52 protein-coding genes and 1 tRNA gene (1 of these 53 running past the window's edge) are annotated in these 57671 nt (G+C 38.8%); 18 read left to right on the top strand and 35 right to left on the bottom strand.

Annotated elements, in window-relative coordinates:
* Positions 1-1470 carry the 3' portion of a prolyl oligopeptidase family serine peptidase gene (locus F565_RS0119200; protein WP_020214872.1) on the top strand. It extends 624 nt beyond the left edge of the window, so 1470 of the gene's 2094 nt are visible here — the last part of the coding sequence; its start codon lies beyond the left edge, outside the window; it ends in the stop codon at positions 1468-1470.
* 170 nt (positions 1471-1640) lie between these two features.
* Here the strand turns inward: F565_RS0119200 and atpG are convergent, their stop codons facing one another.
* From atpG to porW, 10 genes are all read right to left on the bottom strand, one after another.
* The gene (atpG, locus tag F565_RS0119195; RefSeq protein WP_026300186.1) at positions 1641-2504 is read right to left on the bottom strand and encodes an ATP synthase F1 subunit gamma; all 864 of its coding nucleotides are present in this window, start codon (positions 2502-2504) and stop codon (positions 1641-1643) included.
* A gap of 71 nt (positions 2505-2575) precedes the next feature.
* Positions 2576-4150 (bottom strand): F0F1 ATP synthase subunit alpha, encoded by a 1575-nt coding sequence (gene atpA / locus F565_RS0119190; RefSeq protein ID WP_020214870.1) that lies wholly within the window; start codon positions 4148-4150, stop codon positions 2576-2578.
* A gap of 37 nt (positions 4151-4187) precedes the next feature.
* Complete coding sequence (gene atpH, locus F565_RS0119185; RefSeq protein ID WP_026300185.1) at positions 4188-4721, bottom strand: ATP synthase F1 subunit delta; 534 nt, start codon at positions 4719-4721, stop codon at positions 4188-4190.
* A gap of 13 nt (positions 4722-4734) precedes the next feature.
* Positions 4735-5235: a F0F1 ATP synthase subunit B gene (locus F565_RS0119180; protein ID WP_020214868.1), complete on the bottom strand. Its 501-nt coding sequence runs from the start codon at positions 5233-5235 to the stop codon at positions 4735-4737.
* A gap of 82 nt (positions 5236-5317) precedes the next feature.
* The gene (locus F565_RS0119175) at positions 5318-5515 is read right to left on the bottom strand and encodes an ATP synthase F0 subunit C (RefSeq protein WP_020214867.1); all 198 of its coding nucleotides are present in this window, start codon (positions 5513-5515) and stop codon (positions 5318-5320) included.
* 52 nt (positions 5516-5567) lie between these two features.
* Positions 5568-6794, bottom strand: a complete 1227-nt coding sequence (atpB, locus tag F565_RS0119170) for a F0F1 ATP synthase subunit A (protein ID WP_035642684.1) — start codon at positions 6792-6794, stop codon at positions 5568-5570.
* A gap of 115 nt (positions 6795-6909) precedes the next feature.
* Positions 6910-7305, bottom strand: coding sequence for a DUF6168 family protein (locus tag F565_RS22530; protein ID WP_020214865.1), 396 nt, complete (start codon positions 7303-7305; stop codon positions 6910-6912).
* The gene (locus tag F565_RS0119160; protein ID WP_020214864.1) at positions 7305-7529 is read right to left on the bottom strand and encodes an AtpZ/AtpI family protein; all 225 of its coding nucleotides are present in this window, start codon (positions 7527-7529) and stop codon (positions 7305-7307) included. The genes F565_RS22530 and F565_RS0119160 overlap by 1 nt, the downstream gene beginning before the upstream one ends.
* Positions 7504-7905 (bottom strand): bactofilin family protein, encoded by a 402-nt coding sequence (locus tag F565_RS0119155; RefSeq protein WP_020214863.1) that lies wholly within the window; start codon positions 7903-7905, stop codon positions 7504-7506. The genes F565_RS0119160 and F565_RS0119155 overlap by 26 nt, the downstream gene beginning before the upstream one ends.
* A 5-nt stretch (positions 7906-7910) precedes the next feature.
* Positions 7911-10604, bottom strand: a complete 2694-nt coding sequence (gene porW / locus F565_RS0119150; RefSeq protein ID WP_020214862.1) for a type IX secretion system periplasmic lipoprotein PorW/SprE — start codon at positions 10602-10604, stop codon at positions 7911-7913.
* A 207-nt stretch (positions 10605-10811) separates the two neighbouring features.
* Here porW and F565_RS0119145 point away from each other — a divergent pair, with 207 nt between their 5' ends.
* From F565_RS0119145 to F565_RS0119130, 4 genes are all read left to right on the top strand, one after another.
* Positions 10812-11213, top strand: coding sequence for a ribonuclease P protein component (locus F565_RS0119145; protein ID WP_020214861.1), 402 nt, complete (start codon positions 10812-10814; stop codon positions 11211-11213).
* A gap of 142 nt (positions 11214-11355) precedes the next feature.
* Positions 11356-12996, top strand: a complete 1641-nt coding sequence (locus F565_RS0119140) for a S41 family peptidase (RefSeq protein ID WP_026300183.1) — start codon at positions 11356-11358, stop codon at positions 12994-12996.
* Positions 12997-13374: 378 nt separating this feature from the next.
* Positions 13375-15345, top strand: a complete 1971-nt coding sequence (locus F565_RS0119135) for a KUP/HAK/KT family potassium transporter (RefSeq protein ID WP_020214859.1) — start codon at positions 13375-13377, stop codon at positions 15343-15345.
* Positions 15346-15361: 16 nt separating this feature from the next.
* Positions 15362-16177, top strand: a complete 816-nt coding sequence (locus F565_RS0119130; protein WP_020214858.1) for an OmpA family protein — start codon at positions 15362-15364, stop codon at positions 16175-16177.
* A gap of 192 nt (positions 16178-16369) precedes the next feature.
* On the opposite strand, the gene F565_RS0119125 is transcribed toward F565_RS0119130, so the two are convergent.
* The 4 genes from F565_RS0119125 to F565_RS0119110 all read right to left on the bottom strand — a co-directional run bounded on the left by F565_RS0119125 (position 16370) and on the right by F565_RS0119110 (position 20826).
* On the bottom strand, positions 16370-16816 hold the full coding sequence (locus tag F565_RS0119125; RefSeq protein ID WP_020214857.1) for a GNAT family N-acetyltransferase: 447 nt from the start codon (positions 16814-16816) through the stop codon (positions 16370-16372).
* Positions 16813-17811, bottom strand: coding sequence for a DUF4837 family protein (locus F565_RS0119120; RefSeq protein WP_020214856.1), 999 nt, complete (start codon positions 17809-17811; stop codon positions 16813-16815). The genes F565_RS0119125 and F565_RS0119120 overlap by 4 nt, the downstream gene beginning before the upstream one ends.
* The gene (locus tag F565_RS0119115; RefSeq protein WP_020214855.1) at positions 17812-19542 is read right to left on the bottom strand and encodes a lytic transglycosylase domain-containing protein; all 1731 of its coding nucleotides are present in this window, start codon (positions 19540-19542) and stop codon (positions 17812-17814) included. It abuts the gene before it with no gap.
* Between the two features lie 93 nt (positions 19543-19635).
* The gene (locus F565_RS0119110) at positions 19636-20826 is read right to left on the bottom strand and encodes a phosphoglycerate kinase (RefSeq protein ID WP_020214854.1); all 1191 of its coding nucleotides are present in this window, start codon (positions 20824-20826) and stop codon (positions 19636-19638) included.
* Positions 20827-21100: 274 nt separating this feature from the next.
* On the opposite strand from F565_RS0119110, the gene F565_RS0119105 reads away from it, so the two are divergent.
* From F565_RS0119105 to F565_RS0119090, 4 genes are read left to right on the top strand one after another with little or no spacing between them, the layout of a single operon-like run.
* Positions 21101-22342, top strand: coding sequence for an AbiH family protein (locus F565_RS0119105; protein ID WP_020214853.1), 1242 nt, complete (start codon positions 21101-21103; stop codon positions 22340-22342).
* A gap of 58 nt (positions 22343-22400) precedes the next feature.
* Positions 22401-22967 (top strand): peptidylprolyl isomerase, encoded by a 567-nt coding sequence (locus F565_RS22525; protein WP_154652676.1) that lies wholly within the window; start codon positions 22401-22403, stop codon positions 22965-22967.
* A 39-nt stretch (positions 22968-23006) separates the two neighbouring features.
* The gene (locus F565_RS0119095) at positions 23007-24155 is read left to right on the top strand and encodes a DNA polymerase III subunit (protein WP_020214851.1); all 1149 of its coding nucleotides are present in this window, start codon (positions 23007-23009) and stop codon (positions 24153-24155) included.
* 5 nt (positions 24156-24160) lie between these two features.
* Positions 24161-24550: a hypothetical protein gene (locus tag F565_RS0119090; RefSeq protein ID WP_020214850.1), complete on the top strand. Its 390-nt coding sequence runs from the start codon at positions 24161-24163 to the stop codon at positions 24548-24550.
* A gap of 13 nt (positions 24551-24563) precedes the next feature.
* Here the strand turns inward: F565_RS0119090 and F565_RS0119085 are convergent, their stop codons facing one another.
* From F565_RS0119085 to F565_RS0119050, 8 genes are all read right to left on the bottom strand, one after another.
* The gene (locus tag F565_RS0119085) at positions 24564-25124 is read right to left on the bottom strand and encodes a hypothetical protein (protein WP_020214849.1); all 561 of its coding nucleotides are present in this window, start codon (positions 25122-25124) and stop codon (positions 24564-24566) included.
* Between the two features lie 29 nt (positions 25125-25153).
* Positions 25154-27427: a helix-turn-helix domain-containing protein gene (locus F565_RS0119080; RefSeq protein WP_020214848.1), complete on the bottom strand. Its 2274-nt coding sequence runs from the start codon at positions 27425-27427 to the stop codon at positions 25154-25156.
* 116 nt (positions 27428-27543) lie between these two features.
* Complete coding sequence (locus tag F565_RS0119075) at positions 27544-28128, bottom strand: OmpH/Skp family outer membrane protein (RefSeq protein ID WP_020214847.1); 585 nt, start codon at positions 28126-28128, stop codon at positions 27544-27546.
* A 228-nt stretch (positions 28129-28356) separates the two neighbouring features.
* Positions 28357-29211, bottom strand: coding sequence for a class I SAM-dependent methyltransferase (locus F565_RS0119070; RefSeq protein WP_020214846.1), 855 nt, complete (start codon positions 29209-29211; stop codon positions 28357-28359).
* Positions 29211-29738, bottom strand: coding sequence for a hypothetical protein (locus F565_RS0119065; protein WP_154652675.1), 528 nt, complete (start codon positions 29736-29738; stop codon positions 29211-29213). The genes F565_RS0119070 and F565_RS0119065 overlap by 1 nt, the downstream gene beginning before the upstream one ends.
* Positions 29735-31603: a tRNA uridine-5-carboxymethylaminomethyl(34) synthesis enzyme MnmG gene (mnmG, locus tag F565_RS0119060; RefSeq protein ID WP_020214844.1), complete on the bottom strand. Its 1869-nt coding sequence runs from the start codon at positions 31601-31603 to the stop codon at positions 29735-29737. Before mnmG ends, F565_RS0119065 begins: the two co-directional genes overlap by 4 nt.
* A gap of 141 nt (positions 31604-31744) precedes the next feature.
* Positions 31745-32164, bottom strand: coding sequence for an rRNA maturation RNase YbeY (gene ybeY / locus F565_RS0119055; protein ID WP_020214843.1), 420 nt, complete (start codon positions 32162-32164; stop codon positions 31745-31747).
* Entirely contained in the window at positions 32157-35528 is a 3372-nt protein-coding gene (locus F565_RS0119050) for a DUF4175 family protein (protein ID WP_026300180.1), read from the bottom strand. Before F565_RS0119050 ends, ybeY begins: the two co-directional genes overlap by 8 nt.
* Positions 35529-35737: 209 nt before the next feature.
* On the opposite strand from F565_RS0119050, the gene gltX reads away from it, so the two are divergent.
* On the top strand, positions 35738-37246 hold the full coding sequence (gltX, locus tag F565_RS0119045) for a glutamate--tRNA ligase (protein ID WP_020214841.1): 1509 nt from the start codon (positions 35738-35740) through the stop codon (positions 37244-37246).
* 37 nt (positions 37247-37283) lie between these two features.
* Here gltX and F565_RS0119040 read toward each other — a convergent pair whose 3' ends face one another.
* On the bottom strand, positions 37284-37958 hold the full coding sequence (locus tag F565_RS0119040) for an outer membrane beta-barrel protein (RefSeq protein WP_020214840.1): 675 nt from the start codon (positions 37956-37958) through the stop codon (positions 37284-37286).
* Between the two features lie 53 nt (positions 37959-38011).
* Here F565_RS0119040 and F565_RS0119035 point away from each other — a divergent pair, with 53 nt between their 5' ends.
* Positions 38012-38803 carry a fibronectin type III domain-containing protein gene (locus tag F565_RS0119035; RefSeq protein WP_020214839.1) on the top strand — a complete coding sequence of 264 codons (792 nt, stop codon included), beginning with the start codon at positions 38012-38014 and terminating at the stop codon, positions 38801-38803.
* 98 nt (positions 38804-38901) lie between these two features.
* On the top strand, positions 38902-39906 hold the full coding sequence (locus tag F565_RS0119030) for an SPFH domain-containing protein (RefSeq protein ID WP_020214838.1): 1005 nt from the start codon (positions 38902-38904) through the stop codon (positions 39904-39906).
* Between the two features lie 50 nt (positions 39907-39956).
* Here F565_RS0119030 and F565_RS0119025 read toward each other — a convergent pair whose 3' ends face one another.
* Positions 39957-41042, bottom strand: a complete 1086-nt coding sequence (locus F565_RS0119025) for a hypothetical protein (protein WP_020214837.1) — start codon at positions 41040-41042, stop codon at positions 39957-39959.
* Between the two features lie 225 nt (positions 41043-41267).
* On the opposite strand from F565_RS0119025, the gene F565_RS0119020 reads away from it, so the two are divergent.
* Entirely contained in the window at positions 41268-41561 is a 294-nt protein-coding gene (locus F565_RS0119020; protein WP_020214836.1) for an EF-hand domain-containing protein, read from the top strand.
* A 52-nt stretch (positions 41562-41613) separates the two neighbouring features.
* Here the strand turns inward: F565_RS0119020 and F565_RS22020 are convergent, their stop codons facing one another.
* From F565_RS22020 to F565_RS0119000, 4 genes are all read right to left on the bottom strand, one after another.
* Positions 41614-41856: a DUF6327 family protein gene (locus F565_RS22020; protein ID WP_020214835.1), complete on the bottom strand. Its 243-nt coding sequence runs from the start codon at positions 41854-41856 to the stop codon at positions 41614-41616.
* Positions 41857-41861: 5 nt separating this feature from the next.
* The gene (locus tag F565_RS0119010; protein WP_020214834.1) at positions 41862-42215 is read right to left on the bottom strand and encodes a hypothetical protein; all 354 of its coding nucleotides are present in this window, start codon (positions 42213-42215) and stop codon (positions 41862-41864) included.
* Between the two features lie 18 nt (positions 42216-42233).
* The gene (locus tag F565_RS0119005; protein ID WP_020214833.1) at positions 42234-42575 is read right to left on the bottom strand and encodes a YtxH domain-containing protein; all 342 of its coding nucleotides are present in this window, start codon (positions 42573-42575) and stop codon (positions 42234-42236) included.
* Between the two features lie 315 nt (positions 42576-42890).
* Positions 42891-44576, bottom strand: coding sequence for a glutamine--tRNA ligase/YqeY domain fusion protein (locus F565_RS0119000; protein WP_020214832.1), 1686 nt, complete (start codon positions 44574-44576; stop codon positions 42891-42893).
* Between the two features lie 229 nt (positions 44577-44805).
* Here F565_RS0119000 and folB point away from each other — a divergent pair, with 229 nt between their 5' ends.
* The gene (gene folB, locus F565_RS0118995) at positions 44806-45165 is read left to right on the top strand and encodes a dihydroneopterin aldolase (RefSeq protein ID WP_020214831.1); all 360 of its coding nucleotides are present in this window, start codon (positions 44806-44808) and stop codon (positions 45163-45165) included.
* A 75-nt stretch (positions 45166-45240) separates the two neighbouring features.
* Positions 45241-45314, top strand: a tRNA-Cys gene (locus F565_RS0118990).
* Between the two features lie 57 nt (positions 45315-45371).
* On the opposite strand, the gene F565_RS0118985 is transcribed toward F565_RS0118990, so the two are convergent.
* The 4 genes from F565_RS0118985 to rnr all read right to left on the bottom strand — a co-directional run bounded on the left by F565_RS0118985 (position 45372) and on the right by rnr (position 49891).
* The gene (locus F565_RS0118985) at positions 45372-46049 is read right to left on the bottom strand and encodes a LysE family translocator (protein WP_020214830.1); all 678 of its coding nucleotides are present in this window, start codon (positions 46047-46049) and stop codon (positions 45372-45374) included.
* A gap of 88 nt (positions 46050-46137) precedes the next feature.
* On the bottom strand, positions 46138-46788 hold the full coding sequence (locus tag F565_RS0118980; RefSeq protein WP_020214829.1) for a GIN domain-containing protein: 651 nt from the start codon (positions 46786-46788) through the stop codon (positions 46138-46140).
* A gap of 148 nt (positions 46789-46936) precedes the next feature.
* The gene (locus F565_RS0118975) at positions 46937-47605 is read right to left on the bottom strand and encodes a head GIN domain-containing protein (RefSeq protein ID WP_020214828.1); all 669 of its coding nucleotides are present in this window, start codon (positions 47603-47605) and stop codon (positions 46937-46939) included.
* 96 nt (positions 47606-47701) lie between these two features.
* Positions 47702-49891: a ribonuclease R gene (gene rnr, locus F565_RS0118970; RefSeq protein ID WP_020214827.1), complete on the bottom strand. Its 2190-nt coding sequence runs from the start codon at positions 49889-49891 to the stop codon at positions 47702-47704.
* Positions 49892-50008: 117 nt separating this feature from the next.
* Here rnr and F565_RS0118965 point away from each other — a divergent pair, with 117 nt between their 5' ends.
* Positions 50009-50248, top strand: a complete 240-nt coding sequence (locus F565_RS0118965) for a hypothetical protein (RefSeq protein ID WP_020214826.1) — start codon at positions 50009-50011, stop codon at positions 50246-50248.
* A 630-nt stretch (positions 50249-50878) separates the two neighbouring features.
* A complete protein-coding gene (rpiB, locus tag F565_RS0118960; protein WP_020214825.1) occupies positions 50879-51310 on the top strand; it encodes a ribose 5-phosphate isomerase B in 432 nt (143 codons plus the stop codon).
* 467 nt (positions 51311-51777) lie between these two features.
* On the opposite strand, the gene F565_RS0118955 is transcribed toward rpiB, so the two are convergent.
* The 3 genes from F565_RS0118955 to F565_RS0118945 form a co-directional block, all read right to left on the bottom strand.
* On the bottom strand, positions 51778-52410 hold the full coding sequence (locus tag F565_RS0118955; protein ID WP_154652674.1) for a hypothetical protein: 633 nt from the start codon (positions 52408-52410) through the stop codon (positions 51778-51780).
* A gap of 72 nt (positions 52411-52482) precedes the next feature.
* Positions 52483-53889: a serine hydrolase gene (locus tag F565_RS22015; protein ID WP_020214823.1), complete on the bottom strand. Its 1407-nt coding sequence runs from the start codon at positions 53887-53889 to the stop codon at positions 52483-52485.
* Between the two features lie 219 nt (positions 53890-54108).
* Positions 54109-55011 carry a pentapeptide repeat-containing protein gene (locus F565_RS0118945; RefSeq protein WP_020214822.1) on the bottom strand — a complete coding sequence of 301 codons (903 nt, stop codon included), beginning with the start codon at positions 55009-55011 and terminating at the stop codon, positions 54109-54111.
* A gap of 100 nt (positions 55012-55111) precedes the next feature.
* On the opposite strand from F565_RS0118945, the gene F565_RS0118940 reads away from it, so the two are divergent.
* The gene (locus tag F565_RS0118940; protein ID WP_020214821.1) at positions 55112-57235 is read left to right on the top strand and encodes a Tex family protein; all 2124 of its coding nucleotides are present in this window, start codon (positions 55112-55114) and stop codon (positions 57233-57235) included.
* Positions 57236-57671: the final 436 nt, after the last annotated feature.

The following is a 57671-nucleotide window of genomic DNA, read 5'->3' as shown; positions in this document are numbered from 1 at the left end:
CAGTTTGCGGCCGATTCTACTTTTCAGGTATTTTACCATAAACTGGGAACAGATGTAGTAGGTGATAAACTGATCTTTGATGCATCGTCTATTAAAGGGCAAACTTATTATTTTACATCTAACGATGGTACGCGCCTTTTTCTTTATGTAGCTGATAAGGAAGAGGCAAAGGTGGATTATTTTTATGCCGACCTTACCAAAGATACTTTCGAGCTTAAAAAATTCCTTGATAATGTGCCTCCTGATTTCGAAATATCGGGTTATAATAATGGGCGTATATACATATCATCTAAAGAATCTAACTGGGGCGATGTGCGCAGTTTTGACCCTGATAACCCTGCCGAGAAAAAGGTGATCATATCGCAATATCAAAACCAGCTGCTAACAGATACTTATTTTTTTAAGGACAGGATTGTGTGCAAGTACAAAAATGCCGACGGCAATTACCTGATGTTGTTTGACTATAGCGGTAAATTTATTAAGAAGATACAGACACCAAAAGCTATGGATGTTACCCTAGCCGGCAATGATTATTACGATAAGGATGTGTTTTTCTACGTGAAGTCGTATACAATCCCTCCTATATTATTTACCCTGAACCTTGATACCGGTGCTTACGACCGTTATGTAAGCCAAACCTTTAATAAAACAACAGCGCCCTTTCCTGTTGATTATTTCGAAAGTAGAAGCACAACCTATACCAGCCGCGATGGCGTGAAGGTGCCCATAACTATTGTGTATAAAAAAGGTTTGGTTTTAGATGGCAACAACCCTACCCTGCTGGAGGCATACGGTGGTTTTGGCACTGTTAACGAACCGCATTATGATAACGGGCTCATTTACTTTTTAAACAACGGCGGTGTGTATGCCTATGCCGAAGTACGCGGTGGCGGAGACAAAGGCAGGCAGTGGCACAGGAATGGTATGGGGTTAAAGAAGATTAATACCGTAAATGATTTTATAGACGCAGCCGAATATTTAATTGCCCAGCGCTATACATCTCCTAACAGGCTGGGTATAACAGGTGCCTCGCAGGGCGGCTTGCTTGTGGGTGCCACTATGGTTAAGCGCCCTGAACTTTTTAAGGTTGCCGTACCAAAAGTTGGGGTTTATGATATGGCAAAGTTTCATGATTACACCATAGGCCGCTTTCATTATGACGAATATGGCGACCCTGAAGTAGCTGCCGAATTTGCTGCTATGATGGAATATTCGCCTTATCATAACATTAAAGATGATGTAAATTATCCTACCACTCTAATCATCACATCTGATAATGACGACAGGGTGCCGCCCGTACACTCATTTAAGTTTGCTGCAAGGCTTCAAAACAGGGCAGCGCAAACAAACCCCATCTATCTTAAAACATTGTCGCAATCGGGCCATTATGGCGTTATGACAAACGAAGACGACAAGCTTAAAGATAAAGCAGCGTTTTACAGCTTTTTACTGTATCATTTGAGCAAATAAAATCACGCAGGTTTCCTGTAGAGACGCATTGAATGCGTCTCTACAGGAAATTCTATTAGCAACCCATATGGAAGACGCATTCAATGCGTCTCTACCAATAACTGCATTTCATAAAAAAGGCCACCTTTTCAGGCAGCCTTCTCATCAACTATGTTTGTTTTGTAACTGTATTAGCTTGCAAGCGCATTGGCACCACCCACGATCTCGAGGATCTCGCTGGTAATGGCAGCCTGGCGTGCTTTGTTGTACGTAAGCTTAAGCTGGTTTCTAAGTTCGGTTGCGTTGTCGGTAGCTTTGTGCATAGCCGTCATACGGGCACCGTGCTCAGATGCAAAAGAGTCGCGCACCGCTTTATATAGCTGTGTCTTTAAAGACAGCGGTATAAGGCTTAAAACGATTTCTTCTTTACCCGGCTCAAAAATATAATCTGTAGGAGTAGTATTTTCTTTAGTTACGGCAACAGGCTCTAATGGCAGGAACTGCTCTGTAAGTACAATTTGTGTACCTGCATTTTTAAAGTGGTTATAAACCAGCTCTATCCTGTCATACTCGCCAGCGGCAAATTTATCCATTAAAGACTGGGCAATAACAGCAACATTCTCAAACGTAAGGGCATCAAAAACACCGCTTTTGTTATCGGTAACATTGGCTGTTTTTTTAAGTGTATCATTTCCTTTTTTACCAATGGCAAGTATATCTACCTGTTTGCCCGCATAGGCATCCTGGATAAGCTTAACCTGCTTGATAACGTTAGCATTAAATGCACCGCACAAACCCCTGTTAGATGTTATGGCAACAACAAGCACTTTATTTACCGGGCGCTGCTCGGCAAATACACCACCGGTATTGCCCTCAAGGGTAGCGCTAAGATTTTGCAATAACTCAGTCAGTTTTTGAGAGTATGGCCTCATCGCTGTAATGGCATCCTGTGCCTTTTTAAGCTTTGCTGCCGATACCATTTTCATCGCACTTGTAATTTGCATAGTGGATGAAACCGACGTGATCCTGTTACGTATTTCCTTTAAGTTTGCCATTTTATAATGTAATAATCAATCAGTTAACCAATGTAACAATTGCCACATTGGTTAACTGTTAAATTAATTTATTAGTATTTAGAAGAAACCTCTTTTGCTGCTTTTTCAAGCACATCGGTAATCTCATCTGTAAATTTACCGGCTTTAAGAGCGGCAAGAGTATCTTTATGAGCGCCTTTAAGGTACTGTAAATAATCTTTTTCAAACTCTTTAACCTTGTTTACAGGTACTTTACGCAACAGGTTTTTAGAACCTGCATAAATAATAGCAACCTGGTCTTCTACAGTATAAGGGTCGTTAACCGCCTGTTTAAGTATTTCCACGTTTCTGCGGCCTTTCTCGATAACGCTAAGTGTAGCAGCATCAAGGTCTGATCCGAATTTAGCGAAAGCCTCAAGCTCACGGAACTGTGCCTGGTCTAATTTAAGCGTACCGGCAACTTTTTTCATTGATTTTATCTGTGCATTACCACCTACACGAGATACCGAGATACCTACGTTAATAGCCGGACGTACACCAGAGTTAAACAAGTCTGACTCAAGGAATATCTGTCCGTCAGTAATCGAAATTACGTTTGTAGGGATATATGCAGAAACGTCGCCCGCCTGAGTTTCGATGATTGGTAACGCCGTAAGCGAACCACCACCTTTAACAAGAGGCCTTAACGAATCCGGAAGGTCGTTCATGTTCTTAGCAATATCATCATCTGCAATTACCTTAGCAGCACGCTCTAATAACCTTGAGTGAAGGTAGAAAACGTCTCCCGGATATGCCTCACGACCCGGTGGCCTTCTTAGTAGTAGGGAAACCTCACGGTAAGCAACAGCCTGTTTAGATAAATCATCATAGATGATAAGTGCAGGACGGCCCGTATCGCGGAAGTACTCGCCTATTGCAGCACCTGCAAACGGAGCATAAACCTGCATAGGAGCAGGATCTGAAGCATTTGCAGCAACAATAACCGTATAAGCCATTGCGCCTTTTTCTTCAAGTGTTTTTGCAATACCTGCAACCGTTGAAGCTTTTTGCCCAACAGCTACATATATACAGAATACCGGTTTACCGGCATCATAAAATTCTTTCTGGTTAAGAATGGTATCAATACATACAGTAGTTTTACCAGTCTGGCGGTCGCCAATAACAAGCTCACGCTGTCCTCGGCCTACAGGGATCATAGCATCTACAGCTTTAATACCTGTTTGCATAGGCTCAGTTACCGGCTGGCGGAAAATAACTCCCGGAGCTTTACGCTCAAGGGGCATTTCATAAAGTTCGCCGCCAATAGGGCCTTTACCATCTATAGGAGCGCCAAGGGTATCTACCACACGGCCCACAATTTGCTCACCCACTTTAAGCGATGCGATACGTTGTGTCCTTTTAACGGTAGAGCCTTCCCTAACACCTGTAGAAGGGCCAAGCAATACTACGCCCACATTGTCTTCTTCCAGGTTAAGCACGATAGCCTCTAACCCATTTTCAAACTGCACTAACTCGCCATATTGCGCGTTAGATAGCCCATATACACGGGCAATACCATCACCCACTGTTAGAACAGTACCAACTTCTTCAAGTGTGGCACCAGTTTCGAACCCGGACAATTGTTTCTTTAATATTGCTGAAATTTCAGCAGCGTTAATCTCCGCCATAGTTAGTTATAATTTAAACACTTATGTGTGGTAAATACTAATTACTTAATTCTCTTTTTAATGTTAGCAGCCTGTTTGCAACAGATGCATTGTACTGCTTGTCGCCTATCCTTATTATAAACCCGCCTATGATAGATGGGTCTACAATGTTTTTAAGCGTAATTTGTTTATCGCTAAACTCTTTTATTTTAGCAAGTACTTTTTTCTGAAGCTCCGGTGTAATTTCTACTGCGGTGGTTACCGTAGCTACCTCTATACCGTTAGCAACATCAAACTGTGTTTTGTACTGGCTTGCAATGGCATGCAAAATACCAAACCTTTTGTTTTCATGCAACAGGTGAAATAACCCCTGCGTGATGGTTTGTGTATTAGCAAATATTTCTTTTAAAGCATTTTCTTTTACCTCAGCCTTAATAGTGGGGCTGTTAATAAAATCGTTTAGCTCAGTATTACCGTTTATGGTCGTGGCAATAAGCGTCATATCTTCACCCACCTGTTGTGCGGTGCCGGCAGACTGTGCCAATTGTAATATCGCCCTGGCATATCGTATAGCAGCTCTTGATCCTGTCATGACTAATTACGGATTAGTTTAGTTTAACGTCTTCAAGCATTTTCTCAACCAGGTTGTTCTGGGCTTCTTTGTTTGAAAGTTCTGTTTTAAGCAACTTCTCTGCAATCGCTACAGATAGGGTTGAAACCTGGTTTTTAAGCTCGGCAATTGCAATATTTTTTTCGCTTGCAATGCTTGCTTTAGCAGCCTCTATAAGTTTATCACCCTGAAGTTGTGCCTCATTTTTAGCATCGGCTATTATTTGCTCTTTTATCTCGCGCGCTTCTTTCATCATTGCATCTCTTTCGGCACGGGCCTCCTGAAGTATCACTTCATTCTGGGCTTTAAGATTTTGCATTTCCTGGCGTGCAAGTTCTGCAGCAGCAATTGCATTTGTAATACCTTCCTCGCGGGCAGCAAGAGAGGCAAGTATAGGTTTCCATGCAAATTTTGCAAGAAGGATAATAAGGATTACTAATATAATAGCCTGCCAAAAGAACAAACCATACGAAAAATCATTAATTAACTTATCCATTATTTTATATTTAAACTGTTTGTTTTTTAATTAAAAACAACATCTGCAACCAACCGTTGCAGATGTATGTTTAGGTTTTTTCTTAGTTTTTACCAAGGATAAGTGCACCGAAAGCAAGACCTTCAAGTAGTGCACCGATGATGATCATTGCAGTCTGGATTTTACCAGCAGCCTCTGGCTGACGAGCAATAGCATCCATTGCAGATCCACCAATTTTACCAAGACCTACACCAGCTCCGATAACAATAAGACCAGCACCAACTAAATTTGGAATTTCCATAATATATAATAATTAAATTAAGTTTCTAAATTAAAATGTGTTTTGTAATTTTTTAGATTACAGGGATTTCAGGATCTTCTGTATGATGCTTGTCATGGCCATGTGAATGGTCATGATGATGGTCATGTTCGTGCTCCTGTACCGCCATACCTATAAATAGTGAAGACAGCATAGTAAAGATAAACGCCTGAAGAAATGCTACAAGCAACTCTATTACAGATATAAATAAGGTTAGCAGTAACGATGTACCTATACTACCGCTTACTCCAAGCTGTGCCTTTCCAACAAATATTATGGCTAAAAGACCCATTACAACAGTGTGGCCCGCAGTAATGTTTGCAAATAAACGTATTAAAAGCGAGAAAGGTTTAGTAAACATACCCAGTATCTCTATAGGTGCAAGAACAATCTTCATAGGTACAGGTACACCCGGCATCCAGAAAATGTGACCCCAATATTCTTTATTTGCACTAAACTGAGTAATAACAAATGTAAATAACGCAAGGCAAACGGTTACCGCAATGTTTCCTGTAACGTTAATACCCAGTGGCGTAAGGCCAAGAAGGTTAAGCGTCCAGATAAGGAAAAACACAGTAAGCAGGTAAGGCATGAATTTTTTGTATTTGGCTTCACCTATGTTTGGCCTGGCAATTTCGTCCCTTACATATATTACAAGTGGCTCAAGCACGCGGTTAAACCCTGTAGGCAAAGCGTTTGGCCCTTTTTTCTTGAAACCTTTTGCAAGGCTTGTAAATAAAAGGAATATAAGTAATGATGTAAGCAGTAAAGAAACTACGTTTTTAGTGATAGAAAAATCTAACGGCATAGCGTTAGATGGGTGATGGTGCTCATCGAAAGTAAGCTCGCCGGCAGCATCTGTTTTGTATATTTTTCCGTGAAAAAGCTTATAATAGTTACCATCAGCTTCAGCTACGCTTTCGCCGTGGTTAAATTTAGCGGAAGAAAAAACTTTAAGTCCGTTATCAAACAGGATAACCGGTAGTGGGAAACCAAAATGCTCATCGGTAGCTTCGTCAGAAAAGAAAACAAACTCATGGGCATCCTGTAAGTGATGGCTTATGTGGTCGTTTATTTTTTCGGCCGGGCTTGCCTCGTGTGCGGTTTCGTGCTGCTCACCATGCTTTTCTAACTTTGCAGTATGGTACGCTTCTTCGCCCCCATGCACAGAATCCTGTGTAGAATTTGCAAACGAAATAAGGGGTACAGCAACAATAAGGGCTGTTAATGAGTTCTTTAAAAATTGTTTGTTAAACACCATCTTGCTAACTTTCTTAATTTTACAGTCCTGAAATTTTGCGCAAAGGTACATTTTATATTAATATATCAACAGCGCAAAACAACTTTTTTTAAGAATATGCAGGGTTAATAACAATTTATTGTTTTTTGTTTAAGAGAATGGCCGTAAAATATGCCTCTATAAATAGAAAGAGCATAAAAACAGCAAAAAAGTTGATTCTCTCTGACGGGAAGGAAACCGTTTTCGCTAATATAGGTTCTACTAAAAAATAGCTACCAACAACTTTAAGGCTGGTTAAACCTAAAAAAACATAGCCCACCTGCGATGCATCATTTTTTGCAATTAGATGCAGTGCAAAAAGTATGATCACGGCAAACCCAAAAAAGAGGCCATAAACCGTAGCTACAGAATATGTAAATGTAGCTGCCTGGTCATGCAGCTGCGGCATTTGATACAATAATATGTTTACTATAGCGCATGCAGCGGCTATGCCTGTCATTTTTACTAATGTGGCAATAAATTTTTTGTCCATTATTTGTTAAGTTGGTTTACCTGGCGTATAACATTATAAAGAGCTATACCTACGCCAAGCATTGTAAAAATGATAAAATAAAGCTCGTTTGGGTTAGGATATTTTTTATCGAGCCAACCGCCCAGCCATGCAAAGCCCACAATAATAATGCCCATCTGGAAAGGGATATTAATAAGGGCAAGCCACTTGTTAGGGCTTTTATCCGGCTTGTTGCTGTCGCTCATTTACAGTAGGTATAGATTGTTTTGTGGTATTGCGCATGGTGCAGCTTGCAGTAAACACGGCGCCGGGCTCTACGGCCAGTTTACCGGCAATTACTTCGCCCGTTATATTTGCTTTAGCCTTTATGCTTAATAGTTCATCTACCTCTATACGGCCATCAAAGCGGCCTTCTATATCGGCGGTTTTGCATTTTATATCGCCCGTAACACTACCGGCGGGTCCTATAACTATACGGCCATCGGCAGTAAGGTTGCCGGTTAACTTACCGTCAAGCCTCAGGTCTGCATGCGATATAATATCGCCCTTAATAACCGTGCCCTCTACAATACGATTGGTTTTACCCAGCAGGTCGGTATACGATTTTTGCTTTTCGAACATGGCCGTTACTGTATTGCTAAATATTGAACAAACGATTTTTTAATCTGTACGATCTTATAATCTTCGGTAGAAATTATAACCGGGGTTTCAGCTACTTTATACGACTTATAATCTTTAAGAATACTTACGGCATCAACCGCAGCAAGCTTGTTTATAAGGCCGTGTATCACTAAAAGATTCTCTGTAGTAGTATAAATATCGTTAGACAGGGTAATGCTGTTGTTATTACCGTCTTTTATAAACTTCTGTATCTTTTCTGTAAGGGTTTTTATCTTAGGGTCGTTAGCATCAAACTTAAATATTATTTTAAAGCTTGTTGCAGGTCGGCCAAATGCCAGTTTCTCTAATACAGGTATTTCTTTTTTTAGAATATCTTCGGCCTGTTTGCCTTCATAGCTGTTAGGATAAGTAAGTGCTACATAGTTAAGCGCTTTTTTATATTCATCAAGCCCTTGCAGCCTTCCGGTTACTTTTGCTTTTAAGAAATCGTATTTAGACACTATTTCCTCGCCCGTATATTTTTCTATATATTCATCCAGCGGAGCCTGTATTTCTCTAACCTCGCCAGCCTCGTATTTTTTAAACAATGCTGCGTAGATAGCCTCGGGGCTGCCTTGCGCCACCGCATCAGATGTTGGGTTGCGGATAATTTCTGCATACCTGCTATCAGGATAGCCCGTAAGTATTTGCTGTTTGTAAGCATTAGCTTTAGCCGGGTCTATGATCTCATAAATTTTAAACAGGTTGTATTTAGCCGGAAGCACTAAGCGCTCTTCAGGGTTATTTACAAGTAGTTTTTCAAGCTTATCTGCCGCACGTTGGTATTCTTTAAATTTCTCTTTGTAGATAAGGCCTAACTGGTAGTAGGCAAAATTGCGGTCTTTAGCAAGGCTGTCTAAAACCTTTTGCTCTGTAGGTAACTGTTTTATATAAAAATCAGCAGTATATCGGGGGTCTAAAATATCCTCTTTCTTTTTGCCCGATAAGCTATCGGTTCCATCACCATCAGCAGTATCCTCATCGCTACCGGCACTTCCTGCATTTCCGCGTATTTCAGATGCTACACGCCAGTTATCTCCCAACGCCCTGCTACCCCATCGGCTTTTAAATTCCTGCCTGCCATAAGCAACAGTTGCCGGCGTATAAAAATAGAATGGGCCTGCCTTACCGGCTGTAAGCCCTCCGGCAGCAGCAGCATTGCCCCCTTTTTTCGGAGAATTGGCCTGAGATCCCAATGTTGTATTTTTAGATGCAGCGGCGGCAGCCGGACTTGTCAAATTATCATCTGCCATCATTCCATTTCCCTGAGACATAGGTCTTGCACTGCTGTTTTGTGCTATATTAGCCTGTTTCCTGGCCTCTTCTTCAAGTTTCTTTTTCTGTAATTCTTCCTGTGCTTTAAGCTTAACTATATAATCTTCAAAGTAAGTAACCTGTCCTGCAGCCGGTAACGATGTTATATGAAGTATACTGTCATTATCGTGGGCTATAGCCTCATATTTAATAACATCTTCCAGGTTGTCCCTTTTCTTTTTGATGCTTTTATACTCACGCGTCCTAAAATCCATATATACCATTGTACTGTCATAGTACTTACCGGCGTTTACATATTTAGCCTCTTCAAAATTAATTTCGGCAATATTGCGGTAGTTAGAAGCACTAAGGTATTTGTCTGCCGGTTTACGCCTAAGCGATTTATTATAATACAGCTTTGCCTTATCATTAATATTTTGTTTATCATAAAATAAACCTACTTGGTGGTTTATAATATCAAGGTACGGCCTGTTTTCGCGATCGTCCAGCAGGTCGCGGTATTTTTTCATAAAGGCAAGGGTATCGCCCGCCTTGTAGTCAAACTGGCCCGCCTGCATGGCATGCGCCTGAATTACGTAAATGCGTGGCGAGCGGCGTTTCATGTCTATAACGTTCTGGTAAGCGGCATAAGCACTATCGGGCATGCGTTGTTTGCTGTATAACTGGCCAAGTATAAAATTATAACGGGCTGTTTTCTCGTTATCTTTAGATGCTGCTATGGCTTTTTTAAGCACAAACAAAGCACTATCGGGCGCATTAATTTTTACATACGCCTGGGCAAGGATAGCATTGGCATCGGCATAAATTTGCTCATCCATTTGCCCCTGTTTTTCTTTAAGTAATTTCTTAAGGTTTTTTATGGCAATACCATCATTTTCTAACCTAATGTTGGTTTTTTCGCGCCATACCTTAACCTCATCTATACGGCTGCTGCCGGGATATTTATACAATACATAATTAAACGCCTCCAGCGCAGGCACAAAGCGGTTATCATAATAACGCGACTGGCCAAGCAGCAGGTGGGCTTCGTCCATTTGTGGGTTGCGCTCACTGCCACCTATGTTCATAGAGTGTTTTTGTATGGCTTTCGTTGCTTTGGTCTCGGCCCTTTCAAAGTTTGCATTACGCTTATCTGTAGGTTCCATTTCCTCGGTAGTGGGCTGCATGCGCTCTATGGGTAAAATATCCCAATAATTATCGGCATACGTAGATTTAAGGTCTACAATACCTGCCGTTAGCGCATTGTTACCGTTATACATAACGTTATACTTAGTATTTACCGCATGAAAATTACGGTTAACAAAAGTATCTTTTTTAGTAGAACAGGCAAGCCCAAGGCCCAGGGCCCCAAAAAGATATATATATTTATGTGTGCTGGTTTTCAATGTAAAAGATTTTTATCCTTAACTTTTAAAATCCTATTTTAGTATAGGGAGGGGTAAAAATACACTTCTTTTTGTTAAGTGAATAATTTTTAGCAAAAAATCAGGGCGGCAAATAATCAAGCTTAATATAGCCCACATTGCCATAACATATTTTAAAGTGCATGGCCGTATTTATAAAAAGGCTAAAAACTGTACCTTTGCAGCCGCATGGAACCAAAAAAATTTACATACCCCAAGGCCGAAAAACTTAAAAGCCGCACCACAATAGGCCTTTTGTTTACCGATGGAAAATCGGTATCAAAATACCCATTGAGGCTTGTGTATATGCCTACAGAAGAAGCTGATGCCGATGGGCCGATAAAAATGGGGGTTTCTGTTTCTAAGAAATATTTTAAGAAAGCCCACGACCGCAATTACTTTAAGCGTGTACTGCGCGAAACCTACCGCCTTAACAAGCACATTTTAACTGATAAGCTTGATAAGCCTTACAGCCTTATGTTTTTTTACCAGGCTAAAGACAGGCTTAGCTATGAGGAGATAAACGCCAAAACCATTCAGCTTTTCGAGAAGTTTTTGTTACAGGAAGGCCTGCAGGAAAGTAACTTATAATTGCCTGTACTAATTATTCTTTTTCATCGTTTTATAACCTAAGCAGTTACTTTGTGCTTTACCTGCAAAATTTGACTAATTATCCTTATTTTCGTGAATGCGTTTAGTACCATTCGCAAAAAAATTTAAAGAAAAGATACCAATGCTTAAAAGACTAAAGAAAAAATATGTCCTCCCGGCCGTAGCCGTAGGGTTTTTGTTTGTTGGGGCAAGCTTTAAAGACGACTTTTTTGAGATCGCAAAACAAATAGAAATTTTTACTACCCTGTATAAAACCGTTAATACAAATTATGTAGACGAGACTAACCCGGGGCAGCTTATGGATAAAGCCATAAAAAGCATGCTGGAGGATTTGGATCCCTACACCGTTTATTTTAACGAGCAGGATGTTGCTAAATTTAAAATAAACAATACCGGCGAATATACCGGCATAGGGGCGCTTATTACCCGTAAAGAGGGTAAGCTTATTATTAAGGAAGTTTATAAAGACTACCCTGCCGATAAAGCCGGTCTTAAAGCGGGCGATGAAATTGTTAAGATAGGCGATATATCTCTTGCCGATTTTAAGGAAGATGCCAGCGAATTGCTTAAAGGCAGCAAGAATACTAAAGTTGATATACAGTACATGCGCCAGAGCAAACCTGTAAATGCGCAAATTGTACTTAGCGAGGTAGATGTTAAGGCAGTACCTTACTTTGCCATGGTGGGTAAAGAAACTGGCTATATAGTACTTTCGGCATTTAATGGTAAAGCATCAAGCGAAACCAAAGCTGCACTTATAGACCTTAAAGGTAAAGGGGCAAAAAATATTATTTTAGATCTAAGGGGCAACCCGGGCGGATTACTTAATGAGGCTGTTAATATTTGCAGCCTGTTTGTAAAAGAGGGCGAAATTATTGTTACCACAAAATCTAAGAACGAAAAGTATAACAATACTTATAAAACATCTAAACCTCCGGTTGACCTTGAAATTCCGCTTGTGGTTTTGGTAGATGGGCATAGTGCCTCAGCATCAGAAATTGTTTCGGGGGCGTTGCAGGATTTAGACCGTGCCGTTATTGTGGGCAGCAGGAGTTTTGGTAAGGGACTGGTTCAGCGTCCGCTCGACCTTACGTATGGCACACAGGTAAAAGTAACCATATCAAGATATTACACCCCTTCCGGCCGTGGCATACAGGCGCTTGATTATACTCATAAAGATGCCGATGGTAAAGCCATTCGTATTGACAAGAAAAATTACAACGCGTTTAAAACCCGTAACGGGCGTACTGTTTATGACGGCGGCGGTATCCTGCCCGATGTAGAGTTTGAAGAAAGCAAACAAAGCGCTATTGCCGATGCGCTTATCCGTAAAGATGGTATCTTTAATTATGCGACTACTTATTATTATAAAAATCCAAATTTAGGAACCACGATTCCTAATATTAGCGATGCCGACTTTGAGTCGTTTAAGGCATACCTGAAAAAAGAAAATTTTGAGTTTGATACCGAAACTGAAAAAGCATTGAAAGAAACTCTTGTAGTTGCTAAAAAAGAAAAAGTAGATGCAAGCATAGCAGTAGAATACCAGGCATTGCTTACCTCCCTGCAAAAAAGCGAAGAGAAAGAGCTTACCGCCCACAAACAGGAAATCAAACAGCTTATAACCGATGAGCTTATAAAACGCTACCAGTATAAAGAAGGACTTTATAAGTATTATACTACCAGTAACCCCGAAATTAAAAAGGCTGCAGCCTTAATTAACAATACTGCGGAATACAGCAAATTACTTACTAAAAAATAATAAGGATCCCCCGGCTTAGGCCGGGGATTTTTTTTGAAATCGTATTAGAGACGCATTGAATGCGTCTCTATCGTACAGAACGGAGAACAACAATATTAAACAGGCGATGCCAAAATTATGCTCAGCATTATAGAGCAGTAGTCTCTAAACAGCAAAAAAACGGTAACAAATTTTTAAACATTAAAATCCTTTTTAATTTTAACTACAACACATTGACATAAAACAAAATAAATTGCCAGTTTAACAATGTTTAGTAAATGTAAATCGCAAAATATTGCCTTAAAACTCACATTTTTATCAACAATTAAATATTACCCTCTAAACAAGGCTATTGAATGAAAATCACTTAACTTTGTTGTTTAAAAACTCTATTTTACCGTGAGCGGAAAACACCTCAACAAATTAACTGCAGGAGGACTCCTCGTTACTTTGGGAATTATATATGGCGACATTGGTACATCTCCATTATATACAATGAAAGCAATTATAGGCGCTGTCGCTATAAGGGAAGAAGTGGTATTAGGAGCATTATCCTGTATCTTTTGGACTCTTACCCTGCAAACTACAGTAAAATATGTAATGCTTACCCTACAGGCCGATAACAAAGGCGAAGGTGGAATTTTTTCGCTTTATACCCTTGTAAAAAGGCTTAAAAAGAAAGGGCTTATATTGCCGGCAATTATTGGTGGTAGTGCCCTGTTGGCCGATGGTATCATTACACCTCCCGTATCGGTGTCTTCTGCTATAGAGGGGCTCAGGATTTATAATCCAGATATTAATACTGTACCCATTGTGGTGGGTATTTTATTTGTACTCTTTGTTATACAAAAATTTGGAACCTCTTTTATAGGCAAATTTTTTGGCCCAATGATGCTTATATGGTTTGGTATGCTTGGGATATTGGGTATTATTCCTATGATTCAGAATATATCTGTTCTAAAAGCGCTTAACCCATATTATGCATTTAATCTACTTACCGTTCACGATGATGGCTTTTATGTATTGGGCTTTGTGTTTTTATGTACAACGGGGGCAGAAGCTTTATATAGCGATATGGGCCACACTGGCCGCAGCAACATTCGTGTAAGCTGGGTGTTTGTAAAAAGCATGCTTGTAATTAATTATTTTGGCCAGGGTGCCTATCTTATACAGCATGCCGGCAAAACACTTGCTACCTTAAACAGCAACCCTAACGTGCCGGGTAACCCCTTTTACCTTTTAATGCCCGACTGGTTCCTGCCTTTTGGTATTGCCATTGCAACGGCTGCGGCAGTAATTGCATCGCAGGCGTTAATAAGCGGTTCGTTTACACTGATAAGCGAGGCCATGCGCCTTAATCTTTGGCCTAAAGTACTTGTAAAATTCCCAACCGAATTAAAGGGCCAAATTTACATACCGTCTATCAACTGGCTACTATTTTGGGGGTGTGTATTTGTAACATTACACTTTCAGGAATCGAGCAGGATGGAGGCCGCTTATGGACTTGCCATTGTATTATGTATGATAATGACCACTACCCTGCTGGGTTACTACATGGTCATGAAACGCTATAACCCATTCTTTATACTGGCTACCATTGCAGTTTATTTTACTATAGAATTTTCGTTCCTTGTAGCTAACATGAGCAAGTTTGAACACGGTGGTTATGTGTCGCTTATAATTGCAGGGCTTCTTGCTGCCGTTATGGGTATATGGCACACTGCTAAGCGCATACGTAGTGAATATACCGAGTTTACAAAAATAGATAATTACAAGAACGTACTTGCCGAACTAAGTAATGACCCAAGCATACCTAAATATGCAACGCACCTGGTATATATGACCAATGCAAATTTAGGCGATGAAATAGAGTCGAAAATTATTTATTCGATACTGCAAAAAAGGCCTAAGCGTGCCGATATTTACTGGTTCCTGCACGTTAATGTGGTAGACGAACCATACCGTATGGATTACCGCGTTCGCGAAATTATGAAAGACGATGTTATCCGTATCGATTTTTACCTTGGCTTTAGGGTGCAGCCACGCATAAACCTAATGTTTAAACAGGTGGTGCGCGACATGGTTAAAAAAGGTGAGGTAGATATTACCAGCCGTTACGAATCGCTTAACAGGAATAATGTAATAGGCGACTTTAAGTTTGTTATTATCGAGAAATTTATGTCTTACGATAACGAATTGCCTTGGTATGAAAGGATTGTGCTTGATATTTATTTCCAGCTTAAAAAAGTGAGCCTTAGCGAAGGCCGTGCCTTTGGGCTCGATAACAGCTCTGTAAAGGTGGAGCAATACCCAATTATCATTCACCCGCCGGAAGATATTAATTTACACCGAATAGAAGAAAAACAGTAATTCCTTATTTTTAAAAATGAAGCAGCTTTTTTACATCCTTATGCTTATGCTTCCGGCAGCCCTGTGGGCGCAGGAAGAAACAGTATTTTCTGTTTATTTTGAATTTGATAAATTTAATATGGATAGCAAACAGGGTGATAATCTTGTAGCTTTTGTTAAGGCAGTAGACACAACACGTATAGAAACTATACAAATTTACGGGTACTGCGACGACAGAGGGAAAGATGCTTACAACTACAAACTAAGCAATAACAGGGCAGGCACCATTCGCGATGCGCTTATGGCTAAAGGTGTAAAAAGCAAAATTATCATTACTATTGAGGGTAAGGGGCGTATAATGCTTGATGAGGATATAGACAATAAAACCGAAGCCCGCTCTAAAAACCGCCGTGTAGATGTTGTGGTTAATTTTAAGCCCGTACCGCCGCCAAAAATGGATCCGGGTATGTATAATGCCGTTAAGCAGGATCTTATTATAGGCGACCGTATTTATCTTGAAAACATATTGTTTGAGCGTGGCAGCAGCCAGCTAACGGGAAAATCAAGGCTTGAGCTGGAAAAAGTGGCAAAATTGCTGCAAAAATACAGGAATCTCAACTTTGAAATACAGGGCCATATATGTTGTACACCTACCTTTCAGAAAGAGGCTATAGATAAAGGCACACGTAAAAGAGAATTAAGCGCAAACAGGGCTAAAACAGTATATAAATTTTTCCTGACCAAAAGGATCGCCCCTACCCGAATGACGTATAAGGGCTATGGCAACACAAAATCGTTAGGGAAAGGATCTGAATATGACCGCCGCGTAGAACTGGTTATAACCAAAGTGTAAACCAAGAAACATAAATTACAAAAGCCGCATTCCCGATAAAGGATGCGGCTTTTTTTATGGATATTGCTATTCTGACAATGAGTGTAGTTATTCCCCTCTTGAGAGGGGTTAGGGGTGTGTTACATACTTAATTGGATAGACAACTATTGATCTTTCTCAATTGTTTGATAATTAAAATAGACTTTACAATTTCTAATTCCTGTTCATCCTGATATGTGGGATATCATCTTCCAGATATTCTTCGCCTTCCCGGATAAAACCATGACCTTCATAAAAATTCTTTAAATATAGTTGTGCAGAAATGGTTATAGCATCCTGACCGTAGTGTTCTTTAATACCGGCAATGGCAGCCTCCATCAGGCTATGGCCCCATTTACGGTCGCGGTAATTAGCGTTTATAACAACGCGCCCTATAGAGGCATTATCAAAGTAATATCCTGGCGCAAAAAGTCGCGCATAAGCTACTATATCATCTTCAAACATGCCAAGCACGTGCAATGCTTTGCTGTCTTTACCATCTATATCCTGGTAAACGCAGTTTTGCTCTACTACAAAGACTTCACTGCGTAATTGTAACACCTGGTATAGTTCAGCCACAGAAAGCTCGTTAAACGGCTTTATTTTAAATTGTATACTCATAAAAAGGTAACCGACTTAATAATTGATTCTAATTCGACAATAAGGTCGCGCTTGGGCGATGACGGGCTGTAAATAAAGCCCTCGATAACGAGGTAGCATTTATTCTTCTCGTCGCGTATGGCGTAGTTAACAAAGGGGCCATTCATAAAGTCGTTCTCCATCTCCCAGTTGCCACGGGTTTCGAAGGCACGCTTATCGTTAAAACTGGTCATGAAAACATAAGGCGAATAAGCCTCCTCAGTAAGCATAAAGGTGCCTTTTTCCTGACCATGAATATAGCGCGTACCAATGGAGTCGCGCATTTTTATAATATTATTGATCATGTCCTTTTTGTTATCTATAACATTAAAAGGCACACGGTACAGCAGCATGTTAGTATTGCCCCCGGGAATTTCTTTTTTTAGCCATAAAAAATTATCCATTTGCAGTGCCGGCTTGTAAGCCGCAGGCATTTTTATAGTTATACCATACTTACCTGCAAAATCTTTAGTATCCATAAGGCCGGCCTTCTCATTGCGTTTTTGGTTAACCGCAATTTCTGTCTGGCGTATGGTTTTAATAATCTCATCGGCGTGCATTTGTATAAGCTCCAGAATCTGTGCCGTGTTTTTGCCGGTAATAGTAAAGGTATTTTGCGGCGTGCATACATTATCCTGCTTAAAATCGAAGTTCTTTTTATCTCCTTTTTCTACAAAAATTATATTGCGGCCACGCTTTAGGTCGCCACCAAAAGACTGCTCATGGTACTGATTGATGGTAAAAATGGGTTCTTCCATATTTAAGCCATCTACCGGTGCCGCAAGTTTTTTGCGCAGGCTGTCGCCCACTTCGCCATTCCACAATACATCGCTTATTATTACAGATATCTCGTTAATCTCCCCTTCGGATATAGCGGTATCTGTCTTGCTTTTAGAACAAGAAAAAATGCAGCAAATAATTACCGCGAACGCTATTATTTGCTGCACCCTTTTCATTATAGGATATGTATAAGACATTTAGTTTATGTCGCCCACTTTCAGTTTCATTCCCGGCTGAATGCTCTCGCCGTTAATTTCATTCCATTTTTTAAGGTTCTCTACCGTAACGCCAGGATGTTTCCTTGCAATGCTAAACAGCGAATCTCCTTTTTGCACAATGTAAAGCCTTGCCTCTTCGTAAGTAGCTTCACGAGATCTTTTAGAAGCAGATGCCATAGCACTTCTGTTTTCCGCAGCCGTAGGGGCAGCGTTATCACAATCAGCAACCTCAACACCGTTATCCGTCTTGACAAGTGCTGCAGCCTTAGATGTTGCATTGTTCTTATCAGCAGGTTTAGTGTCTTTTGCAGCAATAGCCTCTTCAACGTCGGGAACAGTAACAGTAGTATTCTTAAGGATTTTTATCCTTTGCCCTGCCATTATGTTATTACCCTTAATTTTATTCCATTTTTTTAGATCGGCAACGCTAACACCATAGTTGTTCGCTATATCTCCCAGGTTATCTCCACGTTTTACAACGTGCGTTTTAGAAGATGTAGCTATAGCGCTTTTCTTTTTAGCAGCCCTGTAGTTAGAAGCATACGCCTCTTCCCTATCGGGAGTTACACTAAAGTGCGGCCTTTCACGCTTGGCATCTTCGTGGTCTATATAGGCATAGATCGCTTTTTCGTTAGATGCAAATAAGCCTATCTTATCTTTAGGAAGCCTTAAAAAATGAGCTTTAGCTGTAGTGTAAGGAATAACATCAAGCTTGTAAATAGGGTTTAAGAATTGTAACTGGCTAACAGGAACATCTAAAACACTGGCAAGCTGCTTAAACGACATTTGGCGTTTTACCATTAAGGTATCTGTTTCAAAATAGGTAAGCGGTGCTTTTTTTGCCTTAATACCATGCTCTTTAGCATACTCATAAATATACATAGTAGCAAGGAACGTAGGGTTGTATGCCTGGGTTTCTTTAGGCAGGTTTTTACGAATGTTCCAGTAGTTTTTATAAGTACCACTGCGGCGTATAGCCTTGGTAACGTTACCCGGGCCTGCATTGTAAGATGCTAAAACCAGATCCCAGTCGCCAAAAATGTTGTAAAGGCTTGTAAGGTACTGGCAGGCAGCCTCAGTAGCTTTTAAAGGATCGCTCCTTTCGTCTACGTAGCTGTTAACTTCAAGATTGTATTGTTTACCTGTAGGATACATAAACTGCCATAATCCTGCTGCACCTACCCTTGATTTTGCCCTTGGGTTTAATGCCGACTCTATAACAGCTAAATATTTAATTTCCAGAGGCACATTGTATTTTGCAAGATGCTCTTCGAACATTGGGAAGTAGTATTCCGATATTGCCATAAGGCGCTCGTAACTTCTTGGCCTGTTCTTTAAGTACGACTTAATAATATTCTCTAAGCCTTTACTGTACTCAATATTAAAAGGAGAGTTAGCATCCAGCTTGGCAAGCCTTTCTTTCAGTAAGTCAGTGTTCAGGCTAAAATCAACATCTTCATCGGGGTTAATCCTGGCAAGGTCTTCCTGCATATTTGCATACAGGTCGTCGTTTGCCATTTCCTTCATCCACAGGCTGTCTATTTTAGCCATGCCCTCATGACGTGTAAAGGTAGATTTTATCGAATCAAGATATGATAATTTAATTTCAGGCTTAATCAGCAATGTGTTGTCAGCCTGTGCGCTGGTCTGTGCAAAACCTGCTACAGACACCACGGCGGCTACTAATGACAATGTTCTTTTTTTATTCATAATTTACTCCTTAGTAAGTTAAATTACAACGTATTGCAAAGCAACAATGTTACGTATAACTTTAAATTTTGTATTCTATTGTAAACTTTAACACTATGCCTCAAGTATTGCAGCAATACCGGGAAGTGTTTTGCCTTCCAGCATTTCCAGCATGGCACCGCCACCTGTAGATACATAGCTCATTTTAGGCTCAAGGCCAAATTGTTTTACCGCCGCTACCGAGTCGCCACCACCCACAAGTGAGAATGCGCCTTTCTCTGTAGCCTCAGCTATAAAATTACCAAGGGCAATGGTGCCTTTAGCAAAGTTTTCCATCTCAAAAACCCCAAGTGGGCCATTCCAAAGTATTGTTTTAGAGTTAAGGATAACCTCTTTAAATATCTCTAACGATTTTGGTCCGGCATCAAGGCCTTCCCATCCGTCAGGAATTTCCCTAACATCAACCACCTGTGTATTAGCATCGTTTTTAAAGCCATCGGCTGCAATAACGTCTACAGGTATAAATACTTTTACATTCTTTTCTTTGGCTTTAGCCAAAATCTCCAAAGCAAGGTCCTGTTTGTCGTCTTCACAAATAGAGTTCCCTACCTTACCGCCTTCAGCTTTAACAAACGTAAAGGTCATTCCGCCACCCAGGATAAGGTTGTCTACCTTATCAAGAATGTTCTCTATAACAGTAATTTTAGACGATACTTTACTACCACCTAATACGGCAGTTACCGGCCTTTCACTGTTTTTTAACACCTTGTCAAGGCTCTCGATCTCTTTTGCAAGAAGTAAGCCAAACACTTTATCCTCAGGGAAAAATTTCGCAATAATAGTTGTAGAAGCGTGCGCACGGTGTGCAGTACCAAAAGCATCATTTACATAAACATCGCCCAGTTTAGCCAGTTTACCGGCAAACTCCTCATCTCCGGCTTCTTCTTCCTTATAAAAACGAAGATTTTCAAGTAATAGTACTTCGCCCGGTTTAAGAGCAGCAGCGGCAGCTTCGGCTTTTTCGCCTATACTGTCGTCTACAAATTTAACTTCCACACCAAGTACTTCGCTTACTTTAGCCACAATGTGCTTAAGAGAATATTTCTCCTCAACACCTTTAGGCCTGCCTAAGTGGCTCATCAGGATAACGCTTCCTCCCTCTTCAATAATTTTATCGATTGTTGGCTTAGCCGCTGTGATCCTGTTATCGTCGGTCACTGAAAAATTTTCATCCAGTGGAACATTAAAATCTACACGTATTAAGGCTTTTTTATCTTTAAAATTAATGTCTGAAAGAGTTTTCATATAATGTTGTCCGTTTGGTTTAGAAAATGATAGAAGGCAAATATAGCTTTTTTTGTTAATAAATACCCAAATTAATGTTGACAAACATTTGCACTTATAACGTATTACATTTATTTACAATTGTTTACACCCATGTTAAATTTTTTAATGTGCCGTAAAACCGTACAAATTTGTAATGAGATTTGGGGGAGGCAGGGAAACGAAAACGAAATAGCTATTATTTAAATAAGTATAAATTTTAATAATTATCTTGTACGCAAATAATTCAAGATTTATGAACAGAATAATTTTAATAGGAAATGGTTTTGATTTAGCACATGGTATGCCTACAAGTTATCAAAGTTTTATGAATTACCTATGGGAAAAAATTGTTAGAAAAGTACAGCAGGAAAGAGCAGAAAGTTTATTTGAAAATGATGAAATTATAGTAAGAGTTGTGCCTTCAGCATGGCTTCCAGGTTGTAACTATCAATGCTTACGGCAGAGTGTTATTAAAATAAGAGATTTGGTTTTTAAAAATAAATTTCTACAAATCATTACGGATAAAACAACAATTCATAATTGGGTTGACATCGAAAATGAATATTATTATTTATTGAAAAAGGCATATAAAGAATCAAATTCAGAAATAGGTATTTCTCAATTAAATGAAGAATTTAATAAAATAAAAAATTACTTAGGAGAATACTTAGTATTAATTGAAAATAACTTCAACATTGAATTTGATGATATTAATTTGAAACACAGGATAGGATCAGCTATTTACTCAAACTTTAAATTAAAAGATTTTGCAGAGGAGTCTATAAATACAAAAGTAGCAGTTGAGTATGCAAAAATTGCGAAAGATATCATTGGTTTGAATGATGATAATATTGATATGCAAGATTTAGATACAGAGAAGCAAAATTTGATATCTTACCTTGGTATAGATCACAAAAATAAAAAACTTAGAAAATTACTACTTTCAGAAGCTTCTGTAGAATATTTCGACTTATTGCCTGATGATATCCTGTTTTTAAATTTTAATTATACATCAACAGAGAATCTATATAAAAATGCAAATGATTTTAATGTGATCCGGGATGTGCCAAGTAGTTCAATACATATACATGGTAGCCTTCGAGAAGAAGATAGAAATCCAATAATTTTCGGATTTGGTGACGAAATTGACGAAGATTATAAAGCTATCGAAAATTTAAACGACAATGAGTTTCTTGATAACATAAAATCAATAAAATACTTAGAAACAGATAATTATAAAAAATTGTTAGAATACTTAAACAGTGGTAGTTATCAAATTTTTCTTTTCGGTCATTCTTGTGGGATCTCAGATCGCACATTATTAAATACACTATTTGAGCATAAAAACTGTGTTTCAATTAAACCTTTTTATCATGTCAGAAATGAAAGTGATAATTATAGCGACATCGTTAGAAATATCTCGCGGAATTTTAATAATAAAGTAATTATGCGTGATAAAGTTGTAAATAAAGAATATTGCCAACCTTTATTCTAATATTTTTACCCCACATTTTCCCCTATCTTCGCGCCATATTAAAATGCTAAAGGTTACTATGAAAAAGACGATGCTGCTTGCATTATTTATGGCCACAACGGTTAGTTTTGCACAAAACCCAAGTCAGGAACAGGCCGAAGACTACATGCACAAAATGGAAGCCTGGCATGACATGGATGTTACCGTTACTGATAGCCTTTATAAACTATTGGACGGACATGCTAAAAGGGATATTATTGTAAAGGGTAAAGACATTTATAAAATAATGTTTATAAAGGAAGTGCCCCAGTACAGCGCGTCTTACATTTACCTTGACGGTACTAAATTATCGTTGTCTAAAATAAATTCCATCCGCAAAAAAATACTGTCTAAGCATAAATCGGGGACGCCGTTTTCTGCCTTAATTGCCGAGTACAATATGGATAAAAACCCCAAAGCCGACAACCTGGTTTTTACCACCGGCGTTATGGTTCCCGAATTTGAAAAGGCTGTTAAAGAGCATACTCCCGGCGAACTTTATATGGTAGATGTTCCTGCCGCTAAATGGTATTATGTGGCAAAAACAAATGCGGCTGTACCATCTGTAAAGACGTTCCACATCAGGCATTCAAGATATCCTTATTAGGCAGTAATTGCCATCCCGCAATTTCTGTTATCTTTGCCTATGCTTTTTTCAGAAATTTTAGGCCAGGACCATATTAAAAGCCATTTGGCCACGAGCGCAGACAGTGGGCGCATACCTCATGCACAGTTATTTATAGGGCCCGAAGGGTGTGGTACCCTGCCCCTTGCCATTGCTTATGCGCAGTATATTTTGTGTGCCAATACCGGCACAGAGAATACCGGCGGTAACGATACCTGCAACCTGAAATTCCGCAACCTGTCGCACCCTGATTTGCACTTTGTGTTTCCGGTAGCGTCTAACAGCGAGGTTAAAAGCCATCCCGTGAGTGCCAATTTTTTAAAGCACTGGCGCGAGTTTGTTGCCGAAACGCCCTACGGAAGCCTGTTTGACTGGTATAAGAAAATTGATATTGCCAACAAGCAGGGTCAGATAGGTGTAGACGAGGCTACCGAAATTGTAAAGGCACTTTCGCTAAAAGCCTATGAAGGTGGGTACAAGGTGATGATCATCTGGATGGCCGACAAGATGAATACCGCCACCGCTAATAAACTATTAAAGCTTTTAGAGGAGCCGCCGCAAAAAACGGTGTTCCTGCTGATTGCAGAAAGTGAGGATGATATTTTACAGACTATACTTAGCCGTTGCCAAATTCTGCATTTTAATGCCCTGCCCGAAAAAGTTATTGCCGATGCTCTTGTATCGCGCAACAATATGGTAGACAAAGCCGCACTAAAAGTAGCAAATCAGGCGCAGGGAAATTATAATAAAGCCTTACATTTATTGCACAAAACTAATGATGAACTCCCTTTTGAAGAGTGGTTTGTAATGTGGGTTCGCGCCGCCTTCCGCGCTAAGGGCAATGCCGCCGCCATACACGACCTTATTGCCTGGAGCGAACAGATTGCCGGTATAGGCCGTGAGGCACAAAAGCAGTTCCTTAATTTTTGCATTGATATGTTTCGCCAGGCACTGCTTATAAATTATAATGCTAAAGAGCTGGTGTACATGGAACCTACGGTAGATAAATTTAAGCTCGAAAATTTTGCGCCTTTTGTAAACGGCAGCAACATTCATGATATTTTTAAAGAACTTAGCGATGCCCTGTATCACATAGAGCGCAACGGTAATGCCAAGATTATTTTAACCGACCTCTCAATAAAGCTCACACGTTTAATACATAAAAAATAAAGACTATGATTTCTAACCTGCAGCCCGTTATAATAATTACGCTATTGTTTTTTGCCATTACTTTTATACAATCCGGCTACGATAAAATTATGGACTGGAAGGGCAACGTAGGTTGGCTTACCGGCCACTTTGCCAATACGCCTATAAAAAACATGGTTCCGCAATCGCTGGTTATAATCCTTGTGCTCGAGGTACTTGCCGGGGCATTATCTGTAGTGGGTGCCATAGAGATCTTTATTAACGATGGACGTGATTTTGCATTTGTTGCTACCATACTTTCATGCATTACGCTACTGTTTTTACTGCTTGGCCAGCGCCTTGCTAAAGATTATGATGGCGCCAGGACAATTGTAATTTATTTTGTGCCGGCTATCTTGTTGCTGAGCTGGTTGTAAAACTAAAATCAATTTATCGCAAACTGAATTGTTCCCACTCGCGTAAATATTTGCGTAGAATTGATTCTTTATCTTTATTTTCAAATCCATCTATAATCCTTTTGGTCACTTTAAAATATTCGTCTAAAGCTACCTTGCATGCGTTTATCCAAAGTTGGGTTTGTATGGTTATTTCATCAAAATAAAAATTATTCCTAGATACAAATTCGGAGTTGTTTTTATACGATAATTTTATGCTGCCGTTTTCGAGATTTAAAAATATCAATAAATCTTTACTTGTGTTCTTTAATCTGGCTTCATTTAAATTTTCATGCGCTATATCTCCTTTATAGATTCCTGCAACTGACAATGTATCTAATAAAAATCTTACACAATCTAAAACATCGTAATAATCAAAACTTTGAAAAAATATGAAATGATCATTACAAATTAACTCCATACCCCCGGGTAAGAAGAAGTATTCTTGCACGTCAAGATATTCGTGATCCAGTACCCCACGACATAATGCTAAATCTTCAAATCTCCAGGACTGAATTACATCTCTATAAACTAAATTTATTGCAAAATTTTCCATATTTAAATTTATGCTTTAATGGGTGTTACCTACTCCAGCCCCGCCTTAAATATCCTCAGTTCACCCCAGGTAAAGGCATCGCCATATTTATCTTTAAGCCCTTTTAGCGATTCGCCATCAAAATCTTTAAAAGCTTCTTTTAGTGCCACGATCTTTTCTTCGGGCAACACATCGCTCACTTCTGCCTTGCCCGATTGTATAAGACCCGCAAAATGGCTCAAAATGGTTGTCTCTGTTAGTTTTCTACGTTCTGCGATTTCCTTTATTGATAGTTTTTGCTGCCAAAGCTCAAAGGTTTCCTCAAGTGTAGTCTTTTTAGGTTCGCCCGTAGCCTTCTTTTTAACCGGGTAACGCTCATATTCCTCCTCCTCTTCTTCAATAATGGTTACCGGGTTAAGCTTCATGATGGCTTTAATGGCTTCTATCTTATCAGCTTTATAGCTTTGCATTTGCGGTGTTATCAGGCTGTCGCGACTAATCTCCCCCCCTGCCATTACCACTTCCACTATTTTTTTAGCTTTAAGCAATCGAAGTATCGCTCCGGTTTGCAGCTCTTCAAGCGCGGCAAGCTCGTCAAAAAAGGCACGGGCGCGTTTAAGCCTTTTAACTTCTTCAATCTTATTGTAAAGCCCTGTCGCCATGCTGTCCATCGCCGGATAAAAATAATTTACCGCAGCCGTAACACGTTCATTTACAAAATCTAAATTAACGGGATGCTGGCTAAACAGCTTATCTAACTGGTTTATAAATTTACCCGATGCATCGAGCTGTTTATGAATGGTATCTTCCTGGCGGTGCGCCCACTCCCTAAACCGATGTTTTAAAGCTTTTTCCCCCTCCTGCAGGTAGCTCATTTTATGACGCTGCCATTCGGCTGCCAACTGTCCCCAGGTAAAACTTTCCTTAAGGAAGTTACACACAAAATTAAGTGTTTCACGTTGAAGGGAGGTTTCCATTTCATCATCGCCTGCCTTGCCGCTGGCATAATCCATAACATCGGCATCATTGCTAATGCCATTCATACGCATTGGAGAAAGCAAAACAAGACCCTGTAACGAGCGTAAACGCGATAAAGCAACATAGGCCTGCCCCGGCATGAAAACCTGCGATACATCGAGCATGGCTTTGTCAAACGTTAATCCCTGGCTCTTATGAACCGTAATTGCCCAGGCAAGCTTAAGCGGATAATGCACAAACGTACCTAAAACCTCTTCTTTAATTTCCTTAGTAAGTTCATCTACAAGATATTTTACATTTTTCCATTCGTACTTTGTAGCTTCGATAGTTACGTTCTCTTCCGGGAAATGCACCATTATCTCCCCATCCGAAAGCGATTTTACAATTCCGATCTTGCCATTAAAATAATTTTTTTCCGGCGAGAGGTCATTTTTAATGAACATAACCTGTGCCCCTGCTTTAAGTTTAAGCATTTGCTCTACAGGGTACATTTTTTCGGGGAAATCATCTACAATATCAGGCAGGTAGCTGTATTCTTTCCCGCTAAGTTCCTGGAGCGAATTAGCGTTTAATGCATCGGCCTTAGCGTTATGTGTGGTAAGGGTAATATAGCCCGGGTTTTGCTTAAGGTCGAATGCCGGATTTACAAATTCATTAAGTATTTTAAGGTCATCATTGGTTATAATATTGTTCCTTAGATTATTAAGCACATTTATAAACTTCGAATCTGTCTGGCGGTATATTTTGTCAAGCTCTATATACACCGGCGGATTTTCCTGTACCACATGCGAATGAAAGAAAAATTTGCCCCTGTAATACTGCCTTAAAACATCCCATTCCTCATTACGTACCACAGGCGGTAACTGTAAAAGGTCGCCAATATACAGTACCTGCACCCCACCAAAAGGTTCGTTCCTGCGGCGAACGCTGCGCAGCATATAATCTATAGCGTCAAGAAGATCTGCACGTAGCATACTTACCTCGTCTATAACCAGCAATTCCATATTCATCACAACAGATTTCTTTTCGGCGCGCATATTAAAGTGGCGGCGAAGGCTGTCTTTGGTTTCAAACTTCACATAATCAGATATATGCGGGGGTTGAGCATGTGTAGGCAAAAAACCTCCAAACGGCAGTTGAAACATGGAGTGAATGGTTACGCCACCGGCATTTAGCGCAGCAATACCTGTAGGCGCCACAACTACTACATTTTTATGTGTGGTTTTTATAATTTCCTTAAGCAATGTAGTCTTACCTGTACCGGCTTTACCAGTTAGGAATACCGACCTGTTTGTCTGGTTTATGAACTTAAGTGCATACGTTGCTGCTGCTGTAACTTCTTCCATTTGGGCGCATAATTGATGTGTGAAAAATAATATATTTTTCGAAAATAAATCGTATTCTGATTAAAAAAAATGCTTCCGTTTTATGGGAAGCATTTGGTAATATAAGCTTGAGAAAATTATTTTTTCTCTTCAGATGCTGTATCTTTTGCAGGCTCTTCTTTAGTTGCAGATCCTTTAAATTTATCATTAAGCTCTTTTAGTATATCTTTAGTAACATCATAGCTGTCTTTAGCATAAAGTATGCTTGCAGCATCGCCAGTACCATAAATATAATCGTAACCTTTTTTCTTGCCGTATTCTTTAATGGTTTTTTTAATCTGGCTTACAAGTGTGTCTCTTTTTACACCAAATTCTTCCTGTAGCTGCCTGCCCATAGCTTCTTGCTTGGCACCTAATTGCTGTTCTCTTTTTTGTAATTCCTGAGCTTTGAGTTGTGCCCATTGTGGCCCTTTAGAATTAGCTTCGCTCTGAGCACTTGCGTAGTCAAGTTTAAGTTGTTGCACTTCGCTGTCCAGCTCCCTGCCCATTTCTTCAGTCTTAACTTTACGTTTATCGTCAAGGTCTTTTATTTCATCCGATTTTTCCATTAGCTTTTGAGTGTCTACATAAGCTGTTTTGAATCCTGATGCTGCCGGTGCAGAACTGTTGTTACATGAGAAAAGTGCAAATGCCAACCCAAGTACTACTAATGATTTTTTCATTCCTGATTTTAGATTTAAAATTTTTGTAAATGTAATAATTCCTTTTAACCTACCAAAACTGTGTTTTTATTTAGTTTTAGGCACTATAGTTTTTATTTATGAATACCAATCAAGCTATAAGACTTACCTTTAAAAATCGGCTTTAAATAAAGCGATTTAAGACACTTTTAAAGATCAACCAACAAAAGCCTTATTAAACCCCCAATAACATCAACAAATAGACTGAAATTAATTTTTAAGATTTTTTAGCACATAAATATGCGATGAATACTCCATATTTCGCTTTGCTTTCATATTACTTTTTAATCCTGTTAAAAACCCACCAACAAAATTCATTTTTCCGGTTTTATATTTCTCCGATAGCAGGCTAACGTAAAAACTGTCAAATTTCATGGGTAACACTTTTACAAGATCCATATCCTGCTGTGCAAAAAGTTTTTTTATTGCTGTTTTAGAGAAATGCCATAAATGCCTTGGCACATCATAAGCTGCCCAAAAGCTACCATAGTATTGCGCATCATAACTTTTATAATTAGGAACAGCAACAATAAGAACACCATCCGGTTTTAAAATTCTTTTAAGTTCAATAATTTGCTGCTGCACATCCGGCACATGCTCTAATACATGCCACATAGTTATTACGTCCTGGCTATGGTTTGCAATTGAACTTAAACTTTCTGCAAAATTTATTCCTTTTGAAATAGAAATTGTTTTTGCTTTATCGCTTGGCTCAAGACCAGTTATATTCCATCCACTTTTTTTAGCTTCAACTAAAAAGTCTCCTGTTCCTGCACCTATATCCAGCAAGTTCCCTTTTCCCGATTTATAATTTCCGATTAGCTTAATTTTATCCCTTAACGCTTTTTGTTTTACTGCATGATATAGCTTCTCAAACAGGGTGCGTTTACCATCCGTATGGGAAATATAATCTTCGCTTTCGTAATATCTTCCTAAATTTTCGGGAGATGGCTGTGGGTGCGTTTTTAAAAGCTGTAGTTCTTCATCCAGCAAAAGCTGAAATGTTTCGCCCGAAACAGAATAGTCTTTAACAGTAATAAACGTAGTTGGGTTTTTGAAATCCATTATAAATTGTAAAATTCGTCTTTTAAACTTTTTAAATATCTTATTGCTACCTGTTGATAAAGCGACCCATCTGTCAGGCAATCTTCATTACTATTATTAACTATAGATAAAGCTATAAACTTTTGATTAGAGCCTTTAATATTATCTTCAGTTTCGGCCATGGTAACCATAAATTGAGAAACTTTAAAATATTTTTCAATCTCGGCATTTTCATACAAAAATACTTTAAACTTATGGTCTTCTACCGTTACCTCATAACTCACATCATTATAACTGCCCACCCCATATTTATCTGCCAGAAATTGCTGAAAAGCAATCTTACGCAGATTGTTCTCAAACATAAAAGCCGTTAAGCCCTCTTTATGACCCAATATCTGCTTGCCATTGGCTAACAATGTATAATCCTGAATTTCTAAAGTGCCTTGTGGTTTTACACACGATGTTGTAAAAGCAGCCACCATTATAAACACCAAAAACCCTTTACTAAAAAGGGTTTTTAAATTAAGTTCCACGTGAAACATTCTCATCGTCCCATGTGTATTAAAAGTACTGATACATCGCTTGGAGATACCCCACTAATGCGCGAAGCCTGCGATATAGTTACCGGACGGATTTTTTTCATTTTTTCACGAGCCTCATACGATAGTGATTTTATTTTATCGTAATCGTAGTTTTCTGGTATTTTCACATCTTCAAGCCTGTTAAGCTTATCGGCATTATTTTTTTCTTTCTCAATATATCCCGAATATTTCACCTGAATTTCTGCCTGCTCTATCACTTCCCTGTCAAGATTATGTTCAGCAATATATTCTTTTACCTTTTCAAATTTAACGATGTCTTCAAGGTTTATTTGTGGGCGCGAAAATACCTTAAACATTTTATCAGGCTGAGTTATCAGGCTCGATTCTTTAGCTTCAAGTATTGGGTTAGCCTCGGCAACGGTAACACTTGTTTCTTTAAAGAAATTTACAAATGCATCGCTTTGGTCACGCTTCTTTTCCATCCTTCTAAGACGATCCTCTTTAGCCAAACCAATTTCATAAGACATTGGCGTAAGCCTGAAATCGGCATTATCCTGGCGCAGCAAAGTACGGTATTCTGCACGCGAAGTAAACATACGGTAAGGCTCTTCTGTACCCTTAGTAATAAGATCATCAATAAGCACACCTATATACGCCTCGTTACGCTTTAAAATAAACGGATCTTTACCCTGTACTTTTAAGCTGGCATTAATACCGGCCATAAGACCCTGTGATGCTGCTTCTTCATAGCCGGTAGTACCATTTATTTGCCCGGCAAAATACAATCCTTCTACAAGTTTTGTTTCAAGAGAATGTTTAAGCTGCGTAGGCGGAAAATAATCATACTCTATAGCATACCCGGGACGAAAGAATTTTACATTCTCAAACCCTTCAACACTACGTAATGCTTTAAACTGGATATCCTCAGGTAAAGAGGTTGAGAAACCATTTACATAAACCTCTACAGTATCCCAACCCTCCGGCTCAACAAAAAGCTGGTGCCTGTCTTTATCTGCAAAACGGTTTATCTTATCTTCTATAGACGGACAGTAACGCGGACCAAGGCTTTTGATACGTCCATTGAACATAGGCGAACGATCAAAACCTTCCTTCAAAATATCATGTACCGCCTGAGACGTATACGTCATATAACAAGACCGCTGTGTAACGAGCGGCTGTGTAATATCCATATAAGAGAACTTATCCGGATTAACATCACCGGGCTGTTCTATCATTTTAGAATAATCAAGAGAACGCCCATCAACACGTGGTGGCGTACCTGTTTTCATACGTCCCGATGTAAATCCTGCACGTACCAAATCTTCAGTGATTCCGTAAGCAGCACTCTCTCCTGCCCTGCCGCCGCCAAATTGTTTTTCGCCAATATGGATCAATCCATTCAGGAATGTACCATTGGTAAGCACGACCGATTTACCCTTTATTTCGATTCCAAGCGAGGTACGAATACCCACTATCTTGTTGTCTTCAATTAAAATTCCTGACACCATTTCCTGATAAAAATCAAGATTTGGAGTACGCTCCAGCATAAGCCTCCACTCCTCTGCAAACCTCATACGGTCGCTTTGTACACGCGGGCTCCACATAGCAGGGCCTTTGCTCTTGTTAAGCATCCTGAACTGGATAGCTGTTTTGTCGCTCACAATACCCGAATACCCCCCAAGGGCATCAATTTCGCGAACAATTTGCCCTTTTGCAATACCACCCATTGCTGGGTTGCACGACATTTGGGCAATGTTTTGCAGGCTCATGGTAACCAACAGGGTTTTAGAACCCATGTTAGCTGCCGCTGCGGCAGCTTCGCTACCGGCGTGCCCTGCACCCACCACTATTACATCATATAAATCAAACATTGTATTTCCCTCTCATTGTTCCACGTGGAACTTTTATTAAATTTTATATACTAACAAGATGTTTCACGTGGAACATCGTTTTGAAATTATAAATCACCACCTGTTTCACGTGGAACAAAGTAATGATATAAGTAAAGATTCTTATTGTTTCACGTGGAACATAGCAATCTTTTCCTCTTCTTTACTTCGCATTAATTTTTCATGATCATCCCCTTTATCTTTATAGCCACAGTAATGTAATACCCCGTGAGCCATAACACGTAACAATTCTTCAGCAAAAGGCACGTTAAAATCTACAGCATTATCCTTCACCCGTTCTATAGATATAAAAATATCGCCACTAATTTCATTACCTATGGTATAGTCAAAACTAATAATATCTGTAAGTGTGTCGTGGTCTAAATGCTGCTGGTTAATTTCTAAAAGGTATTCGTCATCACAAAAAATATAGCTTATCTCCCCTTCTTTCTTTCCTTCAGATGCTATTACCTCAGATATCCATTCAGCATACTTCGCTTCGTTCGACAGTTCAAAATCTGTCTCGTAATTAAAATCAATCATTTTTCTTAAAATAAATTTGCACCTTTTGGTTAAAATTTGGGCGCAAAGGTAGTGTTTGTCTGTTTAAAATCTCTACGCTGTTTAAATATTCTTTAAGAGCGTCAGGCAGTTGGTTATCCGTGTTGTTGAAATCTTTTTTATTGGTCTGGCTTTGCCTTTTATTTTCTTCACCCTGTTGCTGCATGGCTTTATCAAGCTTTAGCAGTTCCTGTTTCAGATTTTGCATCTTCTGCATTGTCTCGTTACGGAAGCCTTTATTAAGCAGCTGCTTTTCTATCTCTTTCATTTGTCTTGCCGCTGCCTGACCGTTACCGCCCATGCCATGCTTGTCCAGCATTTGCTGTAACTGCTCGCGTAGTTGTTGCTGCTCTTTGTAAATTTCGAGAAGTTCGCCGGCATTACCCTCACCATCCTGGCCGCCTTCGCCCTCACCTTCACCCGATTTTCCACCCTTTTCTTTACCTCCGGGTTTCTTGCCCTTACCGTCTTTACCTTCGCCATCACCCTCACTCTTTCCATCTTTACCCTCGCCCGGCTTCTCTCCCTTCTTCATGCCTTCCTGCATTTTCTTTGCAAGCCCTTCCTGTTTCTTTATAATATCTGATAGCTGAATATCATCTCCACTACTCTTTCCCTTTCCTTTACCCTTGCCCGATCCTGAAGCACTCATTTGCATTTGCATATTGTTAAGCACATCACTTAAAAAATCGGCAAGTTTGTTAGATGCTGTTATGGCATATTGTTGGTTACTTATACCACGGGGCACAACATTATCGGCAAGGTCGGCCAGTGCTTTATCTACATAATAATGTACATTGCCTACCTCTTTAGTAATTTGTTCTGTAATTTTCGGGTTACGTAACGACATGGCAAAAAGGCTGTCATCTACGTGGTTAAACTGTAACTTTAAATCCTGTTGCTTTTTAAGATATTTAGCAAAATTAGCGGTGCGTGTAGACGACCCCTTAAACTGCCCCATAACTGCTTCCTGAGAAAATGAATATGCCAAAAGGTTATCCAGTATCTGACGAAGCATTTTTACATCTTCTTCCAACTGCTCACTTTCGCCACCTTCCATCTCCATTTGCATCTGCTGGCCCATCTGCTTCATCTTATCCGCCGCCGATTTCTGTTTGGGCTTGGCTTTGCTTTGCTTGTCTTTTTCAGCGCCGGGTTTCTTTAATTCCTCCTCAGCCTTAGTCATATCCTCGTCAATGCTTTTTTCCTTTTTCTCATCAACAGGAATATCCATTGGCTTTTTAAGATCTTTATTTTGTTTATCAAGCTCACGCATTTCTTCCTGTAGCTTGTCAAATTCCTTATTAATGGCATCCTGCTTTTGTGCATCGTTATCTTTACTCTCGGCAAGCTGGTCTTGTTTTTCGGCAAGTTTCTCAAGTTTCTCCGCAACCTGTTCGGCTTTCTTTTCTACATAAAAACGCTTGGTAAGTTCTACCAGCTGCTCAAGGTTTTTAGTCTGGTTTTTACTTTGCTGTTTAAATTCGTCTACCTTATCAAACAGTTCTTCCTCTTTAAGTTTATTGGTAAGCTCTTTTAACTGTTCTAAAAGTTTCTGATTCTTCTCGGCTTCTTTTTCATTTTTCTCAAGGCGTTTCATTAATTCTTCCTTAAGCTCATCTTTCTGTTCAGGATTAAACTGCTCCAGGTTATCCTGTAGTTTTTTAGAATATTCTTTCATCATCTCGTCCTGCTGGTTTTGGCGGTTAATGAAATCCTGAATTTTCTTCTGGTCTTTAAAATCAAGGTTAGTTTTTTCCTTACCCATTTTTTGCAGCTTATCCAGTTCGCTGGTTTGCTTCTCCTGATTTTTAATAGATTTCTCTAAACTGTTTATATTGCTGTTCTGTTCCTGCAGTACATTATCCTGGCGCTCATCTGCAGTAAGTTCCTTGTGTGAGAACACCGATGACTTAGTGCTTTTGTAATTGTGTACGGCGTCATTATCAAACACCTCAAAATAATATTCATAATTTACGCCCTCCTTAACGGCAAGACCATCGGGGAATGAATAATAAAACCTGTCGTATGCTTCACGTTTTACCGGCAATGTTCCACGCTTGGCAGCTGAGGGGTTATCCTGCGGATAGTACACAACCTGTAGCTTTGTCAAACCATAATCGTCGGATAGTTGTCCTAAAATAATATCTTTTTTAAGCTTTAAACTATCAGGAGCATTCTCTAACGTAATGGTTGGGTACTGGTCTTTGATAGTATTTATCTGATACTGCAGTTTTTCATGATTTTTTACCTTAGCATTAGACGTAAGGATTTGGTAATCTGTGTTTTGAAGTATATTTTTAGATAAACTAAAGCTGTTTTCTGTATTATTGAATGGTGTAAGGGTTCCGTTACTGCTAAACTCTATAGTTTTTGTAGCAAGGGCATTTACTTTCCAGGTAACTTTAGTCCCTTCTGGTACTACAGCATTACCACTACCCTGCACAACCTCTGCCTTACGGCCAAGGTATGACGGGAACTGCAACACCATTTCAAAATTTGCGATAGTGGGCACTGCAACCACATCCAGCTCGTAGGGCTGAGATGTTACGTTATTAGCCTTTAGCTGAAAGCTGATATCTTTAGCTGGCTTTTCAAATTTGTACTGAAAGATTCCCGGCTTTACATTTTCTAAATAATAATTCTCGTCGCCTATGGTTATCATGGCATTTTCAGGAATAACACTACCGCGGGTTTTAACCTCAAGAACAAAATCAGTATCCTGCTGCGCCATAAGCGAATTATTTACAATAACAAACTCAAACGGAGCCGGTGGTGCAAAGTGGGTATCATAGTGCACTACCCTGTCGAAACTTTTAGTAAGCACGGCAGAGTTCCCGCTTATCAGGAAAAATAAAATAAGCAATAACGGCACAGCAGCGTAGGGAACAAATTTTAAATTCTTTTTAAAATTAACGGCATTGGTAAACGGTACCGGTTGCAGGCTGTTTGCCTTTTGGTCTATAGATGCGGCTAAAAGTTCTGACTGTTGCGATTCTCCGGCGAGCTGCAAAAAGTTAGTAAGCTTATCGCTTACCTCGCTAAAGTGATTCCCTATAATTGCCGATGCCTGTTTATAATCGATCCCTTTTTGAAGTTTGAATAATTTAAACACCGGGAATAGTATAAACCTGAACAGTAAAAAAACCTCTACGGCTACAAATACCCAGAACAAAGTTATACGGCCACCTGTAGGCAGCCACAAAAAATATTCTACAAGCAGTGTGGCAATAAAATACAACAGGCCAAGCCCCACAAAAAAGAGGCTGCCACGAATAAGTTCGTTAGTGTAATACTTTTTTATAAAGCTTTCCAGCTTGGCGTATATAATGTTCTTTGCTTCCAATATGTGTATAAAATAACAAGAATTGTTAATAACCGATAAAATTACAAATTCTATTGATAAGATAAACGGAAATAATCGTGCCACATTATAAAAACTGTTGATTGTTTGCGGTTTGTTGTTGATAGTTTACATATTTTAAAATTTGTTATTTATAAATTGTTATTTGGAATTTACTCTTATTGTATCTTTGCAGCCAAAATTTATCAACAATGTCTAAGCCAGTTCGTGTGCGTTTTGCACCCAGCCCTACAGGCCCTTTACACATAGGAGGTGTAAGGACAGCCCTGTTTAACTATTTATTTGCCAAAAAACATGGCGGTACTTTTTACCTGCGTATTGAAGATACCGACCAAAACCGCTACGTTGAAGGTGCAGAAGAATATATAATAGAAGCGCTTAACTGGTGCGGGATACCGTTTGATGAAGGCGTGGGCAAGAACGAAAAGTTTGGCCCTTACCGCCAGAGCGAGCGTAAGGAAATTTATGTAGAATATGCACAACAGCTTATTAACAATGGCTGGGCCTATTATGCTTTTGACACTGCCGAAGCTCTTGACGAACTAAGAAAGACCGAAGAAGCAGCCGGAAAAACATTTATATACAACCATGCCAATCGTGGAACATTAGATAATTCGCTTAACATTTCGGCAGATGAAGCTGCTAAGAGAATTGCCGGTGGCGAGGATTATGTTATCCGCTTTAAAACTCCGGTTGATGAGACATTGCACCTTAAAGATATTATACGTGGGGATATTAAGTTTGAAACGAATCTTTTAGATGATAAGGTATTGTTTAAAAGCGATGGTATGCCTACTTACCACCTTGCTAATATAGTAGATGATCATTTAATGGAAACCAGCCATGTTATTCGTGGCGAAGAGTGGTTGCCCTCTATGCCATTGCACGTTTTATTGTACAGGGCTTTTGAATGGGAAGCACCTGAGTTTGCCCACCTGCCGCTTATACTAAAACCTGTGGGTAATGGTAAACTTTCTAAACGTGATGGCGATAAACTGGGCTTCCCGGTTTTCCCGTTACAATGGACAAACCCTGACGGGACAGTATCTGCCGGTTACCGCGAAAAAGGCTTTTTACCGGAAGCGGTTGTTAACTTCCTGGCCTTATTAGGTTGGAACCCTGGTACCGACCAGGAGTTGTTTACCCTGGAAGAGTTAGTGCTGTTATTCGACTTAGAACGTGTACACAAGGCAGGCGCTAAGTTTGACCCTGAAAAGAACAAATGGTTTAACCACCAGTATTTTGGCCGTCAGGACAATGCCTTATTGGCGAGGGAGCTATCTCATATACTAATTTCAAAAGGGATTAACTGGCCTATAGAAGATGTAGCCGAAGTTGTAAGGTTAGTTAAGGAGCGTGCTACATTTGCAAGCGAACTATGGGATTTAAGCGATTACTTTTTTGTTGCACCGGCAGAGTATGATGAGAAAGCCCTTAAAAACTGGAAACCGGAAACTAATGAAATATTGAAGGAACTGGCCGTTGTTTTAGAAAACACCTTAGACTTCTCCCCTGCCCATACAGAAACTGTTGTAAAGGCCTGGATTGAAGAAAAGGGCATTGGCATGGGTAAAGTAATGCAGCCGCTTAGAATAAGCCTTGTAGGCTCTTTAAAAGGGCCTCATTTATTTGATATTATGGCGCTGATAGGTAAAGAAGAAACCGTAAGCCGTATAAATAAAGCAGCTGATACGCTGTAAAACAAAAAAAGCCTCAGAGAAATCAGAGGCTTTTTTATTAAAAGTTGTTACCAAAATAATAAGTGAGTGTAAAAGCGCTATAATTATCTTTCCCCGTAAAGTTTATTTGAGACGATACCGCAGGAAAATTTCGATAGGTATCTGTCATACCCTTATAGTATCGCAATCCGGCTTCGGTATTTCGGTAGCGCACCGTTACACCCACAGCGGCAAAAACATTAAAAGATACTTTACTATTATTTTCATCTATTTTCATGTACTCTGTATCTATGCCGTAAGGGTCTATTAAAAAAGCAGTTCCGTCATCCTTTACCGGCTGAAAATTTGTAATAAAAGCAAATGATGGCCCTGCTCCAATACCTATTGCAAGGTCTTCATCCAGAAAATGAAGTATATCATAATCATATAGAAATGTCACGTTAACCCTTTCGGTTTTAAATTTCTTCCACTCAGGTTCTGCAAGTGCTTCCTTTCTTCCTAAGAGATCTACATTAAACTGACTATAAGTAACATCGGCAATAATTTCAGAGTATTCACTTATATCAATTGTAGATACTGCACCCACGCTAAAACCTGTACCCGACCTTGATGAAAGGAAATCAGCGTTCATGTAATACTGGTTAACACCTGCGGTTAGTCCAAAACGTTCGTCATATTGAGAGTGGGCAGCTAAGCCAAAAAAAAGAAAAACAACAAGAAAGGACTTTTTCATTTATTTAAACTATTTTCGCAAATATCAATATTTTTAGTTAATTTTTAACATATATGAAAAGAATATTATTATCGTTTATCGTAATAGGCTTACTTACAGGGTGTCAGGTAGAAAATATAAATTATTCGGTGCCTGTAATGGCAACGTACGAACCTCAAAATGTGCTTACAACATCGGCTTCGTTAGGTGGGATAACACTATCTGAAGGTGGAAAAGAAATTACAGAGTACGGTATTGTATATGGTACCAACCCGGAACCTACTACTAATGATACTAAAAAAGCAGAAGGCAGCCGCCTGGGAGACTTTTATTATAACTATGAAATCTTTAACCCGGCTACAACTTACTATTACCGTTCTTATGGTACAAATGCTACCGGTACAGGCTATGGCGAAACATATACTTTTACAACAAGCGAAGAAGCACCGTGCAACCCCACACAGGATAACAGGGTAAACCTGGGCACTTATTTTAATTACCTTAATATAACTTATGTAGATCTTAATGACTACGGTGGTTTTGTAGACGGTAACGTAATATTTGTAGCCGGGTCCGGCAATAGTATAATCACCATAAATGCAGGTTTTAATGAGGTTAACGGCAGGCTGCCGCTAACGGGAACCTATACCACTGTTTACGGTTTTGAAACTAATGAAACACAATCTGAAGGAAAAATTCACCTTGGTATATCTAATTATAATGGTGGCGACATTGGCGGTGATTTCGCCCCACCCGGATTAAAAGTATACGTACAAAATAACAATGGTGTTATAAGCTTAATATTTTGCGATTTAGTTATAAGCCAGTATTATAAATTAAACGGCAAGTTTACATACAGGCCATAAAACATTGCGGTTCATTTAATAACCTCCTGTAACATGGAGGTTTTTTTATGCTTTAAAAATAAATTGTATCTTACCGTCAAATCAACAAATCAATTATTATGGAAAACATTATTTGGTACATCTTATTAATTATAGGGGTATTTATCTTTCTTTCATCATTCTTTACCGTTAAGCAGCAAACATCGGTTATTATAGAGCGTTTTGGTAAATACCACAGTATTCGCCAGGCAGGGCTTCAGCTTAAAATACCGGTAATAGATAAAATAGCCGGAAGGATAAACCTTAAAATACAACAGCTTGATGTTATTATAGAAACCAAGACTAAAGAAAATGTATTTGTAAAAATGAAGGTATCGGTACAGTTTAAGGTAATACAAACTAATGTATATGATGCGTTTTATAAACTGGAATATCCGCACGACCAGATAACAAGTTATGTATTTGATGTGGTTCGTGCCGAAGTACCTAAGCTTAAGCTGGATGATGTTTTTGAGCGTAAAGATGATATTGCTATTGCAGTAAAGCGCGAACTTAACGAAGCCATGACCACGTATGGTTATGACATTATTAATACGCTGATAACTGATATTGACCCGGACCCACAGGTTAAAAATGCCATGAACCGTATTAATGCTGCCGACAGGGAAAAATCGGCTGCAGAATATGAGGCCGAAGCGCAGCGTATACGTATTGTTGCTAAAGCAAAAGCTGAAGCAGAAAGCAAGCGTTTACAAGGACAGGGTATTGCCGATCAGCGTCGTGAAATTGCACGTGGCCTTGTTGAAAGTGTAGATATACTTAATAAAGTAGGTATTAACAGCCAGGAAGCATCGGCGCTTATTGTGGTAACACAGCATTATGATACTTTACAGGCTATCGGGGCAGATGCTAACTCTAACCTTATCCTGCTGCCTAACTCACCACAGGCAGGAAGCGATATGCTTAATAATATGATAGCTTCTTTCGCTGCATCTAACCAGGTAGGGGAATCGATGAAAAGAGCCGTTAAAAGGGCTCCCAAGGAGGATTTTAGCAAACCAACGCACAGGCTTATAGAACCACACCAGGATGAAGATGATACACCTCCTGAAAATAAAGTTTAAAAACAAGCAGAGGCTTCCGGTAACGGGAGCCTTTTGTTTTAAGGTATTTACTATTCGTTGTAATACTCAATAATTCTTTCCGCTGTTACGGTAGGCTCATCCTTATCGCCCATTAAATACATCCGGCATTTAATCCAGTTGTTATGGCGATCATAATCATAATCATAATATCGGTCAACAGGTTCAAGCCCGATTTTTTTCCTCGGGGGTGTCGTGTCACCCACCACTACAAAATGCATGTGTGTTATATCGCCATACTCATTGTAATCGGCTATCATATTTCGTGAGGGGTAGCTCGAAAACATGGGCTCATTTATAAATCTTTTTAATTTAGTAATATAATTTTTAGATGGGTGGTATATATATTCTTCAGATGCTATTAGTGTCTTACAACTGGTTAGTTTTACCTTTATTACGCGGTCCATATTATCGTATTCATAACTTAAATTTGAATCATTACAAAAATTTATTTCGGTCTCCAAAATTGAAAGAGACCCTACTCTTTTGCCAACAGCGCCCGGAAATATCTGTTGCTTAATAAGATTTCCTCTTGTATCATAATAATAGATTTGCATAATATCTAAATCAGATTCTTTAGGCCGGTCAACTAATTTATTGTTATAAAGGCTGGCGTAATATCGCCTCTCTTCCTTTATTTTGCCATCTTCAAATGTATAGTCAAAAAAAGTTTGATTCAATTCAGGAGCAGAATAACTTTTTAATTTAAAATACTCATGGTGGTATAACTTAACCAGATTATCAATATATGCAGGGTAAACCTGTTTTTTATTGATAACATATTTGGATTTCAATTCTATATCTTTTACATCATAAAAAAATTTATGCACCGAATCACTAATGATCGGTTGATTAATCGAATCTTTTAAGAACATCATTTGTGAAAGGATGTTGCCTTTTTTATCAAATTCATAATAAAAATTGTTACGTACATCGTTGCTGTAATAAATCCTGGATTTGTCAGTTGGGTTAAGACCTTCTTTATATTTTGTGTAAAAAAACCGTACCGACTTCACAGAATCTTTTAGGTTAAGCCCCCATGATCTGCTTTCTTTATCAATATGTAATCCGGAATAACTTTTTTGCTGTCCGTTACAAGTTATTACTGCAAAAAACATTATCAATACATATGGTAGCAATATTTTTTGTGAACTGTTCATAATTTATAAAATGTATAATAGAGTTATTTAAACCATGATGTAACAGCTTTAATTTGAATAAAGCATCAGACGGTTGGGTTAAATATTCCAAAAGTACAAAAATCTACCCTACATATTTAACACAACTGACATTAAACCTTTTGTAATCAGGAGAGTCCTATACAAAACTTAAAACAATACGTTATGAATAAAAAGTGGTTAATGGTAATTATGCTGGTAAGTATGTTTACAACAGTACAGTCTTTTGCACAGGAAAAAGTTAAAAGGGAAAAGCCGGATGGCGAAAAAATGTTTGCTGCCCTTGATACGGATGCCGATGGCAAAATAAGTGAGGCAGAAGCAGATAAAGCACAACGCGGTAAGCTAAAAGAAAACTTTGCCGAGATTGATACAAACAAAGATAAGTTTATTGATAAAGAAGAACTTAAAGCTTACAGGGAAAAGAGAAAAGCTGAAAGAAAAGATAAACAGAACTAAAAATAAAAAGTAAAGGCTGCCAATTGGCAGCCTTTACTTGTATATAGAAAACTTAGAAAAATTTTTTTAAAAGAAAGGTAATAACCGCACTTTTTATAGGACCTTTAAAAGCACCTAACACACCAAGTATCTTTTTAGGGGTCTCCCCTATTAAGTTACCCGGCTGCAGGCTTTCCTTAGTTTCGTCGAGACCTTTTACAAACTTTGCGTAGGCAAGGTCTTTCTCTATTTTAAGAATTTCAAGGTCTTTGTTTATCTCAGCAAACGTGCGATATACTTTTACATTTGTATGCATGGCTATTAGTATTTCTTTAAAAATATTCGGGAAAACTGCGATAACATAGGTCCTTCAACAATTTTATCCTGAACTTTATATACCACAATGGCAAGAACAAGGTAAATAAAGCCCACGGCTAAAAAGCCGTAAGCAAAATTATTAAACCAATAGCCTAATGCCAATGCCAGGGCAATGGAGAAAAACAGCGTAACGATCATGAGCATGGTGGCAAGCAAAAAAAGCTTGAGCATCATTCCCGTAGATTTCATTGCGATCTTAAAACCCCAAAGCTTATAGTATTCTAAATTAGCTTCTATAAGTTTTTTGGCCTCGTTTTTAAGGTCTTCTGCGTTTTCTTTTACTTCTTCAAATGCCATAGCAGGGATTTTGTTTTATTATGCTTCAGCAGTATCTTTTGCTGTTTGCTGTGCGCCACCTTTAAGGGCTTCAAGTTTTTTCTCTAAAGTAGATATAATATCATCTGCCTTATCTGTAACGTTAGATACTAAATGATCTAAGCCAGCTTCGATATCATGCTTTGTACCGCCAAATTTACCTTTTACAGTTTCGGTAAGTTCAGCTATTTTATCTTTAAGTTCATCTGCCTTACCTGCTGCAGTATCTTTAATTTTTTTTCTTGTTTTTGCACCTTCGTCCGGGGCAAACAAAATTCCTACTGCTGCTCCTATTGCAGCACCTGCAAGTACCGCTACTAATGTTCCTGTTTTACCAGCCATAATAATAATATTTAAAAATTAATATTTGTTTTTTTTGATTATTATAAAGGTAAGCCTTTTTAACATTTGTAGGATGTTAAGGTGTAGTTAATTCAAAGCCAAAGTATGTGAAAGTTGAAATAAGCTTATTTTATGAGGTTTTACAGCTATAGATAAGCATTAGGTATTCTTACAAAAGATAATTTACGAGAGCGCATCCTGTAAAGCCACCTTTGATAATATCTGTTTATATAAATTATCGTTTTAATAGAGCGTGTATATAATAAAAAAACTCCCTATAAACAGGGAGTTTCTATAAACATACTCTATAATGAGTTATTCTTTGCTTTCTACTTTTGCCCAGGTATCACGAAGGCCTACTGTTTTGTTAAAAACAATTTGCTCAGCATTGGTATCTTTATCTACACAAAAATATCCGAGGCGCTGAAATTGTACACGCTCACCCGCTTCGGCACTTTTAAGGCTTGGCTCAAGATAACCGGTAATAACCTGTAACGAGTCAGGGTTAATGTATTCTTTAAAGTCTACATCCTTATCTCCATCAGGATTTTCGTGTGTAAACAGCCTGTCGTATATCCTTACCTCTGCTTTAATAGCATGCGGTACAGATACCCAGTGAATGGTACCTTTTATTTTACGAAGGCTTGCTTCGGTGCCGCTGCCGCTTTTACTATCAGTATCATACGTAGCATGGATTTCTGTAATGGTACCATCGGCATCTTTTACAACAGATTCTCCTTTAATAATATACGCATTTTTAAGGCGAACTTCTTTACCTAAAGTAAGGCGGAAATACTTGTTATTTGCATTCTCCATAAAGTCCTCACGCTCTATGTATAATTCACGGCTAAATGGTACTTCACGGCTTCCTGCCAATTCATCTTCAGGATTGTTCTCTGCCTCAAGCCATTCTTCTTTACCTTCAGGATAGTTGGTAATAACAAGCTTAACAGGATCAAGGACTGCCATAACGCGTGGAGCCGTTTTATTAAGGTCTTCACGAACGCAGAACTCTAATAACGAAACATCTATAAGGTTTTGACGTTTTGCAATACCAATGGTATCGGCAAAATTACGTATTGCTGCCGCTGTATAACCTCGCCTGCGCATACCGCTCAGGGTACTCATACGCGGGTCATCCCATCCGGTAACATATTTTTCCTCTACAAGCTGTAGTAACTTGCGTTTACTTACAACAGTATGGCTAAGGTTACGGCGTGCAAATTCACGTTGTTTAGGGCGTGTTAAAGTATTATCATACACCTGGTCTAAAAACCAGTCATACAATTCTCTGTGCATGGCAAACTCTAACGTACATAGCGAGTGCGATACAGCCTCTATGTAATCGCTTTCGCCATGTGCCCAGTCATACATAGGGTATATAGACCAGGTTGTACCGGTACGATGGTGGCTTTTTTGTAATATGCGGTACATAATAGGGTCGCGCATAAGCATGTTAGGCGATGCCATATCTATCTTTGCCCTAAGCACATAGGTGCCTTCTGCAAATTCTCCCTGTTTCATTTTTTCAAACAACTCAAGGTTTTCTTCCACAGATCGGTCACGGTGCGGGCTGTTAGTACCCGGCTGGCTTGGCGTACCTTTTTGCTTAGCCATATCATCGCTGCTCTGGCTGTCTACATAGGCTACACCTTTTTTAATAAACTGAACGGCCCAGTCATACAATTCCTGAAAATAATCTGATGCATAACGCTCTTCAGCCCAGGTATATCCCAGCCATTCTACGTCTTTTTTTATGGCATCTACAAATTCCTGCTCTTCTTTTGCAGGGTTGGTATCGTCAAATCGTAAGTTTACAGGAGCATTGTAACGCAGGCCTAAACCAAAGTTAAGGCAAATAGAACTTGCGTGGCCTATGTGCAGGTAACCGTTAGGTTCCGGCGGGAAACGAAAGCGTAATTTGTCTTTTGGGAAGCCATTGGCCAGGTCTTCTTCTATAATTTGCTCTATAAAATTCAGTGATCGCTCTTCGGTTAACATAGCTTGTTTAAATAAGACTGCAAAGGTAATTAAATAGTTTTAAAGTTACAGAGTAGCAAAGTAGCAGAGTAGCAAAGTTTACAATTGCTTTAAAATTACTTTGCTACTGTATAACTTTCAAACTTTGCTACTTCTTTAAAAATACTTTGCTACTTTGCACTCTTCTACTTTGCAACTATTCTCGTAACTTTGCCACTCTGCAACTTTGAAACTTTGCAACTATAAAAAGATGGGAATTATAAAATTAAAGAATATACGCACTTTTTCGTATCACGGCTGCCTGATTGAGGAAAGTAAAATAGGCAGTGACTACAGGGTTGACCTTGAAATTAAGACCGACCTGAGAAAATCTATGGAGACGGATAACCTTACCGATACCGTAGATTATGTGCACCTTAATAAAATAGTAATGGAAGAGATGGCTATTCGCAGTAATCTCTTAGAGCATGTAGCACAGCGTATTATAGTAAGAACCTTTGCAGAGCTGCCCGAAGTTGCAAGAATTAAACTATCTGTAGCCAAGCTAAACCCGCCTATAGGTGGCGATGTAGCACAGGTAGCCATAGAGATTGAAGAATACCGTACTTAGTAAAGTATTTTGCACTTTGTACACTTTTTTCTTGCGTTACTGCAAAATATATGTAAATTTGCCAACCGTTAATAGGGCATCTTGGCCGAGTGGCTAGGCAGAGGTCTGCAAAACCTCGTACAGCGGTTCGAATCCGCTAGATGCCTCCAAAAAAAAGCTATCAAATATTTGATAGCTTTTTTTGTTTTTAATCGTTTATGTATTAACTACTTATTTTTTTCTACCTTATCTATAACGGCATTTAACTCTTTAGGAAATATACCCTGCAGGAGTAAAAAGAAGCCAAAAATCATTATTACAAGGCTTATCCCTTTTTTAATTTTTACAATATTAGTTGTGGTAAGTTTTGTCCTTAGCTGTTTTGCAAGCATAATTTTACCAATATCTACAATAAAATAAGTAGTTACTACAGCTATAAAAAATATAAGCATACGTTTAGGGTCCAGATCCAGTTTAGGCCCCCAGGCGATAATTACACCAAGCCAAAAGCCCAGCACCCCAATATTTATAAAATTAAGGAAGAACCCTTTTGCAAATAAGCTAAAATAATTGCGTTTTAAAATATCTTTGGCAGCTTCGTCCACTAATTCGTTTTTAGAGCTTTTAGTGATGTTTAAAAACGAAATTAAGCCATATAAAAACATAATAAGCCCACCAAATATAAACAGGGCGGGCTCATCTTTTATTTTTGCAAGCAGCTGGTAACTGCTAAAATAGGCTATAAGTATAAAAACAACATCAGATGTTATTGCACCAAGATCAAAAGCAAGGGCAGCTTTAAAACCTTTAATTACACTGGTTTCCAGCAATACAAAAAACACTGCGCCGGGCATTATGCTCAAAATTAAACCTAACGGTATGGCGCTTAAAATATCCTGTAACATCCATTTTATTTAATGCTGCAAGTTACTATTTAAAATTTTAAATTTAAAAATACCCCCGTAATTAACTTTTTTTTGCACTAATACTATCCTAATTAACCACTACAATACTGCCATCTTCGCCGGTTGATTTATTAACCGTTTTAGGATTACCAAATATTTTTAACGATGCATCTTCTCCTGCTTCTGCATTAACAGTTCCTTTTGTGGTAATGGTTGCAACAGCATCTGCAGACAGTTTAATAACGGTATTAACAGTTAAAAGATCGGTACCTTTAAGTACAGCATCATCTTTTAAAACAGCGTTATGATCTGTAGCTTTACCGGTAAGGGTTACCACCGCATCATCGCTGGCAACGGTAAATAGTTTTTGCACGTTAAGGTTAAGGTGCACTATAGCATCGGCTCCGGCTACAAGTTTAAATTCGTTTGCTTTAATTTCATCATTACCGGATATTACAGAATCTTCTCCTGCAATAATTGCCTCCAAATTATCTTTGTAATACAGCGTTACATTGCTGTCATCACCACGAAGGATTAACAGCCCTCCTACGTTTTCAACTGTAACTTCTTCGTCCTCGTCATTGTTAGCAACAACCAGTTTATTCTCATTAGATTTTACAAGTTTAACCTTCATATCTTCGCCAGTGGTCAGGCTTTTAAATGATTCAAGGTTAATAGTTTTTTGGGCTGCAACAAGGTTAAAAGCAGCAAGGGCAGTAAGTAAATAGAGTGATTTCATAAGTATATTTTTTTATTGATTGATTGATTATATACTTTAAAGACTGTATGATATACCAAACGTTACAGTTTGAAACAAAAAACCTCATAAAAATTTATTTATGAGGTTTTTATAAATTTGAAACAAGCCCTAAGACTGGTAAAAATTCTTATTTTCTTATATTAATAGTACCGCCTGCAAACGTTTTTTGGTTAACCTGTTTAGGGTTTCCATAAACATCAATAGTACCGCCTGCCTTTGTTTTAGCATCAACAAAATCGGTAGCAAAAACATCTGCATTACCACCGGCACTAACAGATACTGTAGTTTGCGCAGTAGTAAGGCTTTTTGCTTTTATAATTCCGCCTGCAGTTAACGTAGCGTCATGGTTTGCTGCTTTACCGGTAAGGTCTAATATACCGCCCGAAGTTGCTTTAGATTTCAGCTTTTGTACATCAAGCTCCAGTTTTATGGTAGAGCCTTCTTTAGTATTTACCTCAAAAGCGGTACTGTTAAACGTATCTGCCGATCCTACATAAGAACCTTCACTCGCCTCTACCTGGTTGATAACCTTGTAATAAACAGTAGCATTAATGTCTTCTCCCTTAAGTAGTTTAGAAAGTTTCATGCGTACTTTAAGTTCGTCATTCTTAGTTACTACTTCTACATCTTCAGCCCTTGACCCGTTGATTACAATCTTACTTTCGTTAGATTTTACAAGGGTTACATTTATTTTATCGAATACCCTTATGGTCGTAAAATCGCCTAAATTTTTAGTTACCTGTGCCGATACAAACTGGCTTAAGCCTATAAAGGCTATTATCATTAATTTTTTCATGATACTTAATTGTTTTTTTAATTGTAGTATACCACAAAGACTCCCGGCTGTCTAAATTGTTACAGTTCCGAAAATACTTAGTGTATTTCTAATTTGTTATTGATCGTTTTTGCGTAAGAACGTAAAGTCAAGCTGTTTCTTAACAAGATCGGCATTTTTAACCTTTACAAATACCTCGTCGCCCAGCTGCAGAATGTTATGTGTAACCTCTCCTACCAGTGCATATTGCTTATCATCAAAAGTGTAGTAATCGTCTTTTATTTCGCGTATGCGGCACATGCCCTCACACTTGTTAGAGATGATCTCTACATAAATACCCCACTCTGTAACGCCCGATATTACACCCAGGAACTCTTCATGCTGATGGTCGAGCATGTATTTAACCTGCATGTATTTAATACTGTCGCGCTCTGCATTAGCAGCAAGGCTCTCCATAGATGATGAGTGTACACACTGCTCTTCATACACCTCTTTATCGGCAGATTTTCCACCGTCCAGGTAATGCTGAAGCAATCTGTGTGCCATAACATCCGGATAACGGCGTATAGGCGATGTAAAGTGCGAATAATACTCAAAGGCAAGGCCGTAGTGGCCTATGTTATCTGTACTGTATTTAGCCTTGCTCATGGTGCGTATGGCAAGGGTATCTACAAGATTTTGTTCTTTTTTACCCTGAACATCGGCTAATAAATTATTAAGCGATTTAGATATATCTGTTTTAGACCTTAAGTCTATTTTGTAACCAAATTTAGCAATAACCGTTTGCATGTTAATAAGCTTATCCTGGTCCGGCTCATCGTGAATACGGTATACAAAAGTTTTTTCAGGCCTTTGTTTCCCTATAAATTCAGCAACTTTTCGGTTAGCCAAAAGCATAAATTCCTCTATAAGATGGTTGGCATCTTTAGCAACTTTAAAGTAAACACCTACCGGTTCTGCCTCTTCATTAAGATTAAATTTAACCTCTACCTTATTAAAAGATATAGCGCCGTTAGCCATACGCTTGCTACGCAATATTTTAGACAATGCATTTAGTTTTAAGGTAGCCTCTTTAATAGCATCGCTAACCTCATATTCGGCACCGGTAATAGAAATTTCCTGCGGAATAGTATTGCCACCGGTTTCTATAATATGCTGTGCTTCCTCATAAGCAAAACGCTGATCGCTATAAATTACTGTACGGCCAAACCACTGGTTTTTAACCACGGCTTTTTCGTCTATCTCAAATATTGCAGAGAATGTATATTTTTCCTCGTTAGGGCGAAGCGAACATGCAAAGTTACTAAGCACCTCTGGCAGCATAGGTACTACCCTGTCTACAAGATATACCGATGTTGCCCTGTTATAGGCTTCAGCATCAAGTATAGTGCCTTCTTCAAGGTAATATGATACATCTGCAATATGGATACCTATTTCATAATTACCATTCTCCAGTTTCTGGAACGATAAGGCATCATCAAAATCTTTTGCATCCTTAGGGTCTATGGTAAAGGTAAGTACATCACGCATATCCCTCCTGCGGGCAATCTCTTCGGGTTCAATCTCAGTATTTATCTTTTGTGCAAATACCTCTACATCAACAGGAAAGTCAGATGGCAATCCGTATTCGGCTAATATGGCATGGATCTCTGTGTTGTGTTCGCCCGGTTTACCAAGCACACGCAGCACCGACCCAAAAGGGCTATCGGCTTTGGCAGGCCAGTCGTCCATTTTAACCAATACCACATCACCATTTTCGGCATCGCCAAGTTTATTCTTAGGGATAAAAATATCGGTATACATTTTTGGGTTGGCAGTACTTACAAAAGCAAAATTCTTTTGTATGTCTATTACACCCACAAACTCTGTTTTATAACGCTCAATAATTTCTACAACTTCGCCTTCGGGCTTACGGCCTTTACGACGGTTGTATATATATACCTTAACTTTATCTTTATCAAGGGCTTTACCAAGATTATTGGTAGGTATAAATACGTCTTCTTCTAATTCCGGAGATACAAAATAAGCAGTTTTCCTGCTTGTCATATCTATTTTTCCTTCAACATAATCGGCTTTGGCAGACACGGTGTATTTGCCTCTTTCAACTTCTTCAATCTGCTCCTTAGCGGCAAGATACTTAAGCTCTTTAATAATATCGTTCCTGCTTTGGGTATCATCCACTTCAAGTATGGCAGCTATCTGCTTATAGTTAAACGACTTATTAGAATCTTTTGCGAGTATCTTGTAAATTTTTGAAGAAAAATCATTTTCTTTTTTCTTCGACGGTTTTCCGTTTCTATTACTCATATAATTTTTAATAATGCTGAAAATTACAAATAACTATTATAATTATAACAGTAGTTAATGAAATAATAACTTTTTAGTACTTAATTTTATATAGATTTTCCTAATAAAAACCATGGTATGAACCATTTTATTACCGCAGCAACCTTTAGCTATCCTCATGAAATTACCATTTTAAAACACCTGTTAGTCAAGGCCGGTTTATCTTTTTACTTTGAGAACGAAACAATGGCTACCGTTGTACCTTTGTACTCACACGCATTAGGCGGTATAAAACTTAAGGTTCACCCAAACGATCTTAGCACAGTAAAAGATATCCTTGAACAACTGAATACAAATACACACTTAAAAATAGTTTGAAAATAAATTTTGAAAGTCAACCTTCAAAATTGTTATCAACACTTATTAAATAATAAAAAAAAGATTTTTTAAAATTTAAATTTTTTTGATGTTTATTATGGCGTGTTAATAAGGCCTATAACTTTTTGAAATAAATTGGTTTTTGTTAGTTATACAATCTTATACAATTGTTTCAACAATGTAAAGTTATTGTAAACTTATAAAAGTGAGGTAGTTTCGTAAATATAGTAAAAGGTTATTAACAATGGTTAATTTATAGTTTGTATATCTTTTACCTGATAACTTCTCCTGTTAATATGTGTTAATAAATGGTAGTTAATACCTGATAACTTTTAAACAAATTCGCGAAACTTTATTTGGATTTGTAATCCCGGTTTTGCATTATAAAAATTATGTTACAATGTTAAAAAAAGTTTCCTTTTTCGTTATTTAGTTATCAACAAAGTTACCCGTTTTTTATATCCTTTATTATCAGGGCTTTTACTTATTTACTAACAATATGGTTTTCGTATTATATTTATTGTATATTATACTGCCAAAATGTAGCAATAATCACAATTAAACGGCAATTATTGTAGTACTGCATTTTCTTTAATACCTTTGCATCAACAACATAACACATTACATTGTATGAAAATTTCTATAGGTAACGACCATGCCGGGCCGGAGTATAAAAAAGCTATTGTAAAGTATCTTGAAGGCAAAGGTATTGAAGTTATAAATCATGGTACCGATACTGCCGACAGTGTTGATTATGCCGACTTTGTACACCCGGTTGCTACCGATGTAGAGAACGGTACTGTAGATCTTGGTATCATCATCTGCGGAAGTGGTAACGGTGCTGCTATGACAGCTAACAAACACCAGAAAATTCGCGCTGCACTATGCTGGAATAAAGAAATTACAGCCTTGGCACGCCAGCATAACAATGCAAACATATTAAGTATACCGGCACGCTACACCTCTATAGAGCAGGCTGTAGATATGGTAAATACTTTTTTAACTACAGATTTTGAAGGTGGCCGCCACCAAACAAGAATCGATAAAATGCCTTGCTCATAAGAAGTTTGCAGTCGTAGTGACAGTTTTTGAGCAAATATAAATAAGTCATATTATTATATTTTAACTAAATTCCGTCAACGCACTGACTCAATTTAGCTAAATTCCGTCAGTCAACTGACGGAATTTTCATTTTATAGACATTTTTGTACCAAATAAAAATATCATATAGTTAAACTTTTTTAAAGCAAAAAAGTGTTAAATAACAAAGTTGTACATAGTGCTATCTTTAAATTTACCACAAAGGGCACCAGGTTTTCACAAAGGGCACAAGCTACAATTTAAAAACGCTTCGCTTTTAGAACACAAAGTTGCTCCGCATAGCATTGTGTTCCTGCTGACGAAGTCAGGTTAACTCCGTGTTCATTGTGAAAAACCTGGTGCCTTTTGTGGTAAATTCTTCGGCTTTTTAAATGCCTGTGGTAATAATTTTAAAAAGTATTTTGTAATAAATAAGATCGTATAATCCTTTATTTCATTTTTGATTTAGAGCGTATATCTTTTATAATACGGTTATAGCTGCCGGTTACAAGGCTTGCAGCGGGTTTATAAAAATTAACGTCGCCGGTGGCATTCGGGTTTTTTTGAGAATTGCCCACTACGGTTTGAGAATAAATTATGCTTTTGTTCTTAAGGTCGTATACCTCAAGGGTTACCCAGGCAGATGCTTGTCCGCGCAAAAGGTTATTACGAATATCTACAGTAGCTGCTACCCCGCCTGCAGATGCCGCGCGTAATGGATTACCACCTATTTCTACCGCAGCTATATCATCCTGGTAAATATCATCTTTAATGTTTATATAATAGTCATAACCTGTGCCGTTATACAAATCGGTAAGCAATTGTTTATTGGGCTGCAGCGGAACGGTTACCAACAATAGCCCTTTTGCAGTGGCAGTTTCACTAAGCCTGCCATCTGTAAAAGCGGTAAAGTCTTTAACGGCTTGCTCATTAATGTATTTATTATCTACATTATGCAACAACCATTTGCCCTGTGTAAAATCGAGCCCCATTTGGCTGGGCCCTTTAAAAATATAGGATGGCGTGGTACAGCTTGCGAGAAACAGGAAGGGCGTGAGTAAAAGTAATTTTATAATACGCATAAGGTGGTTTGGTTTAAATATATAACGCACAGTATTATTACAAAATTGTGCTTCCCTGCTATGGTTGTAATCCTATTGCTGTAAAAATTTAAGTACCGCTGTGCCAATTTTATCAGGGCCGTTTTGAGAAGCCGAATTTGTCAACACCACGACACCTGCTTTTTTATCTTTTAGGTAACCTGTGTAGCTTGTAAAGCCTCCTGTGCCGCCATTATGCCACACCAGTGTATCGCCTTTTGTTGGGTATAAAAACCACCCAAGGCCTATTGAGTCATCGCCTTCCTTAAAAGTTTCTTTATGTGATAAAGCAATGGCAGGAGTAGCATCGGCTATATTTGCTTTCAGGTACAAAACCATATCTGCAAGGGTAGACCGTATCCCACCTGCAGGGTTAGTATCGGCAAGGTTCCAGTGAGGGGTTGCGGCGCCATTTGCGTAACCCGTGGCAAAGTTAGCCAGTTGTTTTTCAGGAACAAACGTAGAGGTGTTGCCCATTTTTAAAGGCTGGGCAATGTATTTGGCAAGCAATTGTTCATAAGTTAACCCATATACTTTTTGTAAAATAATACCTAATACCGCCACACCGGTATTGCTGTACTCCTGCTTTGTACCGGGCACCGATTCTAATTTTACCCTCGACAGGTAATTAAAATACATTTCTTTAGTGTAGTGTCTGTATGGATCGTTCTCATTATAGCCGGCTGTGGTACCAAGATCATCCGTTAGTTTTGGCAGGCCTGATGTATGGTTAGATAAATGCTTTACCAAAACAGGCTTCCCGTCAAGCTCCAGTTTGGCGCAGGCAGCAGGCAAATACTTGCGGATATCATCATCCAATGAAATCTTTTTATCTAAAACTGCCTGTGCTAATAATATACCAGTAAATGTTTTAGATATCGACCCGATCTCGAAAATAGTGTTATTACCGGGCAGTGTCCCCTGCCCTTTTTTAGCCTCGCCATAATGATAATAGAAGATACCATCGGCTTTAACCACAGCTACAACGGCACCTACGTTATTTGGGTCGGTAAAAAATTCGGTTACGGCTTTGTCAACCTCGTTATCTAATGGGGTCAGTTTTTTATTATCGCTGGCTACGGGTGAGGTTCTGATAGTTTTTTCTTTATACGGCTTCAAAGCAAAACCTGTTATTTGCGACTGTGCATTGCAGGCCAAAAGCATGCTTAAAACACCCTTGTCAAAAGTGGTTTTATACACCCTAAAACCGTCTTTAACCTCCTTATATTCTGTTGCTTTTATTTTACCTAACGCTGCCTGGTTGCCTAAAAAAGCCGCAAAATATTTCTGGGTTACCTGCGTTTTAAAATCGGCTGAAAGCATATTATAAATACCCTCATAATCGCCACTGTTAAAAGAGGTGGTTATGGTTGCAACTACATTTTTATAAACCGTTTCGTCCTGCGCCTGCACGTTAAATACAGTTACTACTAATAGTAAGAGCGATAAATATTTTTTCATAGTGTGGTGTGGTTTATGCTATTAGTAGTGAAAGTTAGGAATTTGTAACAGGGGGGATAAAAAAATCCGCCTTGTGGGGCGGATTTTTTAGAAAAGAAAATATATAAAATTACTTTTCCGTATGATAGGTTTATAAGTTTCAACGGGGGGGAATCAAACCCCCATCTCCTCCGAAAAGGCGTTCTATCATTAAACTATCCGTGCTATTTTGGGACAAAGTTAGATGTTTGCGCCTAAGCTTTGTAATTGAATCATAATATTAGAGTCAAATTTTGCACCTTGTAATGATTGAGCTAGAATTAAATTTTGTACAGGTAAATTAATACACCCTGTAAAATTGGTATTACTTAAATTAGCGTTTGTAAAGGTAATATTATTTTTAAAATTACAATTTTGAAATTTGGCATTTTTTAGATTAGTGTTACTAAAATTTATTTCGTCAAATTCTGAACCGCGAAAATCAACACTTTTCAAATTTGAATTTGATAAATTTGTTTTATTTATTAAGCATTGCCTAAAATCTGAGCTTTCTAAATCTGAATTTACAATATTACTTTTTATTAATGTTGCTTGTGTAAAATTACAATTTTTACCTTTTGAGTCATGCATTTCTAACCTATAAAATTTTGTGCATGAAAAATTGCAATTCCTGATGATCGATCCATAAAATTTTGTCCCTTCACTTTTTAAATGTGATAAATCTGCACCATTCATATTTGAATTTGAAAAATCAGTACCATGTATACTTGAACTTTTCAATATTATTTTTTGCATTAATATTCCATTTAGCTTGCATTGCTGTAATTTTATATCATAAATTTTTTTTGAATTTAAATCTTTTATAGCTGTTACTATTTTATGTTTTGCTTCTTCACTACTAATAAATCTATTAAAATCTATTATTCTTTTTAAATCTGAAATTTCTTTTTTTGACTCTTGATAGTTTAATAGTAGGGACAACATAACACCTATTAAAAAGAAATCAATTATCATTCCATGAACTTCTACTAAAATATTTTTCCAAAATACTTCAGTTTTATAGTCATCAATTGAAAAGTAGACAGCTATGCATATGATAACAGTTAACATAGCAGAGATAAAGATCAATTCAGTTTTTTTCATAATCCAAAATTAGCAATCTAAACCTACAAATTTCCTCCCGCAAAAAATAATTTAAATACTCCAATTTAATTGGCATATTTGCATCTCTTATTACACCACAATGACAAACTTACAATACATTACAGCGCAGGTAAACGCGCCACAAAAAAGCATAGAAAACACTTTACAATTACTGGGCGAAGACTGTACTATTCCCTTTATAGCCCGTTACCGAAAGGACATGACCGGTAATCTTGATGAGGTGGTTATAGAGCAAATTGCTAAACTTAGCCTGGCATATTCCGCTATTGTAAAACGCAAAGATGCCATACTAAAAAGCATTGCCGAGCAAAACGCCCTTACGCCGGAACTGAACCAAAAAATAACCGCCAGTTTCGACCTTACCGAGTTGGAAGACCTTTACCTGCCCTTTAAAAAGAAGAAGAAAACGCGCGCCGATGCCGCCCGCGAAAAAGGCCTGGAACCACTGGCTAAAATTATCATGAGCCAGAATGCCGATGATATGGATTACATCGCGGCAAAATACCTGAATGACAAAGTAGCCAATGAAGACGGGGCACTACAGGGTGCCCGCGATATTATTGCCGAATGGATTAACGAGAACGTATACATACGCAAAAGCCTGCGCCGCATTTTTGGCCGCAAGGCTGCCGTTACCACAAAAGCGGTTAAGAACGCCGACCCAGAGAAAGTCAAAAAATTTGAGCAATACCTAGACTGGAGCGAGAATGTAACCAAGGCTCCTTCCCACCGCCTGCTTGCCATGCTTCGCGCTGAAAATGAGGGTGTAATAAAACTAAAAGTAGACATAGAGGAAAGCGATGAGGCCCTGCAAATTATGGAGCAAAGTGTTATAAAGAACAAAAAGGAAACAGCCATCCACCTTAAAAAAGCCATAGACGACAGCTATAAAAGGCTGCTTGCCCCTGCCCTTTCTAACGAGGTTTTGCAGGAGGCTAAAGCCAAGGCAGATGCTACCGCGATTCAGGTTTTTGCAGGTAATTTAGGTCAGCTGCTGCTTGCACCACCGTTGGGCGAAAAACGTATCCTTGCCATAGACCCCGGCTTTAGGAGCGGCTGTAAAATAGTGTGCCTGGACGAAAAAGGCGATTTACTGTATAACGAAACGATATTTCCGCATGCACCTCAAAATGAGACGGCTATTGCCATGAAAAAAATACGTTCTATGGTTAACGCTTATAAAATAGATGCGATATCTATAGGCAACGGCACGGCAAGCCGCGAGACGGAATTTTTCATTAAAAAAATTGCTTTCGATAACCCACCACAGGTATTTGTGGTGAGCGAGGCGGGTGCATCGGTGTATTCGGCATCAAAAATTGCGAGGGACGAATTCCCTAAATATGATGTAACAGTTAGGGGAGCAGTGTCTATAGGGCGCAGGCTGAGCGACCCATTAGCCGAACTGGTTAAGATCGACCCAAAAGCCATAGGCGTGGGGCAGTACCAACACGATGTAGACCAGGGCAACCTTAAAGAAGAGCTCGATACGGTGGTAATGCGCTGCGTAAACTCGGTGGGGGTAAACATTAATACAGCAAGTAAGTCGTTGCTGGGATATGTGTCGGGTATTGGCGAAAAGCTTGCAGAGAATATAGTAAACTACAGGAGCGAAAACGGCCCGTTTGAAGATCGTAAGCAGCTTAAAAAAGTGCCAAGGCTGGGGGAGAAGGCTTACCAGCAGGCAGCGGCGTTTATCAGGATTCCGAATGCAAAAAACCCACTGGATAATAGCGCCGTGCACCCGGAGGCCTACCCAATTGTAGAGAAAATGGCTAAAGACCTGAAGCTAAAGGCCGCCGACTTAATTTCGAACAAAGAGGCGATTGCCAAAGTAAATGTTGCCAGTTATGTAACACCCGAAATTGGGCAGCTTGGTCTGAATGATATACTAAAAGAACTGGTTAAGCCGGGCCTCGACCCGCGTAAAGCCGCCAAAGTTTTTGAGTTTGACCCTAATGTAAAATCGATAACCGATTTGCGTTCAGGAATGATATTACCGGGTATTGTGAACAACATTACCAACTTTGGATGCTTTGTAGATATTGGTATTAAAGAAAGCGGCCTGGTACATATCTCTCAGCTTAAAGAAGGCTTTGTAAGCGATGTAAACGAAGTTGTGAAACTGCACCAGCATGTTCAGGTAAAAGTGGTTGAGGTAGACGAAGCCAGGAAAAGGGTACAGCTTACGATGATACTTTAGTCGAGTTATTTGTGGATTTGTTTATGCGGTAATTTGTTTTAAAAAGGAATGCTGATGACGCGAATTTAAAACGGATTTCGGTGTCATTCTGAGCGAAGCGCAGCGTAGTGGAGAAATCTCAGCTATCATCGTGACGCTATAACATGAGATTTCTCCACTACGCTGCGCTTCGGTCGAAATGGAAGAACCGCAGATACGGATTTTTCAATATTAGATCAGCTATAAATTAATCATTTAATAGAGTCTGGTTATGTCATTCTGAGCGAAGTGCAACGCAGTTGAAGAATCTCATGTTATGGCATCACGATGATAGCTGAGATTTCTTTACTACGCTGCGCTTTGGTCGAAATGGAAGAACCGCAGATACGGATTTTTCAATATTAAATCAGCTATAAATTAATCATTTAATAGAGTCTGGTTATGTCATTCTGAGCTG

The sequence above is a fragment of the Flavobacterium rivuli WB 3.3-2 = DSM 21788 genome, assembly GCF_000378485.1.
Taxonomy (GTDB): domain Bacteria; phylum Bacteroidota; class Bacteroidia; order Flavobacteriales; family Flavobacteriaceae; genus Flavobacterium; species Flavobacterium rivuli.
Note: the sequence above shows the minus strand (reverse complement) of the source record. Positions and strands in the feature narration are given on the sequence as shown.

Coding starts and splice junctions, on each gene's coding strand:
- atpG (WP_026300186.1), bottom strand. CDS start 2,504: ATGGCAAACTTAAAGGAAATACGTAACAGGATCACGTCGGTTTCATCC.
- atpA (WP_020214870.1), bottom strand. CDS start 4,150: ATGGCGGAGATTAACGCTGCTGAAATTTCAGCAATATTAAAGAAACAA.
- atpH (WP_026300185.1), bottom strand. CDS start 4,721: ATGACAGGATCAAGAGCTGCTATACGATATGCCAGGGCGATATTACAA.
- F565_RS0119180 (WP_020214868.1), bottom strand. CDS start 5,235: ATGGATAAGTTAATTAATGATTTTTCGTATGGTTTGTTCTTTTGGCAG.
- F565_RS0119175 (WP_020214867.1), bottom strand. CDS start 5,515: ATGGAAATTCCAAATTTAGTTGGTGCTGGTCTTATTGTTATCGGAGCT.
- atpB (WP_035642684.1), bottom strand. CDS start 6,794: ATGGTGTTTAACAAACAATTTTTAAAGAACTCATTAACAGCCCTTATT.
- F565_RS22530 (WP_020214865.1), bottom strand. CDS start 7,305: ATGGACAAAAAATTTATTGCCACATTAGTAAAAATGACAGGCATAGCC.
- F565_RS0119160 (WP_020214864.1), bottom strand. CDS start 7,529: ATGAGCGACAGCAACAAGCCGGATAAAAGCCCTAACAAGTGGCTTGCC.
- F565_RS0119155 (WP_020214863.1), bottom strand. CDS start 7,905: ATGTTCGAAAAGCAAAAATCGTATACCGACCTGCTGGGTAAAACCAAT.
- F565_RS0119145 (WP_020214861.1), top strand. CDS start 10,812: ATGGAACCAAAAAAATTTACATACCCCAAGGCCGAAAAACTTAAAAGC.
- F565_RS0119140 (WP_026300183.1), top strand. CDS start 11,356: ATGCTTAAAAGACTAAAGAAAAAATATGTCCTCCCGGCCGTAGCCGTA.
- F565_RS0119130 (WP_020214858.1), top strand. CDS start 15,362: ATGAAGCAGCTTTTTTACATCCTTATGCTTATGCTTCCGGCAGCCCTG.
- F565_RS0119125 (WP_020214857.1), bottom strand. CDS start 16,816: ATGAGTATACAATTTAAAATAAAGCCGTTTAACGAGCTTTCTGTGGCT.
- F565_RS0119120 (WP_020214856.1), bottom strand. CDS start 17,811: ATGTCTTATACATATCCTATAATGAAAAGGGTGCAGCAAATAATAGCG.
- F565_RS0119115 (WP_020214855.1), bottom strand. CDS start 19,542: ATGAATAAAAAAAGAACATTGTCATTAGTAGCCGCCGTGGTGTCTGTA.
- F565_RS0119110 (WP_020214854.1), bottom strand. CDS start 20,826: ATGAAAACTCTTTCAGACATTAATTTTAAAGATAAAAAAGCCTTAATA.
- F565_RS0119105 (WP_020214853.1), top strand. CDS start 21,101: ATGAACAGAATAATTTTAATAGGAAATGGTTTTGATTTAGCACATGGT.
- F565_RS22525 (WP_154652676.1), top strand. CDS start 22,401: ATGAAAAAGACGATGCTGCTTGCATTATTTATGGCCACAACGGTTAGT.
- F565_RS0119095 (WP_020214851.1), top strand. CDS start 23,007: ATGCTTTTTTCAGAAATTTTAGGCCAGGACCATATTAAAAGCCATTTG.
- F565_RS0119090 (WP_020214850.1), top strand. CDS start 24,161: ATGATTTCTAACCTGCAGCCCGTTATAATAATTACGCTATTGTTTTTT.
- F565_RS0119085 (WP_020214849.1), bottom strand. CDS start 25,124: ATGGAAAATTTTGCAATAAATTTAGTTTATAGAGATGTAATTCAGTCC.
- F565_RS0119080 (WP_020214848.1), bottom strand. CDS start 27,427: ATGGAAGAAGTTACAGCAGCAGCAACGTATGCACTTAAGTTCATAAAC.
- F565_RS0119075 (WP_020214847.1), bottom strand. CDS start 28,128: ATGAAAAAATCATTAGTAGTACTTGGGTTGGCATTTGCACTTTTCTCA.
- F565_RS0119070 (WP_020214846.1), bottom strand. CDS start 29,211: ATGGATTTCAAAAACCCAACTACGTTTATTACTGTTAAAGACTATTCT.
- F565_RS0119065 (WP_154652675.1), bottom strand. CDS start 29,738: ATGAGAATGTTTCACGTGGAACTTAATTTAAAAACCCTTTTTAGTAAA.
- mnmG (WP_020214844.1), bottom strand. CDS start 31,603: ATGTTTGATTTATATGATGTAATAGTGGTGGGTGCAGGGCACGCCGGT.
- ybeY (WP_020214843.1), bottom strand. CDS start 32,164: ATGATTGATTTTAATTACGAGACAGATTTTGAACTGTCGAACGAAGCG.
- gltX (WP_020214841.1), top strand. CDS start 35,738: ATGTCTAAGCCAGTTCGTGTGCGTTTTGCACCCAGCCCTACAGGCCCT.
- F565_RS0119040 (WP_020214840.1), bottom strand. CDS start 37,958: ATGAAAAAGTCCTTTCTTGTTGTTTTTCTTTTTTTTGGCTTAGCTGCC.
- F565_RS0119035 (WP_020214839.1), top strand. CDS start 38,012: ATGAAAAGAATATTATTATCGTTTATCGTAATAGGCTTACTTACAGGG.
- F565_RS0119030 (WP_020214838.1), top strand. CDS start 38,902: ATGGAAAACATTATTTGGTACATCTTATTAATTATAGGGGTATTTATC.
- F565_RS0119025 (WP_020214837.1), bottom strand. CDS start 41,042: ATGTTTTTTGCAGTAATAACTTGTAACGGACAGCAAAAAAGTTATTCC.
- F565_RS0119020 (WP_020214836.1), top strand. CDS start 41,268: ATGAATAAAAAGTGGTTAATGGTAATTATGCTGGTAAGTATGTTTACA.
- F565_RS22020 (WP_020214835.1), bottom strand. CDS start 41,856: ATGCATACAAATGTAAAAGTATATCGCACGTTTGCTGAGATAAACAAA.
- F565_RS0119010 (WP_020214834.1), bottom strand. CDS start 42,215: ATGGCATTTGAAGAAGTAAAAGAAAACGCAGAAGACCTTAAAAACGAG.
- F565_RS0119005 (WP_020214833.1), bottom strand. CDS start 42,575: ATGGCTGGTAAAACAGGAACATTAGTAGCGGTACTTGCAGGTGCTGCA.
- F565_RS0119000 (WP_020214832.1), bottom strand. CDS start 44,576: ATGTTAACCGAAGAGCGATCACTGAATTTTATAGAGCAAATTATAGAA.
- folB (WP_020214831.1), top strand. CDS start 44,806: ATGGGAATTATAAAATTAAAGAATATACGCACTTTTTCGTATCACGGC.
- F565_RS0118985 (WP_020214830.1), bottom strand. CDS start 46,049: ATGTTACAGGATATTTTAAGCGCCATACCGTTAGGTTTAATTTTGAGC.
- F565_RS0118980 (WP_020214829.1), bottom strand. CDS start 46,788: ATGAAATCACTCTATTTACTTACTGCCCTTGCTGCTTTTAACCTTGTT.
- F565_RS0118975 (WP_020214828.1), bottom strand. CDS start 47,605: ATGAAAAAATTAATGATAATAGCCTTTATAGGCTTAAGCCAGTTTGTA.
- rnr (WP_020214827.1), bottom strand. CDS start 49,891: ATGAGTAATAGAAACGGAAAACCGTCGAAGAAAAAAGAAAATGATTTT.
- F565_RS0118965 (WP_020214826.1), top strand. CDS start 50,009: ATGAACCATTTTATTACCGCAGCAACCTTTAGCTATCCTCATGAAATT.
- rpiB (WP_020214825.1), top strand. CDS start 50,879: ATGAAAATTTCTATAGGTAACGACCATGCCGGGCCGGAGTATAAAAAA.
- F565_RS0118955 (WP_154652674.1), bottom strand. CDS start 52,410: ATGCGTATTATAAAATTACTTTTACTCACGCCCTTCCTGTTTCTCGCA.
- F565_RS22015 (WP_020214823.1), bottom strand. CDS start 53,889: ATGAAAAAATATTTATCGCTCTTACTATTAGTAGTAACTGTATTTAAC.
- F565_RS0118945 (WP_020214822.1), bottom strand. CDS start 55,011: ATGAAAAAAACTGAATTGATCTTTATCTCTGCTATGTTAACTGTTATC.
- F565_RS0118940 (WP_020214821.1), top strand. CDS start 55,112: ATGACAAACTTACAATACATTACAGCGCAGGTAAACGCGCCACAAAAA.